63 protein-coding genes (1 of these 63 cut by a window edge) are annotated in these 56727 nt (G+C 45.2%); 49 read left to right on the top strand and 14 right to left on the bottom strand.

The annotated features are described in order from the left end of the window. The first annotated feature begins 109 nt into the window (after positions 1 to 109). Together ACXAH6_RS06945 and ACXAH6_RS06940 are read left to right on the top strand one after the other, a co-directional pair. The gene (locus ACXAH6_RS06945; RefSeq protein WP_474875920.1) at positions 110 to 805 is read left to right on the top strand and encodes an HAD family hydrolase; all 696 of its coding nucleotides are present in this window, start codon (positions 110 to 112) and stop codon (positions 803 to 805) included. A 71-nt stretch (positions 806 to 876) separates the two neighbouring features. Continuing rightward, positions 877 to 2151, top strand: a complete 1275-nt coding sequence (locus ACXAH6_RS06940; protein ID WP_474875919.1) for a hypothetical protein — start codon at positions 877 to 879, stop codon at positions 2149 to 2151. 68 nt (positions 2152 to 2219) lie between these two features. Here ACXAH6_RS06940 and priC read toward each other — a convergent pair whose 3' ends face one another. Continuing rightward, positions 2220 to 2534 (bottom strand): primosomal replication protein PriC, encoded by a 315-nt coding sequence (gene priC / locus ACXAH6_RS06935; RefSeq protein WP_474875918.1) that lies wholly within the window; start codon positions 2532 to 2534, stop codon positions 2220 to 2222. 109 nt (positions 2535 to 2643) lie between these two features. Between priC and ACXAH6_RS06930 the strand changes: the two genes are divergently transcribed. Next, positions 2644 to 2835, top strand: coding sequence for a hypothetical protein (locus ACXAH6_RS06930; RefSeq protein WP_474875917.1), 192 nt, complete (start codon positions 2644 to 2646; stop codon positions 2833 to 2835). Here ACXAH6_RS06930 and epmB read toward each other — a convergent pair. Continuing rightward, complete coding sequence (gene epmB, locus ACXAH6_RS06925; RefSeq protein WP_474875916.1) at positions 2826 to 3863, bottom strand: EF-P beta-lysylation protein EpmB; 1038 nt, start codon at positions 3861 to 3863, stop codon at positions 2826 to 2828. The genes ACXAH6_RS06930 and epmB overlap by 10 nt on opposite strands. Before the next feature lie 32 nt (positions 3864 to 3895). Between epmB and efp the strand changes: the two genes are divergently transcribed. The 27 genes from efp (at position 3896) to ACXAH6_RS06790 (ending at position 22344) form a co-directional block, all read left to right on the top strand. Further along, on the top strand, positions 3896 to 4465 hold the full coding sequence (efp, locus tag ACXAH6_RS06920) for an elongation factor P (RefSeq protein ID WP_474875915.1): 570 nt from the start codon (positions 3896 to 3898) through the stop codon (positions 4463 to 4465). A 45-nt stretch (positions 4466 to 4510) separates the two neighbouring features. After that, positions 4511 to 5485, top strand: a complete 975-nt coding sequence (gene epmA / locus ACXAH6_RS06915; protein ID WP_474875914.1) for an elongation factor P--(R)-beta-lysine ligase — start codon at positions 4511 to 4513, stop codon at positions 5483 to 5485. 194 nt (positions 5486 to 5679) lie between these two features. After that, the gene (locus ACXAH6_RS06910) at positions 5680 to 6402 is read left to right on the top strand and encodes a TRADD-N-associated membrane domain-containing protein (protein ID WP_474875913.1); all 723 of its coding nucleotides are present in this window, start codon (positions 5680 to 5682) and stop codon (positions 6400 to 6402) included. A gap of 69 nt (positions 6403 to 6471) precedes the next feature. Then, complete coding sequence (locus ACXAH6_RS06905; protein WP_474875912.1) at positions 6472 to 6933, top strand: hypothetical protein; 462 nt, start codon at positions 6472 to 6474, stop codon at positions 6931 to 6933. A gap of 153 nt (positions 6934 to 7086) precedes the next feature. Continuing rightward, a complete protein-coding gene (locus ACXAH6_RS06900) occupies positions 7087 to 7530 on the top strand; it encodes a hypothetical protein (RefSeq protein WP_474875911.1) in 444 nt (147 codons plus the stop codon). 119 nt (positions 7531 to 7649) lie between these two features. After that, complete coding sequence (locus tag ACXAH6_RS06895) at positions 7650 to 7952, top strand: hypothetical protein (RefSeq protein WP_474875910.1); 303 nt, start codon at positions 7650 to 7652, stop codon at positions 7950 to 7952. A 468-nt stretch (positions 7953 to 8420) separates the two neighbouring features. Beyond that, positions 8421 to 8855 (top strand): DUF4262 domain-containing protein, encoded by a 435-nt coding sequence (locus ACXAH6_RS06890; protein ID WP_474875909.1) that lies wholly within the window; start codon positions 8421 to 8423, stop codon positions 8853 to 8855. A gap of 50 nt (positions 8856 to 8905) precedes the next feature. Then, positions 8906 to 9412 (top strand): P-loop nucleotide/nucleoside kinase family protein, encoded by a 507-nt coding sequence (locus tag ACXAH6_RS06885; RefSeq protein ID WP_474875908.1) that lies wholly within the window; start codon positions 8906 to 8908, stop codon positions 9410 to 9412. A gap of 121 nt (positions 9413 to 9533) precedes the next feature. Beyond that, positions 9534 to 9947, top strand: a complete 414-nt coding sequence (locus ACXAH6_RS06880; RefSeq protein WP_474875907.1) for a hypothetical protein — start codon at positions 9534 to 9536, stop codon at positions 9945 to 9947. 105 nt (positions 9948 to 10052) lie between these two features. Further along, positions 10053 to 10631, top strand: coding sequence for a CPBP family intramembrane glutamic endopeptidase (locus ACXAH6_RS06875; protein ID WP_474875906.1), 579 nt, complete (start codon positions 10053 to 10055; stop codon positions 10629 to 10631). Positions 10632 to 10745: 114 nt separating this feature from the next. After that, positions 10746 to 11237: an arsinothricin resistance N-acetyltransferase ArsN1 family B gene (locus tag ACXAH6_RS06870; RefSeq protein ID WP_474875905.1), complete on the top strand. Its 492-nt coding sequence runs from the start codon at positions 10746 to 10748 to the stop codon at positions 11235 to 11237. Positions 11238 to 11349: 112 nt separating this feature from the next. Next, positions 11350 to 11595, top strand: coding sequence for a hypothetical protein (locus ACXAH6_RS06865; protein WP_474875904.1), 246 nt, complete (start codon positions 11350 to 11352; stop codon positions 11593 to 11595). Positions 11596 to 12393: 798 nt separating this feature from the next. Next, positions 12394 to 12795: a hypothetical protein gene (locus ACXAH6_RS06860; protein ID WP_474875903.1), complete on the top strand. Its 402-nt coding sequence runs from the start codon at positions 12394 to 12396 to the stop codon at positions 12793 to 12795. Between the two features lie 208 nt (positions 12796 to 13003). Further along, positions 13004 to 13255 (top strand): hypothetical protein, encoded by a 252-nt coding sequence (locus tag ACXAH6_RS06855; protein WP_474875902.1) that lies wholly within the window; start codon positions 13004 to 13006, stop codon positions 13253 to 13255. A 191-nt stretch (positions 13256 to 13446) separates the two neighbouring features. Beyond that, entirely contained in the window at positions 13447 to 13791 is a 345-nt protein-coding gene (locus ACXAH6_RS06850) for a hypothetical protein (protein ID WP_474875901.1), read from the top strand. Between the two features lie 98 nt (positions 13792 to 13889). Then, positions 13890 to 14393 (top strand): hypothetical protein, encoded by a 504-nt coding sequence (locus ACXAH6_RS06845; RefSeq protein WP_474875900.1) that lies wholly within the window; start codon positions 13890 to 13892, stop codon positions 14391 to 14393. 15 nt (positions 14394 to 14408) lie between these two features. After that, positions 14409 to 14999, top strand: coding sequence for a hypothetical protein (locus ACXAH6_RS06840; protein WP_474875899.1), 591 nt, complete (start codon positions 14409 to 14411; stop codon positions 14997 to 14999). Positions 15000 to 15197: 198 nt separating this feature from the next. After that, positions 15198 to 15956, top strand: coding sequence for a hypothetical protein (locus ACXAH6_RS06835; protein ID WP_474875898.1), 759 nt, complete (start codon positions 15198 to 15200; stop codon positions 15954 to 15956). Between the two features lie 366 nt (positions 15957 to 16322). Continuing rightward, positions 16323 to 16736, top strand: coding sequence for a GNAT family N-acetyltransferase (locus tag ACXAH6_RS06830; RefSeq protein ID WP_474875897.1), 414 nt, complete (start codon positions 16323 to 16325; stop codon positions 16734 to 16736). Between the two features lie 181 nt (positions 16737 to 16917). Further along, positions 16918 to 17361, top strand: a complete 444-nt coding sequence (locus tag ACXAH6_RS06825; RefSeq protein ID WP_474875896.1) for a hypothetical protein — start codon at positions 16918 to 16920, stop codon at positions 17359 to 17361. 139 nt (positions 17362 to 17500) lie between these two features. Next, positions 17501 to 17770 (top strand): hypothetical protein, encoded by a 270-nt coding sequence (locus tag ACXAH6_RS06820; protein ID WP_474875895.1) that lies wholly within the window; start codon positions 17501 to 17503, stop codon positions 17768 to 17770. Between the two features lie 217 nt (positions 17771 to 17987). Further along, entirely contained in the window at positions 17988 to 18776 is a 789-nt protein-coding gene (locus ACXAH6_RS06815; RefSeq protein ID WP_474875894.1) for a DUF2071 domain-containing protein, read from the top strand. A gap of 145 nt (positions 18777 to 18921) precedes the next feature. Further along, positions 18922 to 19137 carry a hypothetical protein gene (locus tag ACXAH6_RS06810; RefSeq protein WP_474875893.1) on the top strand — a complete coding sequence of 72 codons (216 nt, stop codon included), beginning with the start codon at positions 18922 to 18924 and terminating at the stop codon, positions 19135 to 19137. A 46-nt stretch (positions 19138 to 19183) separates the two neighbouring features. Further along, positions 19184 to 19669, top strand: coding sequence for a GNAT family N-acetyltransferase (locus ACXAH6_RS06805; protein WP_474875892.1), 486 nt, complete (start codon positions 19184 to 19186; stop codon positions 19667 to 19669). Between the two features lie 38 nt (positions 19670 to 19707). Next, entirely contained in the window at positions 19708 to 20322 is a 615-nt protein-coding gene (locus ACXAH6_RS06800) for a LysE family translocator (protein ID WP_474875891.1), read from the top strand. Positions 20323 to 20337: 15 nt separating this feature from the next. Beyond that, positions 20338 to 21399, top strand: a complete 1062-nt coding sequence (locus tag ACXAH6_RS06795; protein ID WP_474875890.1) for an NAD(P)H-dependent flavin oxidoreductase — start codon at positions 20338 to 20340, stop codon at positions 21397 to 21399. Positions 21400 to 21483: 84 nt separating this feature from the next. Next, positions 21484 to 22344, top strand: coding sequence for an acyl-CoA thioester hydrolase/BAAT C-terminal domain-containing protein (locus tag ACXAH6_RS06790; RefSeq protein ID WP_474875889.1), 861 nt, complete (start codon positions 21484 to 21486; stop codon positions 22342 to 22344). Between the two features lie 105 nt (positions 22345 to 22449). Here the strand turns inward: ACXAH6_RS06790 and ACXAH6_RS06785 are convergent, their stop codons facing one another. Beyond that, entirely contained in the window at positions 22450 to 23700 is a 1251-nt protein-coding gene (locus ACXAH6_RS06785) for a DEAD/DEAH box helicase (protein ID WP_474875888.1), read from the bottom strand. Between the two features lie 217 nt (positions 23701 to 23917). Here ACXAH6_RS06785 and ACXAH6_RS06780 point away from each other — a divergent pair, with 217 nt between their 5' ends. The 3 genes from ACXAH6_RS06780 to ACXAH6_RS06770 are packed head-to-tail and all read left to right on the top strand — an operon-like array spanning position 23918 to position 27571. Beyond that, positions 23918 to 26329 (top strand): TonB-dependent receptor, encoded by a 2412-nt coding sequence (locus ACXAH6_RS06780; protein ID WP_474875887.1) that lies wholly within the window; start codon positions 23918 to 23920, stop codon positions 26327 to 26329. 40 nt (positions 26330 to 26369) lie between these two features. Next, complete coding sequence (locus ACXAH6_RS06775) at positions 26370 to 27053, top strand: gamma-glutamylcyclotransferase (protein ID WP_474875886.1); 684 nt, start codon at positions 26370 to 26372, stop codon at positions 27051 to 27053. Next, positions 27050 to 27571 carry a GNAT family N-acetyltransferase gene (locus tag ACXAH6_RS06770; RefSeq protein ID WP_474875885.1) on the top strand — a complete coding sequence of 174 codons (522 nt, stop codon included), beginning with the start codon at positions 27050 to 27052 and terminating at the stop codon, positions 27569 to 27571. The genes ACXAH6_RS06775 and ACXAH6_RS06770 overlap by 4 nt, the downstream gene beginning before the upstream one ends. Before the next feature lie 9 nt (positions 27572 to 27580). Here the strand turns inward: ACXAH6_RS06770 and ACXAH6_RS06765 are convergent, their stop codons facing one another. Together ACXAH6_RS06765 and ACXAH6_RS06760 are read right to left on the bottom strand one after the other, a co-directional pair. Then, a complete protein-coding gene (locus ACXAH6_RS06765; protein ID WP_474875884.1) occupies positions 27581 to 28180 on the bottom strand; it encodes a peptidylprolyl isomerase in 600 nt (199 codons plus the stop codon). 10 nt (positions 28181 to 28190) lie between these two features. Then, positions 28191 to 29384, bottom strand: coding sequence for a methyltransferase (locus ACXAH6_RS06760; RefSeq protein ID WP_474875883.1), 1194 nt, complete (start codon positions 29382 to 29384; stop codon positions 28191 to 28193). 66 nt (positions 29385 to 29450) lie between these two features. On the opposite strand from ACXAH6_RS06760, the gene ACXAH6_RS06755 reads away from it, so the two are divergent. Beyond that, a complete protein-coding gene (locus ACXAH6_RS06755; RefSeq protein WP_474875882.1) occupies positions 29451 to 30080 on the top strand; it encodes an alpha-ketoglutarate-dependent dioxygenase AlkB family protein in 630 nt (209 codons plus the stop codon). Continuing rightward, positions 30077 to 30388 (top strand): BolA family protein, encoded by a 312-nt coding sequence (locus ACXAH6_RS06750; RefSeq protein ID WP_474875881.1) that lies wholly within the window; start codon positions 30077 to 30079, stop codon positions 30386 to 30388. The genes ACXAH6_RS06755 and ACXAH6_RS06750 overlap by 4 nt, the downstream gene beginning before the upstream one ends. A 31-nt stretch (positions 30389 to 30419) precedes the next feature. Here ACXAH6_RS06750 and ACXAH6_RS06745 read toward each other — a convergent pair whose 3' ends face one another. After that, positions 30420 to 31364, bottom strand: a complete 945-nt coding sequence (locus ACXAH6_RS06745; RefSeq protein WP_474875880.1) for an AEC family transporter — start codon at positions 31362 to 31364, stop codon at positions 30420 to 30422. A gap of 305 nt (positions 31365 to 31669) precedes the next feature. Between ACXAH6_RS06745 and ACXAH6_RS06740 the strand changes: the two genes are divergently transcribed. Both ACXAH6_RS06740 and ACXAH6_RS06735 read left to right on the top strand, forming a co-directional pair. Beyond that, the gene (locus tag ACXAH6_RS06740; protein WP_474875879.1) at positions 31670 to 32119 is read left to right on the top strand and encodes a hypothetical protein; all 450 of its coding nucleotides are present in this window, start codon (positions 31670 to 31672) and stop codon (positions 32117 to 32119) included. A gap of 10 nt (positions 32120 to 32129) precedes the next feature. Continuing rightward, positions 32130 to 32453, top strand: coding sequence for a helix-turn-helix domain-containing protein (locus ACXAH6_RS06735; RefSeq protein WP_474875878.1), 324 nt, complete (start codon positions 32130 to 32132; stop codon positions 32451 to 32453). A gap of 10 nt (positions 32454 to 32463) precedes the next feature. On the opposite strand, the gene ACXAH6_RS06730 is transcribed toward ACXAH6_RS06735, so the two are convergent. The 4 genes from ACXAH6_RS06730 to ACXAH6_RS06715 are packed head-to-tail and all read right to left on the bottom strand — an operon-like array spanning position 32464 to position 34799. Next, positions 32464 to 33162 (bottom strand): GNA1162 family protein, encoded by a 699-nt coding sequence (locus tag ACXAH6_RS06730; protein ID WP_474875877.1) that lies wholly within the window; start codon positions 33160 to 33162, stop codon positions 32464 to 32466. Beyond that, a complete protein-coding gene (locus ACXAH6_RS06725) occupies positions 33152 to 33526 on the bottom strand; it encodes a DUF4810 domain-containing protein (protein ID WP_474875876.1) in 375 nt (124 codons plus the stop codon). The genes ACXAH6_RS06730 and ACXAH6_RS06725 overlap by 11 nt, the downstream gene beginning before the upstream one ends. Continuing rightward, the gene (locus tag ACXAH6_RS06720; RefSeq protein WP_474875875.1) at positions 33523 to 33837 is read right to left on the bottom strand and encodes a hypothetical protein; all 315 of its coding nucleotides are present in this window, start codon (positions 33835 to 33837) and stop codon (positions 33523 to 33525) included. Before ACXAH6_RS06720 ends, ACXAH6_RS06725 begins: the two co-directional genes overlap by 4 nt. Continuing rightward, a complete protein-coding gene (locus ACXAH6_RS06715; protein WP_474875874.1) occupies positions 33834 to 34799 on the bottom strand; it encodes a CsgG/HfaB family protein in 966 nt (321 codons plus the stop codon). Before ACXAH6_RS06715 ends, ACXAH6_RS06720 begins: the two co-directional genes overlap by 4 nt. 248 nt (positions 34800 to 35047) lie before the next feature. On the opposite strand from ACXAH6_RS06715, the gene ACXAH6_RS06710 reads away from it, so the two are divergent. From ACXAH6_RS06710 to ACXAH6_RS06655, 12 genes are all read left to right on the top strand, one after another. Continuing rightward, a complete protein-coding gene (locus ACXAH6_RS06710) occupies positions 35048 to 36613 on the top strand; it encodes a SulP family inorganic anion transporter (RefSeq protein ID WP_474875873.1) in 1566 nt (521 codons plus the stop codon). 285 nt (positions 36614 to 36898) lie between these two features. Then, complete coding sequence (gene nirB / locus ACXAH6_RS06705) at positions 36899 to 39451, top strand: nitrite reductase large subunit NirB (protein ID WP_474875872.1); 2553 nt, start codon at positions 36899 to 36901, stop codon at positions 39449 to 39451. Between the two features lie 10 nt (positions 39452 to 39461). Continuing rightward, complete coding sequence (gene nirD / locus ACXAH6_RS06700) at positions 39462 to 39815, top strand: nitrite reductase small subunit NirD (RefSeq protein ID WP_474875871.1); 354 nt, start codon at positions 39462 to 39464, stop codon at positions 39813 to 39815. Between the two features lie 26 nt (positions 39816 to 39841). Further along, positions 39842 to 42595, top strand: coding sequence for a nitrate reductase (locus tag ACXAH6_RS06695; RefSeq protein WP_474875870.1), 2754 nt, complete (start codon positions 39842 to 39844; stop codon positions 42593 to 42595). Next, the gene (gene cobA, locus ACXAH6_RS06690; protein ID WP_474875869.1) at positions 42586 to 43497 is read left to right on the top strand and encodes a uroporphyrinogen-III C-methyltransferase; all 912 of its coding nucleotides are present in this window, start codon (positions 42586 to 42588) and stop codon (positions 43495 to 43497) included. Before ACXAH6_RS06695 ends, cobA begins: the two co-directional genes overlap by 10 nt. Further along, positions 43469 to 44461 (top strand): glycosyl transferase family protein, encoded by a 993-nt coding sequence (locus tag ACXAH6_RS06685; RefSeq protein WP_474875868.1) that lies wholly within the window; start codon positions 43469 to 43471, stop codon positions 44459 to 44461. Before cobA ends, ACXAH6_RS06685 begins: the two co-directional genes overlap by 29 nt. Positions 44462 to 44761: 300 nt before the next feature. Continuing rightward, positions 44762 to 46228 carry a NarK family nitrate/nitrite MFS transporter gene (locus ACXAH6_RS06680; protein ID WP_474875867.1) on the top strand — a complete coding sequence of 489 codons (1467 nt, stop codon included), beginning with the start codon at positions 44762 to 44764 and terminating at the stop codon, positions 46226 to 46228. A gap of 88 nt (positions 46229 to 46316) precedes the next feature. Further along, positions 46317 to 48059 carry a bifunctional protein-serine/threonine kinase/phosphatase gene (locus tag ACXAH6_RS06675; protein ID WP_474875866.1) on the top strand — a complete coding sequence of 581 codons (1743 nt, stop codon included), beginning with the start codon at positions 46317 to 46319 and terminating at the stop codon, positions 48057 to 48059. A gap of 560 nt (positions 48060 to 48619) precedes the next feature. Further along, positions 48620 to 50011: a CmpA/NrtA family ABC transporter substrate-binding protein gene (locus ACXAH6_RS06670; protein WP_474876045.1), complete on the top strand. Its 1392-nt coding sequence runs from the start codon at positions 48620 to 48622 to the stop codon at positions 50009 to 50011. 71 nt (positions 50012 to 50082) lie between these two features. Continuing rightward, positions 50083 to 51036 (top strand): ABC transporter permease, encoded by a 954-nt coding sequence (locus tag ACXAH6_RS06665; protein WP_474876044.1) that lies wholly within the window; start codon positions 50083 to 50085, stop codon positions 51034 to 51036. Between the two features lie 14 nt (positions 51037 to 51050). Next, entirely contained in the window at positions 51051 to 51899 is an 849-nt protein-coding gene (locus ACXAH6_RS06660; protein ID WP_474875865.1) for an ABC transporter ATP-binding protein, read from the top strand. Between the two features lie 108 nt (positions 51900 to 52007). Continuing rightward, entirely contained in the window at positions 52008 to 53207 is a 1200-nt protein-coding gene (locus ACXAH6_RS06655; protein WP_474875864.1) for an alginate export family protein, read from the top strand. Positions 53208 to 53285: 78 nt separating this feature from the next. Here the strand turns inward: ACXAH6_RS06655 and ACXAH6_RS06650 are convergent, their stop codons facing one another. From ACXAH6_RS06650 to ccoG, 4 genes are all read right to left on the bottom strand, one after another. Then, positions 53286 to 53912 (bottom strand): thiol:disulfide interchange protein DsbA/DsbL, encoded by a 627-nt coding sequence (locus ACXAH6_RS06650; RefSeq protein ID WP_474875863.1) that lies wholly within the window; start codon positions 53910 to 53912, stop codon positions 53286 to 53288. Between the two features lie 164 nt (positions 53913 to 54076). Continuing rightward, positions 54077 to 54613: a DUF6942 family protein gene (locus ACXAH6_RS06645; RefSeq protein ID WP_474875862.1), complete on the bottom strand. Its 537-nt coding sequence runs from the start codon at positions 54611 to 54613 to the stop codon at positions 54077 to 54079. Next, complete coding sequence (locus ACXAH6_RS06640) at positions 54613 to 55593, bottom strand: serine/threonine protein kinase (RefSeq protein ID WP_474875861.1); 981 nt, start codon at positions 55591 to 55593, stop codon at positions 54613 to 54615. The genes ACXAH6_RS06645 and ACXAH6_RS06640 overlap by 1 nt, the downstream gene beginning before the upstream one ends. After that, positions 55590 to 56727, bottom strand: partial view of a cytochrome c oxidase accessory protein CcoG gene (gene ccoG, locus ACXAH6_RS06635; protein ID WP_474875860.1) — the 3' portion only. The gene runs 302 nt beyond the window's last position; 1138 of the gene's 1440 nt are visible here — the last part of the coding sequence; its start codon lies beyond the right edge, outside the window; it ends in the stop codon at positions 55590 to 55592. Before ccoG ends, ACXAH6_RS06640 begins: the two co-directional genes overlap by 4 nt.

Genomic DNA, 56727 nt, shown 5'->3' with positions numbered 1-56727 from the left:
CAGTACTCCTTGCTCTTGATTTCTCGCTATTGGCCGATTTTTTAATAAATTACGTTTGTTTTGTGGCAAGCTAGGTAGCTATACCGCGTTATTAGTTTCAAGGATGTTTATGTCTTCTTCGTTATCAGCTTCATTGCCCAATAGCCTACCCAAAGCGATTTTATTTGATCACGACGGTACGCTCATCGACTCTGAAAGCACGCATTTTGCGTTGTGGAATCAGGCGCTAAAGCCTTACGGCGTAGCCGTAGACGAAGCCTTTTACAATGAAGTGATGGCGGGGATCCCCGTGCCGCAAAATGCAAAAGATGTGATTGCTCATTTCAATTTGGACGTGCCGCCTACTCAATTGGCGGCTGAGAAACAGGCAATTACCGCTGACTTTCTGGCAAAGCAAGCGTTCCCCCTTATGCCCGGCGCTAAAGAAGTGTTGCATGCCTGTTACGACGCAGGGATCACCCTCGCTATTGTAACGGGTGGAACCGGCTTGTCGGTGAAAAAAACAGTCAGCACTTATGGCTTTGAAGGCATGTTCAGCACTGTGGTAGCGGTAGAAGATGTTGAGCACAGCAAGCCAGCCCCCGATTGTTACTTAAAAGCCTTGGGGCAGCTGGGCCTTAGCGCCAATGAAGCTATGGCCGTGGAAGACACCGAACACGGGTTAAAAGCCGCCGTTGCCGCTGGACTTGCTTGTGTCGCCTTACCCACACCACTGTCTATACATCACGATTTTTCTACCGCGTCTCGTCAGTATTCGTGTTTATTGGAATGGTGGCAGACAGAAATGCAGCCGTTGATCAAATAATCAATATACGGAATACTGCAGTCCAGAGCGTGAACGGCTTTGCCGAACAAGATTAATAGAGACGATAACCTATGATTTTCAGAACCTTGGCCGTGTTAGTTCTTTTGTGTGTTACGGTCATTGGTGGCGCTGTATTTTTACTTATCGACAGCAAGCCACAAATTCCTTCCCAATCACCGGCTAGGCTTGATGATGCTGAAACCGTTACCGCGTTGATGGCGCAGGTAAAAGAGAGTATTTCTTCGCGGTATCAGCCTCACACGGTGGAAGTGAGTAAAGAGCAGGTAGAGAGCTTAGTGGGCTTTTTACAACGCGCCGTTCCCACTTTGAATGCTGATGCACTAGTAACTGAGCATCACACTCTGATCGCCGCGTCGATGCCGTTACCGGCTCCGTTAGATGACTTTTACTTTAATATTGAAAGCCGTTTGTTACCCGCCGAAGAGCTCGCCATTGATTACATCAAAGTGGGAGATTTACGCTTACCGGGCGATTTGGCCTTAAACAGTGTGGTGTGGCTGGTGGACAACTGGACACACAGTGAAGTGGCGACCAACGCCAAAGCCCAAATTAGTAAAGTAGACATGAGTAACGACGGCGTAATACTAACCATTGAACCACTTGATGCCTTACTCAATGAACTCAATACGTTGAGCACAGGTTTGTCGATGGACCAAGACGACGAACTGCGCCAACAAACGGCGTATTACTTACAGTTTTTAGCTAGCACCTTGCCAGCCAAACGTTTGCAGAGCCAGTCGCTTAGCGATTATGTGCAACTGGTAATGACAGAAGCGGCTGGCCGTAGCCAACGTGATAACGCTGTGGCACACAATGAAGCCGCGTTAATGGCATTGGCAATTTTTATTGGTCATCATCGTATGGCTAATTTGGTAGGTGATGTGCAGCCCGACGCCAACCATGCCCTAAAGCCTGCTGCGCCAGCGGTATTGCACCGCCGCCATGACCTCGCACAGCACTTTACTATTTCAGCCGCATTGGAAGTGGTTTCTCGTGAAAATGTGACCATGGCCATTGGCGAATTCAAAGAGCTAATGGACCGCGCGATGGGCGGATCAGGGTATAGCTTTGTGGATTTAGCGGCGGATATGTCGGGCATTGCGTTTGCGCGGTTACTACTCGACCCTGCCAAAGCTTATGACGCGCAGCGCCAATTAGCGGGTGGAGTGACTGAAAGCAATATTATCCCTTCTATCAACGGCTTACCTGAAGGTATGAGTAAAGCCGAATTTGACACGCGCTTTGGCGAAGTAGACAGCCCGGCGTATCAAGCGCAGGTGAGTGAAGTGAAGCGCCGTGTTGATGCGCTACCTCTTTATCAATAATGGCGTAAAACGCTAGCTAGACACTGTCGTTCTTACTAATGGCCTAACTTATAGATAGCGGGGCAGGTTTACTGCCCTTTCAAGCTCTCTGAAAATTGCTGAATGGTCACTAGCGCCAATTCAATTTTCTTCACCAAAGGTGCAAGGGCGGCTTTGGCTTCTGCTTCATCCATGTTTTTCAACGCTTGCCAGTCTTGGGCAATTTCTTCGATATAGGGCGAGAAGCGACGGGCTTGAGTTGTAAAGCCACTGTCGGTAGCAAAAATTGCCTGAAACTTGCCTTTTTGTTCTTGTTGTAATTTGTTGATGGCCGAGTCGGCGTCAATGGCTTTGCGATACAGGGTTTGAATGGTGTCCTGTAAGTGAGTATGAATAGCGTCCATTGGCACTCCAAAAAAAGATTAAAGATTATTCAAGTGTTGTCGATAATGTAATGAGGTGGGCAATTCTGCCCACTTTTAAACTTTGCTACAAGCAATAAAGGAAACTGGTATGGATCTACAAGGTGCAAATGCCTCTGGAACGTCCGGTGCGTCACTTGAGTTGGCCTCTCTAAAGCTGGCTAAAAATCAGCAGAAACAAGAGGGACAAGCGACGCTTCAGTTGCTAGATTCGGCAGCTGACGTACCAAAACCATCTTCGGCAAATCCGGCTGTAGGAGCCAACATCGATACCTACGCCTGATCGTTGGGATGAAGACGCAAGTCGATCGGCGTTTTGCCGGGCTGGCCACCAATCTCGCTAACGAGCTTGGGAACCAAAAAGCCTGGCAAGCGCTTTACCACGTTTTGCATTAGTTGCCGCGCCGTTTCCAGAGGCACGTCAAAGTGGCTCGCGCCGTCTACCTTGTCTAATGTATGCAAGTAATAGGGCAATACGCCCGCTTCAAACACCGCTTCATTCAGCGCCACTTGAGCTTCTACCGTATCATTCACACCTTTGAGCAATACCGCTTGATTGAGCAAGGTTACGCCTTGCTGACGTAAAGCATGTAATTTCAGCTTTAACGACTCCGACACCTCATTGGCGTGGTTAATATGCAGCACCATAATGCGCTGCATGGGTAACTCGGTAAACCACTGGGCAAACTGGCTATCAAGACGATTGGGGATCACCACAGGCAAACGGGTGTGAATGCGCAAGCGCTTCACATGGGCAATCTGACTAATTTGCTGACCCAGCCAAGCGAGGTGATCATCTTTCGCCATTAGCGGGTCGCCACCTGAGAATATCACTTCGTTAATGTTTGGGTTACTTGCAATGTAAGCCAGTTCTTTTTCCCACTGGGCCTTGTTCATGGCGTTGTCGCCATAGGGGAAGTGGCGTCTAAAACAATAACGACAGTTAATCGCACAGCCACCACGCACAATCAGCAATACCCGCGTATCGTACTTGTGCAGAATACCTCGGCCAGCCGTGTCATGCTCTTCTAGCGGATCTTGGCTATAACCGGGTAGGGTGATGAATTCGTCTGATACCGGCAACACTTGCAAGAGTAGAGGGTCTTGCCAGTTGCCTTTTTCCATCAAACTGGCGAAATGTTGCGGCACGCGCATAGGAAAAAGCTGACGCGCATCGCCATTCTTGCCATAATCAGACACATCTAATTGCAAGTAATCCAGCAAAGCCTCTGGCGTAGTAAAGCTTGTTGCTAATTCTTTTTGCCAGTTCTGCTCTACAGCAATGCGTTTTTTTTGTATTATTTGCGCCACTAACTGCTAAACCTATTGTTGACTGAGGAATTATGGCTAATTTCAGCACTAACGAATTCAAAGCTGGTCTTAAAATCATGCTGGACGGCGAGCCGTGCAACATTCTTGAAAACGAATATGTTAAACCTGGTAAAGGCCAAGCGTTTAACCGCGTAAGAATCCGTAAATTGATTTCTGGCAAGGTTTTAGAAAAAACCTTCCGCTCAGGTGAATCTGTTGAAGGTGCCGACGTAATCGACACCGAACTAGCCTATCTATATACCGATGGCGAATTCTACCACTTTATGAATAACGAAACATTCGAACAAATCGCGGCTGACGAAAAAGCCGTAGGCGAAAACGTTAAATGGTTGGTAGAAAACGACATTTGCACCATCACTTTGTGGAACGGTTCTCCAATCACGGTAACACCGCCTAACTTTGTTGAGTTAGAAATCACCGAAACCGACCCTGGCCTAAAAGGCGACACTGCGGGCACAGGCGGTAAGCCTGCGACGTTGAGCACAGGCGCGGTTGTGCGTGTACCTTTGTTCGTACAAACGGGCGAAGTGATCAAAGTTGATACCCGTAGCGGCGAATACGCATCGCGCGCGCAGAAGTAATCGACACCGTGGGCGTACACAACAAGGTGCGCCCACCACTTGTTTATGACTACATCTCACTGGCAGCCGACTGCCTCTCTTGAAGCGCTACAAGCGCGCGCCCAACTCCTTGCCGACATTCGTCAATTTTTTGCACAGCGCAAGGTGCTAGAAGTGGATACGCAGGTACTGTCACACGGTACGATTACCGATGTGCATTTGCACCCATTCGCCACGCCCTTTGATTTTAGCGAAACCGGGAAAAAAGAAACCCTGTACCTGCAAACCTCGCCCGAATACGCGATGAAGCGTTTGCTGTGCGCCTACCAAACTTCAATTTATCAACTAGGTAAAGCCTTTCGACACGAAGGTTCTGGCCGCTGGCACAACCCAGAATTTACCTTGCTTGAGTGGTATCGCATTGGGTTTGACCATGAACAGCTCATGGACGAAATGGACGCGCTATTGCAATGCGTGCTCAGCACCGGCCAAGCCGAACGCATGAGCTATCAAGAGGCATTTAAGCAGCAGGTAGGCATAGACCCACTCACCGCTTCACAGGCCGAACTGGCCGACAGGCTCACAACGTTTAATATTGATATTAGCAGCGACTTCCCCATCGACCCCGATGGCATAATGCAGTTGTTGTTTAGCTATGTGGTAGAGCCAAATATTGGTACCGAGGTACCGTGTTTTATTCATAGCTTCCCCGCCAGCCAAGCTGCTCTTGCACGTATTAACCAGCACGATAAACGCGTGGCAGACCGATTCGAAGTGTATTTTAAAGGCGCAGAACTCGCCAATGGCTTTTACGAACTGGCCAATGCCGACGAGCAGCGCAAACGCTTTGAACAAGACAACCGCCTACGCCAAACCTACCGCCTAGAACCCGCTCCCGTAGATGAACGATTTCTACAAGCATTGTCATCAGGCTTACCTGAATGTGCAGGCGTTGCCATGGGCATCGATCGCTTACTGATGATTAAACTTGGCGCTACTCACATCCAAGACGTCATTCCATTTCCTGTTGCTAGGGCTTAGATTTAAACGCTTTCAACGAAATTTTGCCGTTACAAAAATAGCCCACCATAGTGGTGTATTTAACTACACCACGCGATGGGTGACTTTGTAAATTCAAATGGTTAGTATGATTAATTAAAGATGCTCCTACTTTTGTGTAATTGGTTTGGACGTAGTGGGAGTTAGTTAATTGTTAGGGCCAATCAGGAGAGGCTATGCTAGAAAACACATTGATATCATTAATTGCAGCTCTCTTTACTTTTATAAGTGGGGTTTTGGCTAGCTATATATCTAAGAAAAAATTAGAGCAAGATAAAATACAGCAGAAGAGAGTCGAAGAACTAGCCAAATCAGTTTCATCCCATGCAGAAGAAGCTAAAGCAAGAGCAATAGAGGAGATTTCCAAACGCCTTCCAGAAGGAGAGCAAACGCCAGATCAATTAAGTGAGGCTGTATCGCAGAGTTTCGAAATTGGCGGTGATCTTGTTATCCATAATGAGCACGGGACCCAAGAAATTGAACTGGTTCAAGACTTGGTAACTGGCTATCACCAGCAAGCTTTATCCCAAGCAAAGGTTCAGTTTTGGTTTAGTGTTATTGCAGCGACAGTTGGTTTTGCATTTATCATATATTCCGCTAGTGGTGTCAATCTTGAGAACCTTACCAGCCTACTTAAAATTGTTCCTGGTGCAGTTATAGATGCGGTTGCACTCTTATTCTTCAGGCAAGCCGAGCAGACTCGCGAACGCGCAACAGCACTTTATGATCGTCTACGAACAGATAATCAAATGAGAAGCGCCAGGGAATTAGTAGAGTCTATTGAAGATGTACAAATAAAAAGCACGGTTAAAGCTCAAATCGCTTTACATATGGCGGGGCTAAAACCAAAAGAAATTGACCTTCACTCAATTATGAATGGTGGTTCTAGTGAAGGCTAGCCCTAACAAGTCAAGGCTGTCGGACGCTTCGCGCCGCAGCTTGAGGCGTTAGGCTCTGGGAAGAATCGAGTGAAGTATCTATTTTCTTTAATTTTATTTCTATCTAGCTCGCTTTTATATGCGGGGGTTCTTTCTACTGAGGAGCTTGATAAGCTTACAGATTTACTATCAGATCAATATTCAGTATTGGTTAAAAAGTCGATCTCGGAAAAGCCTGATGATTCAGGTAGGTTTATATATGTAACCTTTACTATTGAAGGTTTTAGTCAGGGAAACAATCATCAGCAATATTTAGCTGTTTATATATCAGAGCTAAAGAAACTTGCAGAACCGCCTTTCTCAGAATATGGAGAGCCTAAATATCGCTTGGTAGGCTTTAGAAATATTTGTAATAGTCCGTTGCTTGGTTACAAGGCTGGTTCCCTTGTGACCACAAAGGGCGAAGTTACTGGTGTGTGCGCTCCATTAAAAACCGGTAGGGCGCAGGAGAAAGTCTTTACATATAGAGTTGGCAGGTTTGGTGTGTATTAGCCTAACAAGGCGCTCAAATCGGACAGTTAACGCGTCGGCGCTTTTTGTGTATGCTGACGCAACTATACACAAACGGCCTTTGGCGTTAACTGCCGTTTCGCTTAGCGTTATGTGCAATCACTTATGTGGTTTAAATCAAGGACTCGATAATAAATGTTTAACCAGCACAATGTGCTCACAATTCTTCTTTTAAGTGTCGTCCTTATTAACAGTATTTTTGCTGTTTTTTACGGCCAGAATGTAGTTTCAGGACTTCTCAATTTTTCCTCTTGGAAAGAGACCCTATATTGGCTGGTTTCGGGTGGCGCGATCGTTGGCAGTATTTTGGGGGGCATATTTGTACTTAGAAAAAAAAGAGTTGGGGTCAGCATCTGTTTGTGGGTATACGCTATCCAAGTTTTCGGTCTAATTACTGAATCATATAATTATGTTATTTCTGTAGGATTTAATGTTTCCTTTTCCACTGACTTGGAAATACTGTTCAATTTAGTCGGTAAATCTATCGAATTTAACTTGGTCGCTTTAACAATTGTTGTTATATCTGGTTTCACTTTATTAAGCTTAAACAAAACTCAAGGTGAACAAACTTGCACATAACAAGGCGCTCAAGCCACTCACTTCGTTCGCTGGGACACAAACAGGCAGGCGGCTTCGCCATTATAGCCTGCCTGTTTGTGCCCCATATTTAAGTGTTATGTGCCAAAGGGTAGCTATACATGGATGTTACGAATAAATTACTTCATGGGGCCTCGCCATATTTAAGCTATATGGTTTATAGCCCTCTTTCCAAAGAACTGATTCTGGCATTAGTCGATAATCCAGAAAACATGCATATTGTTTTAAAAGTGGTCTTTTCAGGCATTTTGCAATATCGCGAAGAGATGCTTCATAATGAAAATACCATTAACTCGGTTATTGGAATTAACTGGCTTAGTGATAACGCCATTTGTATTTGCACCGAGCATAAAGAAGTTATTATAGAGTTTAACGGCGATCCTCGCAGGGAGAGCGTCACATAACAAACCAAGCAAGCGGGAGAATTACACGTGGGCTCCCGTCACTTCGTTCCGTATTATAGCCCACGTGTAATTGCCCCTTAGTGGGGTGTTATGTGCTATCGTAAAGCAAAAACTAAAAGGAATTATTTGTTAATATCAATGCAACAATTGCAGGCCAAGTTATTGCCTTTATAGCTTTGTTTATGGTGGTTGTAGGGTACCAACTTGGCAAACGCAAAACTCAAACACCCTCTCTCACTGCATTCGTTGGACTTTTAACAGCTTTTGTTCCACCGTTGGCCATCATTTTCTTGGCTATCCTTGTCTTAAAAAACGACATACCACAACAGGCTAATGAGTGAACGCACATAACAAAACACTTAAGACGCAGTCCGCTGACGCAGCCTGCTGGGACACAAACACGCGGGGCGCTTCGCTATTATGCCCCACGCGTTTGTGCCCCTTAGCTTAGCGTTATACGGCTAGATTATGAATTCCAAAATTTCTGAAAATATCAAAACGCATGGATGGCAGTTTCAGTACGTGTTTGACGAAAATGAAAAGCTGCCAAGCTTCGCATACTCTATTGGCTTTGAAGAATCTTATTCACATCCTGAAGTTATGATTTTCGGCTTATCAAAAGATGTCATGCACACGCTACTTTCAAATTTGGCCGCTGACATTAAAAGTGGACTTGTTTTTCAGGCTAACGAAAAAGTTAAAGACGTATTAAATGGGAATTTTGATGTCATATTTAAAAGGATGAAACCTGAATTTTTGTCTGAATATGCTGGGGCAGCGAAAGACTACTATCAAAAGCCATTTGAAGTTTTAGTAATGCTCTGGCCTGATAAGAACAATGTTTTACCTTGTGAGCAAGGTTGTCAGCTCACTGTTCAGGCTGAGGCGGTAAAAGTCGTATAACAAACCGCTGTAGACGCACGCGGGGCGTTATGTTTCAGGGAGGAATCTTTATGTTGTACATACTTGGCGGTCTGCCAGCGACAGGAAAAACTGAACTTTCAAAGTATTTATCTTCCTCATTGGGTGCAGTGCATATTCGCATCGACACTATCGAACAGGAATTGAAAAACTTTGGATTTAAAAAGTTGTATGACGAGGGCTATAAGATTGCTTTTGCTATTGCGTTAGAGAACCTAAAAAACGGTCTTTCTGTAGTAGCAGACTCAACCAATCCAGTTTTAGAATCCCGTGAAGCGTGGATAAGCGTTGCAAATAAGGCCTCATCACCCTTCACAGAAATCGAAGTCATTTGCTCAAATGAAAATGAACACAAAGAGCGCGTCGAAACAAGGCAAACGGATATTCCTAATCTTTTGCTTCCGTCGTGGGAAAGTGTGACTTCAAGAGATTATCATTCGTGGGAAACAGTACGTATTGTCATCGACACTGCGGGAAAAACACCTGAACAAAGTAAAAAGGAGCTGAGTGATTTACTTCGTAGAAGCAGTGAAACATAACAAACCGCTGTAGACGCACGCGGGGCGTGCTGGGACAAAAACACGTGTGCTGTCCTCGCTTCGCTCGTTATTATAGCCCACATATTTTTGCCCCTAAGTGGGGCGTTAGGTGCTCGTGAATATGAAATCAGTTTTCATTATCGTATTAGCTTTCTTATTGCTTTCTTGTGCTGAGTCATCTCATTTCAAGCGATTCGACACGTCAAAACCTGAAATCGATCTTTCTAAAGAATTGATGGGCGATTGGGAAAAAGTCTGCTTTATTGGTCCTTATAGTAATAACGAAAGCGCAGTGCAAACACTTGGATTTGAATTCGATATTGAAGAATTTAGTGGTATTGCAGTGGATGAAGGTATAACTCTTCTAGTTACGGTTGAGAACAGTCAAGTATCTGATTATTATGGAGTTAGGAGAAATAACGCCGATTTCTCAAAATTTAGTTCGAAATGTTTTTTGCAAAGTGATGCAAAATTCAAAATCAAACGTGGCGAGTCTGGGTGGCCGTATGTGCAACGCACCAAACAAGGGGCTTAGCTCGTTCACTCTGTTCACTGTGGCAGTAACGCAGCGGCGCTTCGCTATTATGCCCACATGTTTTTTCCCCTAAGCGGGGTGTTATATGCCAAAGGAGTGGCTTAGGTGCTGTATCTTTTATTAAGTATTGTTGTTTATTGCTTTTTGGTTATTTCGTTAGAGAGTTTTGTTTCTAGCGAACTATCTTCTATGTTCTTGCATGGCGTAAGTTTAGTTACTTCGGCTTCAATCGGTTGCTTGCTTCAGAAACGAAAAATCCAACTTGGGGATAGGGCTGCCAAGACGACGTTAATAGTCATAGTAAGCATGGTCGTTTATAAATCGCTAATTATTTTGGCGGTTTTAGATTTCAACCCACCCGAACAAACTATTCTTGCATCAATTTATTTATTTTTTGCTGTTAGCTTGGTGTCTATATCTGAAGAGTTGTTTTTCAGGGGATTTCTATTTGATACTGTCGTTGCTAAATACAATCAAAGTATCGCAATAATTGCATCTGTATTGCTTTTTACATTGATGCATATGAGTAACTCGATAATAGCGTTAGTGTTTAATTGCGTCTCAGGCATTATTTTCGTATATCTCAGGGTTAAATACCAAGGTGTTTTTATGCCAATAATTGCGCATTTAGTTGGTAATTGGACTGTGTTTTGTTTAAGTCTGGCATATAACAAACCGCTGTAGACGCACGTGGGCGGGCTGGGACAAAAACACGTGGGCTGCCTCGCTTCGCTCGTAATTATAGCCCACGTATTTTGCCCTTCAGCAAGGCGGGTTAATTGACATAAGGAGTATGAATTGATCAGGCAAGTTCGGGCTGAAGATTATGAGAGTATTGCAAACATTTATAATCATTATGTTTCAAATACCTCTATTACGTTTGAAGAAACGACCGTTACAATCACCGATATTCAAAATAGAGTAGAAAAATCACGTAGTACCAATCTTCCTTGGGTCGTTATAGAAATCAGTGGTTCTATTGTCGGTTATGCGTACGCTACCAAATGGAAAGAGAGAGCCGCATACAGGTTTTCTGTAGAATCTTCCGTTTACGTTTCCGAAGAGCATCATGGTAAAGGTTATGGCACACTTCTTTACAAGGAGCTGCTTAAAAGGTTGAATTTACTAGAAGTAAATTCAGTAATTGGTGGCATTACGCTACCAAATCTTGCCAGTGTCGCATTGCACGAGAAACTGGGCATGGAAAAAGTTGCTCACTTTAGCAATGTGGGCTTTAAATTTGGTAAATGGTTGGATGTCGGGTATTGGCAGTTGAAACTGCGCACCTAACAACCCAATCAATTCACTGCGTTCGCTGGGACGCGTACACGCGGGCGGCTGTGCTGTTATACCCCACGCGTTTATGTCCCGTAGCTTGGCGTTAGTAATACAAGGATATGTAATGAAATTAAGTATTATCTGCATTTTAAGTGTTTCTTTTTCAGTAATGTTACTAGGTTGTTCATCGCAGCCAAGTTCAAAGTTTGTTCAACTTGAAAAAGAAACTTCAGATTATTGCTCCAGATTTAACGATATTAATGAATCTGGCGGAGAGATCACTGTTACTAATTACACTATTAAAACAGTTGAAACTGATAGTAGCGGTAAAAAAATAGAAACAACAAAAGTAGTAGATTGTGGCGTTTAGTGCAGTCAGCAGGCCAATTAAGTCCGGCACCGTGGGTGCCGGACGCATACACGCGGGGTGTGTAGGGGAAAACACACGTGGGCTGTCCTCGCTTCGCTCGATATTTTAGCCCACGTATTTTTTGCCCCAAGCGTGGTGTTATGTACTTTAATGAATTGAATTAGAAAAGGATTTTTTAAGAACATGCTTTATGTGCTTGTAATATTACTACTACTTTTTATTCTGAATATCCTTCCTTGGGTCCTTGCATTAGTCTCAAAAAAAGCTTCTGGTAATAATAAGGTTATTTGGTTTTTGATGGCCTTTTTCTTATCTTGGCTAGGGTTTATTGTTTATTACTACCTCGTTGTAAAACCTGAATGGAAATCTTCATTAGAGAAAAATAAAACCCAAAAGGTAATTAGAAACGAAAATGGAATGCCAATTAAAATTTATAAGCAATCTTAGGTTTCTGGTAAATATGAATAAGTTCAGGGGCAATTTTCCGTTGCACTTTTTGGCATGGCTTCGCCAACTTATGCCAAAAATCGCCAGTACAAATTGCCCCGGTTGCGTGCGCTAAATACCAAAAGGAAGTTGGGAAATGAAAGGGACTTATTTACTCAACAAAATAGAAGACTTTTTAGAATATTTGGTATCACCAAAGTATGTCTGGATTCTCGGTTTGGTACTCATGTGTATTTATATGTCTTATTGTTATTTACATTCGGTAACCATTTTTCATCCAGGGGTTTATTTCCTTGGTGTAATTGCCCCTTATGTGGGTCTTAGAAATCACGTAAACATGGAAGGTTTTAATTGAAAACACTATTCGTTTTGGTTCTTGGATTGTTATTGGCTGGCTGTAATGCTCAAATCGGAATTCCCGAAGATATTGGTGAGCAACCGTGGAGGACTGTTTACCTAGTTTCGTTTGCTTTCATTTGTGTTATTCCAATCATTTCACTCGTCATCCTCATAATAGCTAGATTAGGAAAACCGGCATTTTCAAAGAAGAGCTATCAACTCTTTCTTTACTCGGCGGCTTTGTTTGTACTAATGCTCGGTAGTTGGTTGATTTTGGAAATGTCTCTACCCAAGGATGTTAACATCAGAGTCGATTTGTTTATTGTCTTGCCAGCAGTTCTAGCGCAAGTTGTTATTATCGCAATCTCAGGATTTTTTATGCTAAAAAGGCGAGTTGCGAATTTTGACAAATAAAATGTTGTGGTCACAAATACGTGGGCTGTTTCGCAGTATAGCTCACGCGTTTACGCCGCCAAACCAGAGCTTTAAAACAAGGATGATTAGTGAAAAATTTATCCGTTGTTTATAATTTCATTTTGGAATGACTTACAACGTGTGGCATTTTTAGTATTCAGTGAGCTTTGTGTTGAACGTGTTATACACTTTTTAGGAAAAGGATATTATGAAGATTAAACTAATAGTGGCTCTGCTGTTATGTACCTTTTTAATTGGCTGCGCATCAACTTCCGACAAAGCTGCAAGGGATTTTCTTGATGGGGCCAGTTCCAGCGCTGAATCAAGACGCAAGGAAGAATTAAACAATAAGTATCGGGAAAAACCTAATCATAAAGAAGACTTTGTAGAAGACACAATATCTGGTGCACTTACAGCTCTTTTCCGAAGTTTATTTAGCTCCGATGAAGATAACGATTAGAGTCAGGTTTTTCGGTACGTATATAACAAGTTGACCAGTATATTTACAGCGTTTGCTAGGACGCAAATACGCGGGCGGCTTGACATTATGCCCCTACACTTGCTGGGGCTAAAATACGCAGGCTCCATCGCTTCGTTCGTGATTATTACTAATGCATTTTTGCCCCTAAGCGGGGTGTTAGCGAGCAAAATATGATTTGGCCCTTTACCAAAAAACAACCGGCGCATTGGGAAGAAACGATAATCGTCACATTCGATGAGAATCAGATTATTACTAGTTATCCTGATGGACAAATTGAAATGGTGTTTTGGAACAAATTAGATTCAGTTGAAGTGCATACGAATGATACTGGCCCTTGGGGGGCAGATGTGTGGTTTGTATTGTCTTCTGATAATGAAGTCTGCTCTTTTCCACTTGGTTCAAAAGGATGTGTCGAATTAATTGAGAGGCTTCAGCTTCTATCTGGGTTTGAACTCAAGGGCATGAACAGCACGGGTAATGCAAAGTTCTTATGTTGGACTAAATCAGCACACTAACAAAGCGTTTAAGTCGTGATCCATATGTTCCCCTTCGCTGTTATACCCCATGTATTTTCGCCCCTAATAGCCTTGACGTTAGGCTTAATGAGGAATCGATGAAATATTTTATACATCTAGTATTAATCTCGCTCCTTGTAGGATGTGGAGCTGGTTTAAAAGACAAGCCTACCGAAGTTAACGAAAGTGAAATTGGTCCTGTAATTGAATTCATAGCGAAAACGGATATGAGAAAATGGGATAAATATGCACAGGAAGTTCGCTGGGGAATAGCGGTAAGTGAAGCTGATATTACAACTGTCGTAAAAGAAGGGTGGTCTTATAATGAGCCGGTATACGATATTTCCGAATACGAACAATACATTGTAAAGTCAGGAATAAGTAGTTTCGAACGAGTGTCGGTACCAGTTAACACTGGTGTGCATGATTGGCTGATACTCATAGACCTAGATAACAATGGAACATGGGATAGTTACTTGGGGTCAGCCGAAGAGTATATAAAACTTAATCGAATCGAATTTAAAAATGGTTTTATCTACTCCGTCATCGTGGGAGACGATTCTATCCCAAGGCTGGAAATCAAGCCTAACGAAGCGTTGTAGCTTAAAGGAAGTGAGATGACTGGCACATATGATTGGAACCCCATGCCTCACAAAGTAGACATTAAATGTCCTGCTTGCAGTGGGCATTGTGTGTTCGAGTTTGCCGAGGTTGTCAAAATTGCACGGAAAAAAGATATCCCATTTTTCGAGCAAAGTGACATCTTTGAATACTCAATATTTAAGGATAGTTGCGGCCATAAATGGCATGGCGCTATTTATTTTGCTAATTTGCACGGTGGTTCGATTAACGCTATCACTTGCTTACCTGACGGTTATTCCCCCGAAAATTGGTCTCACTCTCAGTACCTAACCAGAAGTCATGGCCTTGATATAGGTGCATTTTATTGTAGCCATTGCTTAACAAGAAAACCTTATATTCTACAATGGCCTCAAGATGCTTATTATTCATTCAGTTACAAAGGTGAAGTACTTTGGGCATTTAATCGCGAGTCGGCGGTAGACCTCCGTGATTACATTGCTTCCAATGAAAGAAAAACTGAAAATTTTAAGTGGGCTAGCTTTTTATTGCATATACCAACAGTTTTTAAAAAGCAAAATGCACGCGACAATATCGTTAAGCAAATAAACAAGGTGCTAGCCGCATAGCTATGTAACGAGAACATATTCCAGAGGTATAGTGCAGTAATCTCTCTGGTCAGGATACAAACAGAACTACATTTTGACGCGTTATCATTTCAATTGCGCTAAATATACTCAAATTAGCTAATAGCACTTTGTATGAACTTGCACTCGTTGTTGTGTTCTTAACTGGCAATACATGGATGTTTTTGTGTTTGGCGAAGGATGCGACTCAACAACATAAAACCTTTTGTTATCTCCGTTTTTATTCATATGGCGATCATTACTTTAATTATTGCCATCGCTTCACCACACCCTAAGAAAGTTGAACAACGGGCAAGTAGACAAAGTTACTTGTACACAAAGCCTCTAGTGCTTAAACCAAGCGTTAGCGAGCCTAGTTTAGTTACACCAGAGAATACTATTACGCCTTCGTCAGTAGAAGAGCCGAACGAGATAGAACAGGCTACGCCAGTTCAAAATCAGCCTTTACCAGTAACAAGACCGATTGACGATATTGACGAACACGCCATACAAAACTATCAAACGGAACAACCATCGTTGCAGAACAATGCCTCGGCTAGTTTGAACAAAACCCCCACGATATTGAGCAATTCCGCAAAATACATTGCGGAGCTCAATTCCAAAAAGCTTAATGTGTTATCACAGCAAGCTGTTCAAGAGTACTATCAGCCTAAACCGCTCATCGATAATTCAAGAAAGCTAAGTACTAATGAGCGATTAAAAGCGCAAAGTGCCGACTTCGCCCCTCCGGGATCAGGGATTATCGTGTTGTCAGAGTCTGGACCAAATGAAAAAACAATTATGGTGGATGGTTCGTGTATGACGGTTACAGAAACCGACCTCCTTGACCCTATCTCGCGTGGTGCCTCAGTTTGGTTACTTGGCGGTGCTGGCTGTCAGAAGTACGATAAGTTTAATGGTCAACTTCAAAAATCGCTGGATAAGTATTTGAAAAATTAACGCTGTTATTCTCTTACTCTTCCAATGTTAGCTTTCAATATCTTGGGCGTTGCGGCTATGATTTGTGCATAAGACACGATTAAGCGCAAAAGCATTGTCAGCTCAACTAACATCTGCATATTAGGGCAAGCCTTTTGTCTCCAACATTTAAAAGGTATGCGCTTTAAGTAGGTACTGGGTGCTCGCTAAATATACTAAACGTGTTAGTTTATAAACACTTAAATTGCGTCAGCCAGTGGTACAAACGTTATAGTCACGTGGTCAAAATAAGGATGTTTTATGATTAAAAATGAAATACAAGCGCGACTTATCTTGTCGTGTTTTTTCATACTGCCGTTGTTTTTCGCTTTTGAATGAGAAGTCTAAATGGAAATTGAATATTGTGTAAATCGTGCAATTACTTCAGAGCAGTTTATTGAATTACTAAACCAGACCACGCTCGGAGCAAGGCGCCCAATAGATGATCCCGAATGTATCAGAGGGATGTTGGCGCAGGCTGATTTGCTTGTGTCGGCTTGGGTCGGGGAGCAACTTGTAGGTGTTGCCCGTTCTGTGACCGATTTCCATTATTGTTGCTATCTATCAGATCTCGCTGTTTCTGAGCATTTTCAATCGAAGGGCATTGGTAAAGAGTTGCTCAGACAGACCTTCGCCAGCCTTAAAAAAGGGTGTAAATTAATTTTATTATCAGCCCCCCAAGCAACTGAATACTACCCAAAAGCCGGTTTCAAACAGCATAACAGTGCGTGGACAATGACTGATTTAGAAGAGCTTTTGTAACATCTGTATTTGAAGCACTTGTATTTTTGCGCTAAGCGAGTTGTTAATGCTCTTGTTTATGTGTACTTTTTTGGCCATTGGGTAACAGTATTGAGCTTCAAGTAGACGACCAATGGCTGATACAGGAATCTGATATTTATGAGCACGGTATTTGAGCACGGTATTGTAAAGGGAGAGTGGGTTGAGCGTTGAATTTCAAGATATTTATCTACAATTTAACCGGTATCCTTTGAAGTCGAAGATTGAGGGGTGCCCGCACTGTGAGTTAGCAGGCGCTGACTCAGGCCTTCATTCAAAAGCTTTGAATTTACTTTCTTGGGATGACCTTCAAATTTTCATCTTTAAATCAATGACGACGTTTGGTGATGTCGACGATTTCAAACACTTCTTACCTAGAATATTCGAGTTGTATATTACAGACTATTGGAATGCGCCGTATGACTTCGGGCTATTTCTTTCAAAGCTTGAATATGCGAATTTAGCTGGTTGGCCTATTCAAGAAAGGCGCACAGTGATGAATTTATTCGAGAGTTGGACCTGCCGATTAAAAACGTCAGGTTCTGTGAATGACCTAGAAATACTTGAAGATGTTGAATCATTTAATGGAGGGCTCAGAAAACTGTAGTGTTTAATGTGCCATAGACGTTATTGGAAAGAATTTAACCCCAAAAATCTTTTTTTCCGCTAACTAGGCCAAAAGGAAAAGTTAGGGTGTATATCTCTACAAAACTATTATTTTGATATTAAATTTAAGGAAGTAAAAAATGGAAAAAACAGGATCGAAACCAATTTTAGGCATTTTATCGGTAATAGTTGTATTAAGCTTTCCTCTATTAAGTTTGGTTTATAACAGTACTGAAGTAGGATTTCTTGAGATATTTGAATGGGGAACTATGTTTGGCTGGTTTTGCATTGGTACTGGACTAGCGTTTGGTAGTTTGCTTAAAGAAAGGGAAAAAAAGCTACATCTAATTTTTCCGATTTTGACTCTTTTAATTTCAGCATTATTAATTTCAATTCAATTAGATATGTAACAGTGCTTAGCAAACCCCCTAGGAAGTGAGCGACACCTAGCTAAGCTCATATTGGCCATACTATTGCTATCTTTTCTTGTTCTTAGAGTATCTCTCCTAGGGGGCAGGTTTTTAAAGAAGAATTACGTCGAAGGTATGCTTGGGAGAAAAGCAGGTATAGTGAATGATAATCTCATGCGATTATTTACATTAGCGGGTTAAATTTCGAGGGGGGATTGTGCAAGAATCAAGAAAACTAAAAGACTATCTCGTAGAAAGGCCTGAACCAAAAGGGATAGATGTTGTATGTAGCTTGAAACATTTCGCGATTATCACATATGCAGTTCCTTCTGAGCGATTCCAAGGCCTGTTCCCTGAACGGTTTCAATTAGACACCGTTGATATCAATGGTAAAGAGATGGGGCTTATTTCTGTGGTGCCATTTATCGACGTTGACTTTACCTCCGCGGTGTTTCCATTTCCAAAATTTACAATGGGTCAAACGAACTATCGGATATATGTCATTGATACTGAAACGGGTGAGCGGTGCGTATGGTTTCTAGGTACTACTTTAGACTCTTGGACACTCGTAGTACCAAGGTTCCTTTGGCAACTTCCTTGGTATGCTGGTAGAGTGCATTTTGACTGTATTTTTAGTGAAGTTAATGGCTTATATGAAAAATACCACATGGAAACCGAGTCTGAGTGGGCTGCAGCGTCGGTAGAGTTGGTTCAATCTGAATCTGATTCATTCGAATTTCCAGGTTTCCCTGATGTAGAGTCGGCGTTGGTTTATCTCACTCATCCATTAGCGGGTTTTTATCATAGAAGAGATAATAAACTAGGTACATATCGAGTGTGGCATAAAGAACTCGTTGTGAAACCTGCCAAGCTAAAATCAGCTGATTTCAAGCTTCTTTCTGATCTTGGTATTGTTAAAAGTACAGAGCAACAAACGCCGTATAGCGTATTAATCGAGCCAATGAATGAATTTACCATATATCTGCCTCCCAGCATTTTAAGGTAAAGGTTTCACCTGCGATGATTTAACAAAATGTGGTTCTAGCCTCGCTGTTGCTTACCTTGTTACAACGTGTAGCCCAAGGAAATCCAACATAAATTCATGACGGAATGAGAAAATTAACACTATAAGTATACGTCGGGAAAATAGAGTGTACAAAGAGCTGAGGTTGTTCCGCATGCTCTCTTGTTATTCGATGGAGGTGTTTATCGGTATCGTTTTCGCGCTTGCGTTAACGGGATGCGCTTCTCAAACGGAACATATTAAATACAACGCACCAAGCGAGAAGTTTATTGATATCGAAGGGAATATCGAGGACGGACTTGTTTACAAAGAAGAAGTCTTAACAGCCTTGCATGGTGAATAACCCCACTCCCTCTGCAAGCATTATGAGCCTAAGGAAACCTTGCCCTGTGAATATTGAGATAGTAAAAGTTGATTACAAAAATGAACAGCACGCCAAAGATCTTGTCTATTTATTAAATGAATACGCTTGTGATCCAATGGGCGGTGGGGAACCTCTTACAGCGAACACGTGCGACAACTTGGCGCGAGAACTCGCAAACATTCCCCATGCGTTTAGCGTATTAATTTATGTTGACGGAACACCTGCGGCATTAACTAATTGCTTTGAAGGGTTTTCAACTTTTTCATGCAAGCCTCTTATAAACGTACATGACATATGTGTTCTCAAGGATTATAGGGGGTTAGGGCTGAGTCAAAAATTACTCGAAAAAGTAGAGTCTGTCGCCAAGAGCCGAGGCTGTTGTAAAATTACCCTTGAGGTGTTGAGCAATAACCATGTTGCTAAAGCAGCATACCAAAAGTTTGGCTTTAGCAGCTATGAGCTAGACCCATCCGCTGGCACGGCTGTTTTTTGGCAAAAGTCACTCAGCTAGGCATTTTGATTAAACAAACGGTTTAAAAGGACTTAGCAATGATATCGTTCGAATTTTTAGTCACGTCATTGGTGGTTGTACTTATTCCCGGCACGGGTGTGTTATACACGGTTGCAACAGGGCTTTTTAAAGGCAAGCGAGCCAGTTTAGTGGCAGCCTTCGGTTGTACTCTTGGGGTTATTCCTGCTTTGTTGGCAAGCGCATTAGGGTTAGCCGCTTTGTTTCATGCCAGTGCGATTGCTTTTCAAATAGTAAAATATTTAGGCGTGATCTATTTGCTGTATCTGGCTTGGCAGATGTGGAAGTCGTCGTCTCCGCTATCGATCAACGATGAGGGCGAACGCGACAGTTACACACGTATTGCGCTCAAAGGGTTTTTACTCAATATTCTTAACCCCAAGCTTTCAATATTTTTTCTAGCATTCCTGCCACAATTTATACCTGTGGAAGCGGCAAATGCACTGGTGTATATGCTCGTTTTAGGCGGAGTATTCATGCTAATGACATTCTCTGTTTTTGTGGTGTATGGTGTGTTGTCGGGCAGCTTTAGCCAATTCATTGTAAATTCGAAGGCGGCAACCATTGCGATGCAAAGGGTATTCGCCGCGAGCTTCGCGGCTCTCGGGCTAAAGCTTGCGTTAAGCGAACGCTGATAACTCGGGCTTTAAATGAGTATTCAAACGCTACTCGGTATAGATTTACCTATTATTCAAGCGCCTATGGCTGGTGTACAAGGCCACGCGCTTACTCTTGCCGTTTCTAATGCTGGTGGCCTTGGCTCACTGCCCTGCGCTATGCTCAATGCAGAAGCGTTGCACCAAGCTTTATCTGTGATCACGCGTCAAACCACTAAACCTTACAACGTCAACTTTTTCTGTCATGTGCCACCGACGCCTAACCAAGTCATAGAGCAAAAATGGCAAGAAACGCTCTCGCCCTATTTTGCTGAGTTAGGCATGCATACTGATACCATAAAACCTCAAATGGGACGGCAACCTTTTAGTGATGAAATGGCTAGCGTATTGGAAGAATTTAAGCCCCCTGTTGTGAGTTTTCATTTCGGCTTACCCGCGCCAGCATTACTTGAGCGTGTGCGAAGCTGGGGGAGCAAAATATTGTCAACGGCCACCACTGTAGACGAGGCAATTTGGCTCGAAGCACATGGGATTGACGCTATCATTGCGCAGGGGAGTGAAGCGGGCGGACACCGTGGATTCTTTTTATCAAAAGAGGCGACCACTCAGATAGGTACCTTCGCATTGGTCTCGCAAATAGTTGATGCGGTTAATGTGCCAGTGATTGCTGCCGGAGGTATTGCTGACGCCAAGGGTGTGGCTGCGGCGTTAACCCTCGGAGCAAGTGCGGTGCAAATTGGTACCGCCTATTTATTGTGTGACGAAGCCACGACAACCCCAGTACATCGGGCGGCGCTGAAAAGTGATGCGGCACGAGAGACGGCGTTAACAAATTTATTCAGTGGCGGTTTGGCTCGTGGCATTGTTAACCGGTTGATGCGAGAGCTTGGACCAATCAGCCCTTTGGCACCTCCTTTTCCTCTCGCTTCTGCGTCTTTAGCGCCGTTGCGGGCGAAGGCGGAGAGTCTTGGCAGCGGTGACTTTTCACCATTATGGGCAGGGCAAAATGTGAGTGGATGCAAAGAGATGTCTGCCTCACAGCTAACTAAAGACTTAGCCGGTTTCCACGTATACAGTTGCAACGATGGAGCGTGATAGGTTAAGTTATCATCAATGAGAAGATAGACACATTGAGTTAATCTTCAAATCACTTTCCTTTACAACACATGGATGTTTTAGATGTTGAGCCGATTAATCCCGCTTATTTTGATGGCGTTATTGCCCGTTAGTTTTCAATTGTTTGCGTCAACAACGTCACTGGCTTTTGATAAATTTGGTTTTGTAGGTACGTATTACGGGCAAACTTCCCACGACAAAAAAATGGGAGTATTGGTACTGGGTGGTTCCGGAGGAGGGGTCCCTGAAAAATTAGCAAAACCTATTGCTGAAGCAGGCTTTCCCACCTTGGCGTTAGCCTACTTTAAAGCCGAAGGGTTGCCCGCAGAGTTAGAGCAAATACCTTTAGAGTACTTTGATCACGCCGTATCATGGTTGCAAAAACAGCAAGGTGTCGACCCCGATAAGTTCATTGTTGTGGGTTGGTCTAAGGGGGCTGAATTAGCCTTGATACTTGCGTCGAGAAGTAAAAATATCCAGCAGGTTATTGCCATTGCACCAAGCTCAGCGGTGTGGGCGGGCATTCTAAAAGATTGGACGAAAGTGCCTAAATCGAGTTGGACCGAAAACGGCCAAGATCTTCCTTTTATTCCTTTTAGACCTACAAGGGAAGTGCACGGTTTACTCGACCTTTACAGCCAATCATTAGAAAACCGAACCGATAATGGGGCGGCAGATATTGCGATTGAGAATATTCAAGCACCGCTTTTGCTAATGACTGGTGAGAATGATGAAATTTGGCCTTCACCGCAAATGGCAGATGAAATATGCACTAAAATTAATAAAAAACACACAGGGCAGTGTGAGCATATTAATTACAAAGGCGCTGATCATTTGTTGAATTATCGTTTTCTCAACAAAGGAACCGAGATGAATAAAACCTTTATCGAACAATTGTTCAAGGCGGCGAGTCACACGGATTAGTTGAATTAATTATGGTGTGAAAGGGGCGACTACTCGTTGTTAGCGCCTTGTTCTGGCGATGCATCAGTTAATGCAGATTGCACCGCCGTTTACTTTTGTGAAAACTTACCGTCTGCGTGGTTTCCCGCGTTTGGCTTTGTTATTCCCACCTTGCCCTAATGCTTTTGCTCGCTGTGCTTTTTTCGATGGCTTTCGTTTACTGCCGCCAGCCTCATCCTGATCCATAGGATTTGGTTCAAACCCTTCTACCCATTGGGGAATAAAATGTTCACCGGTGAGTTTTTCAATTTCTTCAAGTAAGTACTTTTCTTTATTTGCGACCAGCGACACCGCTAAGCCTGCCTGACCTGCGCGCCCTGTGCGTCCAATGCGGTGAATATAGTCTTCGGCATTATATGGGAGTTCATAGTTTACTACGTATTGCAGTTGTTCAATGTCTAAGCCTCGGGCGGCTACGTCTGTTGCAACTAACGCACGCACTTCATTGGATTTAAATGACGCTAAGCCTCTGTCTCGTGCGCCTTGAGATTTGTCGCCATGCACACCCGCAGCGCTAATGCCGTCTTTTTCGAGTTCTTTTACCAATTCATCTACCGCTTGTTTCGTACGGGTGAAAATCAGTACTTGCTGCCAGTTTTTTGAGCCAATAAGGTACGCCAATAAGGCGGCTTTGCGTTTGTTATCGACCTCGTAAATCCGCTGCTCAATTTTGGTTGCTGTAGCGTTGCGCGCTGCTACTTCAATCAGTTTTGGCGTATTGAGCATTTCTTTGCTCAACGCGAAAATGTCATCGTTAAAGGTGGCAGAGAAAAACAAGGTTTGGCGCGAGTCAGGTAGCTGCTTGAGTATACGCTTGATATCGATAATAAAGCCCATGTCTAGCATACGGTCAGCTTCATCCAGTACCAGTGTTTCAATGGTGCTGAGGTCGATGATTTCTTTGAACGCTAATTCTAACAACCGCCCTGGTGTTGCGATTAACACATCACACCCAGCTTCTAGCGCGTCGATTTGTGGGTTAATACTCGCACCGCCATAGGCCACAACGGCTTTCACGTTCACCCCCTTGCTGTAGGTGACAAAGCTCTGGTGCACTTGTTGCGCCAGTTCACGGGTTGGCGTTAATACCAGTGCACGCAGGGAACGGTTTTCACTAGGGGAAGTTATCATTCGCTGAATAAGCGGTAACGCAAAAGCCGCGGTTTTGCCGGTACCGGTTTGTGCGCCTGCCATCACATCATGGCCGGCCAATACTTCAGGGATCGCCGTTTGCTGAATTGGCGTTGGGGCGTCATAGCCCAAGGTATCAAGCAAAGTGAGTAGATCAGCGTGAAGACCCAAAGAAGAAAAGTGCATAAACCAGTACCGCAAAAAAGAGTGAAAACACCGTGATTGTATCACTGATTGGGCGAAAGTCGGTGGCCTTGTGCGGGTATTCGGGTACTTGGTTTGCGGTTTTCCTCCATCGACCAGTTGCAACTTGCCATCGGTCAGTTGCCGTTGACTTTAGTCAATGTTTGCTTAAAAATGTTATAACATCACAAAGTTAATCAACCTCAACACAGCAAGCTTTATGAAATTACCATTATTGACTGCTTCGATACTCTCTGTGCTTGGCAGTGCGCAGGCTTTTGCTTCAACGGTTTCCGGCAATATTACTGACGAAAAAGGTAACCCAGTCAGCGGTGCTGAAGTACGAGTTGAAGGTTCAAGACTCGTTGCTATTACTGACGAAAATGGCAACTATGTCATTAAAGATATTCAAAATCCCCACATTCACCTTCACGTTTATTCGGCCGCGCATATTCACGGTGATAACGACTTAGGTGATGTAGCAGAAGACAAGATTACCGTCGATTTTGTTTTACAATCATCAACGATAGAAAATATTCAAATTACTGCAAATGCGATGGATACTTCGGTACTCGAGTCTGTTACTCCAGTAACTGTTATCGGTGCAGAGCAACTTAAAAAATTGCAGCAAGCAACTTTGGGTGAAACGCTCAAGTCTACTCCTGGCGTGCATAGTTCTTACTTTGGTCCGGTTTCATCCAGCCCGGTTATTCGCGGTAACGATGGTCCTCGTGTGAAGATTGTGCAAAACAGCCTTGATGTCTCAGACGTATCTCGTGTTGGTCCAGACCATAACGTAGCCACCAATACGTCGAGTGCGACACAAGTTGAAGTACTGCGCGGCCCTGCAACGTTGCAGTATGGTAGCGGTGCTATCGGCGGTGTGGTTAACGTGGTAGACAAGCGTATTCCGCAAACTGTTCCTGAAGAAGTAGAAGGTGAAGCTCAACTTCAATACAGCACAGTTGATAATGGCAAGTTTGCCAATATCGACGTAACCGGCGGCAGTGGAAAAATTGCTTATCACTTCGATGGTTATAAGCGCAAAACCGATGATATTGATATTCCCGGATATGCAGAAGCAGAACCAGACGGTGATGAAGGCCCAGGCACATTAGAAAACAGCGCCATTGATACGACAGATTTAACGGCGGGATTGTCTTATGTGGGAGATGACGGGTTTTTCGGCTTCTCGGTAGAAAAGCTAGACAATTTATACGGCGTGCCTGGTCATTCTCATGAACATGAGGAAGAAGAGGAAGAGTACGAAGAAGAAGAGCATGAAGAGGAAGCGGGTACCAGCTTAGATGTTGATATGACTCGCTATCAGATTGCTGGCGAGTGGAATTCTCCGTTTGAGGGGCTTTCGTCTATTAAAGTCGCCGCAGCTCATACTAACTACGAGCACGTAGAACTTGAGGGTGACGAAGTCGGAACTATTTTTAAAAACGACTCTACAGACTTCCGTTTGGCGGCTACCCATGAAGATTTTGGTGGCTGGCACGGTGTTGTTGGTGTTCAGGCAAACCAAGGTGAGTATGAAGCCGATGGTGAGGAAGCCTTCTCGCCGAATACAGATTCAGACATGCTGGCGTTGTTCTTAGTGGAACAGAAAAAGTTTGGTGATGTTACCGTTGAGTTAGGTGGGCGTATTGAGCGCAACACGTATGATGCGGATGGCATGAGCATCGACCTTCACGTTGATCACGACGAAGAAGAAGATCACGATCATGAAGAAGAAGACCACGAAGAACACACGCTGAACTTTGACTTTGATGAGTACAGCTTCACCAATGTGTCTTATTCGGCGGGTTTCAACTGGGAATACACTCCAGGTTACTCTGTTGCGATGACATTGTCTCATTCAGAGCGTGGCCCTAGCCAACAAGAACTATTGTCTGCGGGTACGCACGTTGCTACACAAACCTTTGAATTGGGCTTGGTGTACGACCTTGATGAAGACGGTGAAATTAGTGAAACATTGAATTCGGTTGAAGAAGAAGTGTCGAATAACTTAGACATTACTTTCCGAAAATTTACTGGTGACTGGGGATATTCATTTTCCTTGTTCTATAACCAAGCAGATAATTATATCTACCAGAGTAATACTGGTTTAATCACTGCTGAAGAAGAGCACGAAGAGGAAGAAGAAGCGGAAGAAGAACACGAGCATAGTTCTGCTGGTTTACCGGTTTACTACTTCCAGCAAAGTGATGCAGATATTTATGGCTTTGAGGCTGAGACTTTTGTTGATTTAAATACAAACTGGCGTGTTACTTTTTATGGCGATTATACGCGTGCTAAGCTAGAGAACCAAGATTTACCACGTACCCCACCAATGCGTTTTGGCTCCAAAGTAAATTACACCAATGATAATTGGAGTGGTGAGTTAGGGGCTGTTTGGTATGATGATCAAACAAAAGTTGCACCAAACGAAACAGCAACAGATGGCTACACCTTGGTGAATGCTAATATCCAATACGAAGCGAATGCGGCAGGACTGGATTGGGTGATTTATCTGAAAGGTGAAAACCTGACTGACGAAGAAGCGCGTGTGCATACTTCGTTTGTAAAAGATAAAGCCCCGTTACCGGGCCGTAACTTTGCATTGGGTGTAAGAACACTGTTCTAATTACCCCACTAATCACTGCGATAGCCAAAGCCGCTTGGCTTTGGCTATACTGACAGCATGTCGAGCTATTGAAGTTGTGTTGTTAGCGCAGATGATGCACGTTTCTGATATCGAGCGCTGGCTTTCTGAAGCTGGCGCTTTTCATTTTTTACTCGGGTATGGCAGTTTGTTAAATGCCGACAGCCGCCTGACTCATTCAGCTATTCCACATCAAGGTATTCCTGTTACGGTGAAGGGGTTTGAACGCGGCTGGGTAACGCGCTCTATCCAAGAAAAACAAACTTATGTGGGAGCAAAGCCCAAGGCAAATGCCACACTCAATGCCCAATTGATCCCCGTTGAACTAAACCCTTCGCTACAACAACGCGAGCGCGATTATCAATTTGTTGAGGTGCCGTTAGACCAGTTGGTATTTGCTTTGCCCACCGCGAGCGAGCAGGCGTTACGTCAGGGTTTGCAATCACGACGCATATGGTTGTGCGAAACCCTTGCATTGGTTCCTGCCGATGAAAATCACCCCGTTAGTCAAACTTACATTGATACCTGTTTGGCGGGGTGTTTAGAGCAAGGCGGAGAAGAAGCGGCGAAAGCGTTTATCACTTCAACAACAGGGTGGTCTCACCCAAGGGTAAATGACCGCGCTGCGCCCAACTACCCCAGAGCCGGTCGAGTATCTGACGAACACCTGCATATTATCGATGCCTTAATGGACGCTTATTTATGAATTTGTACTCATCACGCTTGTGCCTGCGGCCACTTCAACAAACAGACGCAGCGTTTATTATCCGTTTGACTCACGACAAAGATTGGCTCCGCTTTATTGGTGATCGCGGTATTAATACCCAGCAGGATGCCCTTGAATATATCAATAACGCCAGAGAGAGCTTGGCAACTCACCACATTGGTCCAATGGCCGTCACTTTGGAAGAAGAGGGCGCACCTATTGGGTTGTGTGGCTTGTTTCAGCGCCCTTTTTTGCAATATCCAGACCTGGGGTTTGCTTTTTTGCCGCAGGGCCGAGGTAAAGGCTATGCGTTAGAAGCGTCTGAACGAGTGATGGCATGGGCGGTGGAAAAGGGTATTTCTCCGGTGATCGGCGCCGTCTCAGATGCTGAAAATATGGCTTCTCGACAGCTTTTAGACAAACTCAATTTTGAGTCGGTAGGGCAGTTGTACTGGAGTGGCATAGAAAAGCCACAGCGTTTGTATCTTAAACGTGTGGCTTATACGCCTGAGCAGTAACCTGGTTACTTAAAGCGGCGGCAGTACCGTCGCTTTTTTCAAGATGATGTTTTCGATTGGTGCGTCGGGCATGCCTAACAAGGCTTTGTATTCGGTTTCGACTTCTGACATTTTATCCAGCACTTCAGTACCTTCAATCACCATACCAAACACCGCATAACCCCAGTTGCGGCCGGGGTCTAAACTCTCGTTGTCGTTCATGTTGAAATAGAACTGACGGGTTGCCGTGTGAGGGTCATTTTGACGAGCCATGGCAATCGTGTACAACTCGTTCTTTAAGCCGTTACCTGATTCGTTGTAGATTTCAGGGAAGTTAGGTAAGTCTTCGTATTCTTCGTTATAACCGCCACCTTGCACAACAAAGCCGGGGATAATACGGTGAAATACCGTGTCTTCGTATTGCCGTTTGTCGACATAACGCAGGAAGTTATTAGTGGTAATGGGCGCGCGGCGACGATCAAGCTCTACCACAATGTCACCCATGGTGGTTTCGAGCTTCACTCGTGGGTAATAATTGTCGGGCTGAATTTGAGACCCGTCTTCAACTGGCTTTGCGGCTTGAGCCACACCGGTAATCAATACCAAAGCCAGTAATGCAGAACGTAACATATCAGTATCCTTATCTTTTTGCTGCGCTGAGTATTACAAACTTATTCTGACTGGCGATCAAGGTAACGCCACCAAATAAACGTTTTAGCTTGGCAAAGTAATCTAAATGGCGATTGGCAACTACCACGAGATGCCCGCCTTTTTGCAGCATTTCTCGGCTGTCGTGAAACATTTGCCAAGCAATGTGATCGGTGATGGTATTTTGCTGGTGGAACGGTGGGTTACACAAAATACGGTTAACCTTGGGCGCGTCGTTTTCAATGAGTGACTCCAAGCAGTTGCTCGGTACAAATTGGCATTGTGACAACTGTTCGGGGAATGCCAAAGATACATTGCGCTTGGCGGAATTGAGCGCCATGTAAGATTCATCTACAAAGGTCACTTCACAGTCTGGGGCTAAGGCCAGTGCACTTAACCCTAGTACACCATTGCCGCAGCCTAGGTCGATGACCTTTTCTTTGGCTTTTACCTGCATGTGTTCGAGCATAAATCGCGCGCCAATATCTAACGACTGGCGTGAAAACACATTTGCATCGTTGGTTACGGTAACATTATCACCGGTTGTTATGCGTGCTTGCCAGGTGGTGGGGTATGGCGAGGTCACGGCTTTTTTGCACTTGTTTACGTCGGGAGTGGCAAAAACCAAGCGTGACTTTTTCGCCGCCAACGAGGTTTTGGTTTCACCAATGTATTTTTCGAACAGAGCAAGTACGTTTTTAGTAATGCTTTTGACCTTGGCACTGGCAATAATTTGCGTGTCAGGTGTCATGACCTCGGCAATATCTACCAGTTGCTGTTCAAGCAATGCCAATGCTCGAGGGATTTTAATCAGCACTAACGTGGGTGATTCAGGTAGCGGCTCTGCACTGGTTAACGTTGTTAACGGAGATGATAGCGCCCCTTCAATATTACTTACCCAGTTGATCCCGTTTTCAGTCAGATTCGTTTTTAACGATAGGTTGGCAATGTGCGAGTCTGTGACCCAAGTGGGAGACAAGGGCGCAAACCAACAACCAAGCGCGCCAAACTCATCATTCATGATAAGTAGGCGTTGTTTGGCATCGTCATTAATCTCGGCCTCTACATGGGTAATCAGCAGTTCATCTGCACTGTCCCAAGCTTGTAGGCTTTTATGTTGATGCTGTGGTGGATAGCGAACCAAAGAAAAGGTTTTATCCAATAATGAAAATTGGGTATTTGTCATAGCCCAGCGATATACTCCACAATGATCACCACGCCATTTACAGAGGTTTTTACCCGTAACGTCGCAATGCAATATTCACTTTTTAATACAAACCAAGAGTATACCCGAATTCCTCTGCCACTGCCCGATGGGGATGTTTATTATTATCCACGGTGGCTTAATGAGTCTGAGGCTTGTACTTATTATGATGAGCTAGCGAAAACTCTGCCGTGGCGGCAAGATCACATCACTTTATACGGCAAACAAGTCGCCATCCCCAGATTACAGTCATGGCACGGTGACCCTGAGTGCGAATATACCTATTCAAACTTGACCATGACGCCACAGCCTTGGTCAGAGGTACTGAGCAAGTTAAAACATGGCTGCGAAACCATAACCAAGGCTAAGTTTAATTGCGTTTTGGCCAACTGGTATCGCGACGGTCAAGACGGTATGGGCTTACATGCCGACGATGAACCGGAACTTGGCGCGCGCCCTGTGATTGCCTCAGTGAGTTTGGGGCAAATACGACGTTTTACCTTTAAACACAAAGCCACCAAGGCCAGTTATCATTTCGACCTAGAGCCGGGCAGTTTATTGGTGATGGCGGGTGACACACAGCGTTATTATTTTCATGGATTGAGTAAAACCAAAAAGCCAATTGGTGGTAGAATCAACCTCACCTTTCGATTGATACGCCCGAATTTAGTTTTATGAATGTGCATGCCTTTTTAACTGAGCAAATTACCCAAGCGTTAGCCCCTGCGTTCTTGCAAATTGAAGATGAAAGCCATCGTCACAATGTGCCTGATGGTGCGCAGAGCCATTTTAAAGTGACAGTGGTGAGTGACGCCTTTGAAGGAAAGCGCCTTATTGCACGTCATCGTGAAGTCAACGCGCTTGCCGCAGAAGCACTGGCGGGGTCGGTTCATGCGCTTGCGTTGCATACTTACACACCCGAAGAGTGGGTTGCGCGAGGTGGTGAAATTGTTGCTTCGCCAAATTGTATGGGTGGCGAGAAGTAGTATTTACACCTAGTGGCAACCCCGAATACGGCTACAACAATTGCCAGGTATTCAACGTGCCAAATGCTGCAATGGTGACCGGCAGCGAGATAACCGTTGTCACCGCGATAATACTGGCTGCCAAGCGATGATCACCGCCGAGGTTGCGCACCATCACGTAACTCGCGGCGGCGGTTGGTGCGATAGACATTAACAGGATAATGCCTAACCCCATGCCTCGAATGCCCATCAAATATGCCATACCAACCAGACATGATGGGTAAAGTAAGCATTTACTTACTGTGCTAATACTAATGTCTTTCCAATCATCACTGAATGAACGAAACTGCAGTGACGCTCCTGTACAAATGAGTGCTAATGGCAACGTGAGTTGGGCAAAATATTCGCCAGTTGTGGTAAAGATCACTGGCAAGGTTACCTGATAATAAGAAAAGGGTAAGGCCAGTAAAATGGCGATAATAAGTGGGTTGGTAGCAATGCCTTTAATATGGCTCATAGCCGAGCGTTGACCATCGAGATAAAAGTTCAGCACAAAAACAGACAGCACGTTGAACAAAATCGTCACCAAGCCCAAATACACAGATGCCGCCGCTAATCCGTCGTTGCCATAGGTGTTCGCGCAATAGGCTAAGCCGATAATGCCCATGTTGGCTCGAAACCCACCTTGCACTACCACGCCCCGCGCTTGCGCTTTTTCTACTGCAAAGTGGCTAAACCCCATTAATAAACAAAAAAACAACAGTGTGCCGACGAGTCCGACACCAATTAATGTTGGGTTGGCAGCATGACTAAAGTCTGCTTGGCTAATGGATAAAAACAGCAATGCAGGAAGGGCAATGGTAAAAACCAACTTGGAACCGGCTTCAACAAATCCGTCATTTAATAGCCCACGACGATAGAGCAAATTGCCCATCGCGAGTAACAAAAGAACGGGGCCAATAACGGTAAAGGCGAAGTCGAAAGTGCTGGTTTCCATTTTATAGATCTTACGGCATTAGGGGAGCGATAAGGCTACTGAGTCAGGGCCAAGAGTACAAGGGGTCTTGGCCTGAAATATCGTAAGCACACCGCTTACCACAGCGTGAATGGTATTTTGTATGTGTGCGCTTACTATCTTTTAATCTTTCTTTTTATAGCAGCTGTCATATTGCTATCGTTACGTCGTCACATGGCTGTCGTCACGTTTTTAGCGCTGCTGTGCTGAAATTGCTTCATCTGCTCAACTCCCATGAGGGGAATGCAGCAGTATCGCGATTTGCGTTTTTTAAAAGGAGCAATACTATGGCACAATCAAACACGAATACATCGGCAACTCTTAACTCACAGGCACAACAAAACGCTATGGCTACAGTGACATTAATCGATGGGTATTGGTTTTACTTTCAGGACGAAGGCACCGACATTGCGGTTCACGGATCTGCGTGGTCAGGCAAAGAGACCGTTTATGTGAACGACAATCCAGTATCAGACAAGCGAGCGTTACTCAGCTGTGTGAGTGAGCACGAATTTACCCACGGAGCTCACGACTACAAAGTGCGTTATGAAGTGACAAGCCTGATGTGCGGCGCGTTGGAATGCAGCTTATTTAAAGATGGAACCTTGCTGGCTTCGCAGAAAAAGGCCTACATCGAGAAGAATAAGAATACTTGGATGAAAGTCTTGTTCTTGTTTTTTGCGGGGTTTGGGTTTGGTTCGGCAGTCGCAAGTTTAGTGAAGTATTTCGCCGCATAAGGAGTTTGAGGTGGAAATTAACGCGTTACGCGTGAAATCGCTAAGAAAACAACACCAATGGACCCAACAGCAGTTGGCTGAAATGTGCGGAGTGAGTCTCCGCACTATTCAGCGGGTGGAAAAAGAAGGCAATGCCGCCACAGAAACCGTAATGGGGTTGTGCGCGGTACTGGAAATCCCGCAGGATGAACTGGCTATCGTACCCAAAGTAGGTACGGATATCCTGCAATCTGTTGAGCTTCACAAAGAGAAGCTACTGATTGCAGGCTCTGTATTTATTGGCATGTTAGCGGGCGGTGCCGTGATGTATTGGCTACTAGGTCATGCTGTTTAGCCGTAGATGGCTAAAATTGAATATTAATCCCTTCATTTTGTTCACGACTTTTATTTCTTGTAGTCACGGCGTCTTGCCCATCTTGTTGGTAGCGTGGGTGATATGGCCCTTTGGGCAGAGTTGAAATTACTGCTTCGTTCACATCTCGCGCAAGCGGCAAATAATCGGTTGTTGCTGTTGATAGCGCAGTAGAGATGAGTTGTACCAGCAAGTCTTTGCTTTCACTCGACGTATCTACTTCTATGACGTGATGAAACTGCCACAATGCCTGGTTTGTAGACGTTGAAATCAATTTGAAATCAGCCCCCACAGATACGGCGCCACCGGCAATATAGTAATCAGTATTCCAATGAGTAATGGTGACAAACAACACCGCGTCGGCACCAAAAAGGGTTTTGAATTTATCGGCTTGGGCGTTTTGTAACTGAGCGCCGTCTGTTACGCCTTCAAGTTGTAATAGCATCGCCACCAATGGAATTGGCATAACATAATACCCCGCCTCGCTAAGAGGCTTAGCAATTGTTGTACTGTAAAGTTCTGGTGCGTCTGCCGCTGTGGTGCGATTAACCGCAGGCACTACCAAAATGGCTTTTGGGTTTTGTTGATACATGAGGGGGTATTTTTCTTGTTTGGTCAGCGGTTCAATGGTTGTACAACCTGAAAGAGCCACGATAACCCAAACTAAGGTGAGCGCATTTCTAATTGTCATTGGCGGCCTCTTGCTTGTCTAGTTGTGTTAATACAAGCGTCATTAGCTGAGTGGATTCAGGGTAGGTACTTTGCTCTTTTAGAAAATAACTGCGCGCAGCTCTCACATTCCCAGACTGCATCTCCATTTGCCCCAGCTCTGCATAAATACCCGGTGGCACCTGCTTACCCTTGTTTTCGGCGACATAAACAATGTCGCGCAAAGTCTGACGGTGGCGCTTGAACGTTTTATCAGAGGGTTGTTGTTGGTAATCGTAGGCAGTATTACTGTAATTGCCCCAGTAATAAAGAGGCTGAGTGCTTGAGCACCCAGCTAAAATCACAGCTACACAGCCCGCTATGAGTAACTTTTTGGTTCCGTTCATGGCACGATCACTTCAAACACGTTGCCGTTTGTAATGTATATCTTGCGCTTTACTTTCACATCACCGTTGTCGTGTACTTCGATAATGTGGGTGCCGGGGTCAATGGCAAACTTCGCGACCTTTGCGCCGTCGAGACTGAACGTTTTAGCCTTATCCAGTGGAACAGCAATGCCGTCTATGTAGAGTGTTTTACCTACAAACTCGCCACTGAGTTGCAGAAAGCCTTGGTCATCCACTTGTCGCGTTTCTGAATAATGAGTGCTACATGCTGACAGTGTGAGTGCCACACATACAATGAGGATACGGATCATAGTTGTGCTCCTTCCGCTTCTCTTACCACTAAACTAGCAAGGGCTTTGTTGTCGATGTCGCCACTTTTGAGCCGACAAAGAGAGAGTTCGTTTTGCCCTGTGCCTACCAGGCTCATCACTTCTATTTCGGCCACAGGCTTACCCGGTAACGTTATCATCATACCGGTTTGCGGGTTTTTCACGCGCTTTCCTTCGGTATACACGGTGAAGTTGTCACCCACTTTCACGTTTTGGCTTTCGCCACCCGTCATCATGTAAAAGCCTTGGTCAACGCCAACAAGATAGGCTTGCCATGGTGCGTCGAGGAGGTTTTCCATAATATTGCTTACTAATTTGGAAATAGCAGCGGATACGGCCTTGTCGTCCAAGCTGGTATCGTAGCCTGCGGTTTCGCCTACGCCGAAAACACGGTTTGCCTCGGTACGGGCTTCACCTGTGGCTTCTTCAGAATAAATGATTTCGCCATTGCGGGTGTTAATAAGTCGCACATTTACGGTAGCGGTGGCGATTTGAATTTTATTGCGGCTGAACACGCCCACTTCTGAATTCGTCGAGCGACCAAATTCAGACACAGAGCCGACGATGAGGTAATCGGCACCCACAGACTCCAATGCTTTACCAGCATATTGAGCTTCGGTTTGTACGGCGTTGAGGGCGTCGCGTTCAAGCATAATAAACTTGTTCGAATCGGTAAGGCGACTGGCGAGAATATCTGAGGCTTGTTTGCCTAAACGGTCACCGTTGTAGTCGACTAAAAAGCTGTTACTGCGCTTGGTTTCATCTGAAAATCGGGAAATGGCGACTACGCGTTTCAATGCTCGCGTATCTTCGGCCATGAGCGTTGGACTAATATCTGGTTGGGTCACAGGTACAGGGTTTACGGTGCCGCGGGTTGCACTAGTGCAGCCTGATAACGCCATAACTCCGGCTAGACTGATAACGGTCAAAAGTTGCTTTTTCATGCGGTCCTCTCTTGAAATCGCTGATTAAGGTTCAGCGGATGAGGCTAGTGTATGAAGGATTTTTTGTTCGTGAAAGAGGCCAGCTTTAAATACTACAAACTGATACATTTGAAGACAATTTTGGTACACACTTAGCCTGCGAGTTTATTGGCTTTATCCGCCACTTTTAACAATCTATTAAAGGAAATTTGTCATCAGTGGTGGTAGAATCGCCGACCGTTTTTTAATCAAACGCCAATTGAGAAACTATGTTCAATATAATTAATAATAAAGACAGCAACATTAAGAATGATGTCTTGTCTGGGATCACCGTAGCACTCGCGCTGGTTCCTGAAGCGGTGGCATTTGCCTTTGTGGCAGGTGTTGAACCCATGATTGGCTTGTACGCCGCATTTATGATGGGGTTGATTACCTCTGCGATCGGTGGACGCCCCGGTATGATCTCGGGCGCAACAGGCGCAATGGCTGTGGTCATGGTTGCCTTGGTTGCACAACATGGCGTGCAGTATTTGTTTGCTGCGGTCATACTCGCGGGTTTGCTGCAAATACTGTGCGGTGTTATGCGGCTCGGTAAGTTCATTCGCTTAGTGCCTTACCCGGTCATGTTGGGCTTTGTAAATGGCCTCGCCATCGTCATTTTCTTAGCGCAGTTGGGCCAGTTCAAGGTAACCAATGCCTTAGGTGAACACGTGTGGATGCAAGGCTCAATGCTCTACATGATGCTAGGTTTGGTAGCGATCACCATGGCCATTATTTACTTGTTGCCTAAACTAACCAAAGCCGTACCTGCGTCGCTTGCGGCCATTATTACGATTACCTTATTAGTTCACGGCCTTGACCTTGAAGCACGTACCGTCATCGACTTTGTGCGTGATATGCTGCCTGCTGACCAAAAAGACTCGGCTTCTTTAGCCGGTGAATTACCGTCTTTTGCTATCCCAATGGTGCCGCTAAATTGGGATACCTTCATGATCATTTTACCTACATCGGTCATTTTGTGTCTTGTGGGTTTGATTGAGTCATTACTCACACTAACACTGATTGACGAGATGACCGACACGCGTGGTCGTGGCAACAAAGAATGTGTTGGCCAAGGTGTAGCGAACACTGTGAATGGTTTCTTCGGTGGTATGGGCGGTTGCGCCATGATTGGTCAGAGTATGATTAATATTAACTCTGGTGGGCGCGGGCGTTTGTCGGGGATCACCGCTGCGGTTGTACTGCTTGGGTTTATCTTATTTGCAGCTCCGTTAATTGAAATGATCCCGCTTGCGGCTCTTGTGGGTGTTATGTTTGTTGTGGTTATTGGCACATTTGAATGGGCTTCTTTCCGCATTATCCGTGGGGTGAACAAAGAAGATGCCTTTGTGCTGTTCTTGGTAACTGGCGTAACTGTGATTGCCGACCTTGCTATTGCTGTTGTGGTGGGCGTGATTGTTTCGGCATTAGTTTTCGCATGGAAAGCCGCTCGTTATGTCGAGAGTAAAACCCATATCGATGATGATGGTTGGAAGGTATACGAGCTTCGCGGCCCGGTATTCTTCGGCTCGGTTCATCATTTTAAAGAAATGTTCGATGTAGCTAATGACCCTGATGATGTGGTGATCGACTTTAATAACAGCCGAATTTGGGATTCGTCAGGTATTGATGCGCTTGATAGCCTAGCTGACAAATACGAAGAAGCTGGCAAGAAGCTGCACATTCGTCACATTAGTGAAGAGTGCCGAGGCTTGCTGAAGAAAGCGGATAAGTTTGTAGAAATTAACGTGAATGAAGACCCACGTTACCGTGTAGCTACAGACAAGCTCGCATAAGCGAACGTGCCAACATGGGGCGATGTTGCATGATGTTGGTGCAATTCGCCTTTCACTGTGTTTTTGTGTTCTCGTTAAGTGCCTGAAATTATGGTTAAAGTAATATTGGCACTAATGTTGATTGATAGAAAGAGACGCATAATGAGTATCACAACCGTAGTGAACTCGCGGAACTGAACAATTTCGATGTTGTGAGACTGTCGCAGCATCAGGCATGGCAAAGAAGCCCACAACTAACTTTCGTTGGTTGTGGGTTTTTTTTTGACTCAAAAAAAGGGTTTCACAATGAATCAAACTACCTCAAAAAAACGAGTCGTCGTCGTAGGTAACGGCATGGTTGGGCACCATTTCGTTGAGCAGTTGGTAAAGAGTGACGCAGATTGTCATATTACTGTATTGTCGGGTGAACCAAGACTCGCTTATGACCGCGTACATTTGTCTTCATATTTTGAAGGCAGCAGCGCAGACGATTTGGCAATGACCGACGAAGCAACCTACAAAGCGTGGGGCGTTGAGTTTTTTGTTAATGCAAAAGTGGATAAAATTCATCGTGAAACCAAAGACGTAGTCACCGAAGCAGGAGACACGTTCGCGTATGACGTACTGGTAATGGCAACGGGTTCTTACCCTTTTGTTCCCCCCATTCCCGGTAACGAGCAACCTCATTGTTTGGTATACAGAACCATCGAAGATCTGGAAGCCATTGAATCGTCTGCTAGCCAAAGCAAGGTGGGTGTCGTTGTGGGTGGTGGCCTGCTAGGGCTTGAAGCCGCTAATGCACTAAAGCAAGCGGGTGTTGATACTCACGTTGTTGAATTTGCACCACAACTAATGGCGGTACAGCTTGATAACTTGGGCGGTGACGTACTCAAAGCAAAAATTGAAGAGTTAGGTGTAAAGGTACACACTCAAAAAGCTACGCAAGAAATTGTGGCGGGTGAAGATTGTCGTTATCGCATGAATTTCGCAGACGATACCTTCTTAGAAACCGATATGATTTTGTTCTCGGCAGGTATTCGTCCTTCTGATCAACTTGCTCGTAGTTTTGGTTTGGCGGTAGGTGAGCGCGGCGGGATTGTTGTTGATGATCACTGTGTCACGTCAGACCCGTCTATCTATGCTATTGGTGAGTGTGCGCTATGGGACAACCGTATATTTGGTTTGGTCGCACCGGGTTATAGTATGGCGCGAGTTGTCGCGTCGCATATTGCTGGTGGCGAGCTAGCATTTGAAGGGGCAGACATGAGCACTAAGCTCAAGCTGATGGGCGTAGATGTTGGCTCTATTGGCGACGCCCATGCACGCACAGCGGGCGCATTAAGTTACACCTATTTCAACCAGCCTGATGGGGTGTATAAAAAGCTGGTTGTTAACCAAGAACAAACGAAAGTGCTGGGCGCCGTGTTAGTAGGCGATACCAGCGACTACGACACGTTATTGCAATATGCACTCAACGATATCACCCTACCTGAACACGCAGAGAGCTTAATCTTACCTTCAAGCGGTGATGCCGCACCGGCACTGGGGGCTGACGCCTTGCCAGATACTGCGGTGATTTGTTCATGTCACAACGTAGCAAAAGGCGACATTATCACTGCGATTGACGGTGGATGTTGTAGCGTTGGCGATATTAAGTCTGAAACTAAAGCTTGCACCGGTTGTGGTGGTTGCGCCGCATTACTGAAAAACGTTGTCGACAGCGAACTGGAGAAACGTGGCGTAGAAGTATCGAAAGCGATATGTGAACACTTCAATCATACCCGCCAAGAGCTGTTCCACATTGTAAAAGTTGAAGGTATTCACGACTTTGACACTTTACTACACAAACACGGTAAAGGGCTGGGTTGTGACATTTGTAAGCCTGCAGTAGGTTCAATTCTTGCTTCTGTTTGGAACGACTACATCCTTAAACAGCAGCACGTAAGCTTGCAAGATACCAACGATACCTACTTGGGCAACATGCAGAAAGACGGTACTTACTCTATTGTTCCTCGCGTTGCCGGTGGTGAAATTACACCTGAAAAACTGATTTTGTTGGGCGAGATTGCCAAGCAATATAACCTTTATACCAAGATTACCGGCGGCCAGCGCATCGACTTGTTTGGCGCTCGTGTAGACCAACTCCCTGAAATCTGGGAAGCCCTGGTGGCAGGCGGCTTTGAAACGGGTCACGCGTATGCGAAATCGTTGCGTACTGTGAAGTCGTGTGTAGGCAGTACTTGGTGTCGATACGGCGTACAAGATTCAGTAGGCCAAGCGATTGATTTAGAAAACCGCTACAAAGGTTTACGTGCGCCACACAAAATTAAATTTGCAGTCTCTGGCTGTACCCGTGAATGTGCAGAAGCACAGAGCAAAGACATCGGTGTGATTGCCGTTGAAAATGGCTGGAACCTTTATGTTTGTGGTAACGGTGGCATGAAGCCTCGTCATGCCGACTTGTTCGCCACCGATTTAGACAGCGAAACGCTCGTCAAATACATCGACCGCATTTTAATGTTGTACGTTAAAACCGCAGACCGCTTACAGCGTACGTCTGTGTGGATGGACAATATGGAAGGCGGTCTCGCCTATCTTCAAGATGTCATTATTAATGATTCGTTGGGTATTAATGATGAACTTGAAGCGCAAATGGAAACAGTGGTAGAGAACTATCAGTGTGAATGGAAAACCACAGTGGAGTCGCCTGAAGCACGTAAACGTTTCCGTCAATTTGTGAATAGTCAAAATACCGATCCTAACATCCAGTTTGTGATGGAACGCGGTCAAGTAAGGCCTGCAACGGAAGTTGAAAAGCGAGCGGGCAATGAAATTATTACTGTCGAATTGGTTGAATAGGAGGCCATTTATGGAAGCGTTAAATCAACATACTTCGGTATGGCAAGATATCTGTTCTGTGGATGACTTAGTGAAAAACAGTGGTGTTTGTGCGTTAGTGAATGACGAGCAAGTAGCACTGTTTACCACTGAGTCGAAAGACGGTGTACAAGTATTTGCAATAAGCAATTGGGACCCAATTGGCAAAGCTAACGTGTTATACCGCGGTATTCTTGGCTCTATTGGCGACGATATCGTTGTGGCTTCGCCACTGTATAAACAACACTTTTCTCTAGTTTCAGGGCGTTGCTACGAAAGCGATGACTGTAGCGTTGTCGTGTATGACGTACGTATTGTAGACAACACCGTACAAATTGCCGCCTAGTGTTAGGCACAGTGGAGAAGCAAGTTATGCCATTATCAACAATGACACAGCAGCAAAAGCCGGTACTCAAACAAAGTACATGCCCTTATTGCGGAGTAGGCTGTGGTGTTGATGTTTTATGTGATCCTACCCAGCCTGCTTCAAAACAACTTAGTGATTTACAGGGAACATCTGAACACCCTGCTAATTTTGGCCGATTATGTGTTAAAGGCAGTCATCTACTTGAAACAAACGGTGAGTCCCAGCGTTTACATTCGCCATTAATAAACGGGCGTGTTGTGACGTGGGATGCCGCTACTCAACACGTTGCAGATAAATTGTCAGCCGCCATTGCGGAGCACGGCCCTGACGCTGTTGCGTTTTATGTGTCGGGTCAGCTCTTAACTGAAGACTATTACGTCGCCAATAAACTAATGAAAGGTTACATTGGTAGCGCCAATATCGATACCAACTCGCGTTTGTGTATGTCTTCGGCTGTGGCGGCTTATAAACGTGCTTTTGGTGCAGATGCGGTACCTTGTAGCTATGAAGACCTTGAGCAGTGTGACCTGCTGATCATAACGGGGAGTAATGCGGCTTGGACTCATCCTGTGTTATTCCAACGCATGGAGCGAGCAAAGCGACGTAACCCGAATATGAAAGTGGTGGTGGTCGACCCCAGAGAAACCGCCACCTGTTCTTTGGCTGATCTGCACTTACCCCTAAAACCTGGTACCGACGCAGCGGTTTTTAATGGCCTGTTACAGTATTTGGCCGACAACCAAGCGTTGGATAAAGACTTTATTCAAGCCAGTACACAAGGCTTTGACGTGGCATTAGCGCAAGCTGAGTCTTGGACGTTGGCAAAAACTGCCGCTTACTGTGAGCTCGACCCAGAGGATCTTGCAGATTTTTACCGCACATTTGCACAGCAACAGAAAGCTATTACCTTCTTTTCGATGGGCATAAACCAATCTACAACGGGTGTAGATAAAGGCAATGCCATTATTAACTGTCATCTTGCAACGGGGAAAATTGGCAAGCCGGGCGCAGGCCCATTTTCTATTACTGGGCAGCCCAATGCTATGGGTGGAAGAGAAGTAGGCGGGTTAGCAAATATGCTAGCGGCGCATATGGATATTGATAACCCTGACCATCGCGAACAATTACAAGGGTTTTGGCAGTCTCCAACAATGGCGACAAAAGGTGGGTTAAAAGCAGTTGATTTGTTCAAGCGTATGGCGGCAGGAGAGATCAAGTTTGTTTGGATTATGGCGACAAACCCTGTTGTTAGTATGCCAAACCGCGTGGAAGTGGAAGCCGCGCTAAAGCAATGTGAAACGGTTGTCGTGTCGGATATTGTTAGCAGCAACGACACACTAAACTTTGCCACTGTCGCGTTGCCCGCTACTGGTTGGTCTGAAAAAGACGGTATGGTGACGAACTCTGAACGTCGAATTTCTCGCCAGCGCGGTTTAATTCCTCCCTATGGCGAAGCCAAGCACGACTGGCAAATTATGTGTGAGGTGGCCAAGCGTATGGGCTTTAACCACGGTTTTGATTTTGCATCGAGTTACGAAGTGTTTCGCGAACATGCCAAGCTCAGTGGTGTAAATAATAATGGTTCACGGGCGTTCGATATTTCAGGTTTAGCAGACATAACCGAAGCAGAATACGACGGCTTTATTCCCATGCAATGGCCAATTAACGGCCAAGCAAAAGAAGGGACAAAGCGTTTATTCACCGATGGCAATTTTTATACGTCAACGAAAAAAGCCAATTTTATTCCCATAACGCCGGTTGCAGCTGAACAAACTACGTCAGCCGATTACCCTTTTATTTTAAATACGGGCCGTATGCGAGACCAATGGCACACCATGACACGTACCGGTAAAGCCACACAACTCTTGCAACATACGGGTACTGCTGAACTGGCAATAAACCCCACTGACGCAGAAAAACTGGGTGTAGAAGCCGGACAGCTTATGGCGCTCAACAGTGCAGAAAGTGGTGAGCGCCCTGTGATACTGCCGCTAACAATTACGCCTAAGCAAAAGCCGGGTAGTGTGTTCGCACCTATTCATTGGTCAGAAACCTGGGGTTCGCATTGTGCGATAGGCAAATTATTCAGTGGTGCGAATGATGCGATATCTGGGCAACCTGAGTTAAAACACGGCGCAGTATCGCTGTCGCCTGTAGAATATGCGTACGCAGGCCAATTAGTGGTAGTTGAACAGCATCTATTGTCGCTGTTGAGCCATTGGTTTGAATATTGGGTCAAGGTACCCGCAGAACATTGTTTCAGTGTGAATTTTGCTACTGACCTGACAGTCAGTGAGTTGCTCGCTAAAGTCTACGCCTTGTGGGGTGATTCGGCCACCGTGACCACTATTCAAGGCGAACAGGGTGCAAGTATCTTGGTTGTAAGAGAAGACAAATTGGTGGCCGCATGTTTTGTAGGTCAACAACTCACTCATCTGCCATCAGACTGGCTGGAACAAATATTTACCGCTGACTCACTGACTTCGGAACATCGCGCAGCCTTACTACGCCAAACACCTGACGATGCCTATTTGCAAGGTAAGCTGATTTGTAGCTGCTTTGGGGTGAGAGAAAAACCTATAGAGCAAGCGATTCTGGATGGCGCAACCAGTGTTGATGCCCTAGGGGAAACCCTCAAGTGCGGCACCAACTGTGGCTCATGTCGTTCTGAGCTGGCGACCATGGTGGAACGAGTGACCAGTGAAGCCAATATTCCCATTACCCTTATTTCCGACAATGGAGAAACAGTATGTCAGTAACTTTTTATCAGCGCTGGAGTCGAGCGGCTGTCGACTGTTTTAAACTTTTTGGGTTAAAAGAGACCACCAACGTAAATCACACAACCAATTGGCACAGTACAGCCACAAGGGAATCGCGCCAAGGTCGTGTTTTCATTGTAGGCGCAGGGCCCGGCGATGCGGAATTGCTCACCGTGAAAGCATGGAAACTCTTGCAAACCGCAGATGTGGTGTTGTTTGACTGGCTGGTTAACGAGTCGGTGCTTGCAGAAATTCCGCGTCATGTTGCGCGAGAGTTTGTGGGAAAACGGTGCGGCAAGCACAGTATGCCGCAATCTGAAATTTGTCAGCGTATGGTAGCCTTGGCACAACAAGGGAAAACCGTTGTGCGATTAAAAGGTGGCGACCCAGCGGTATTTGCTCGCACGTGCGAAGAAACCGATTTACTCACCGCTAATCACATACCTTTTGCTATTGTGCCGGGGATCACTGCGGCATCCGGGGCTTCTGCTTTTACGGGGATCCCGTTAACTGACCGCCGTTGCGCTCAGTCAGTTCGTTTACTGACTGCCCACTTACAAGATCCGAGTAAAGAGCCGGAATGGGAACAGGTAGCGGGTATGTTGGAGCGCGAAACACTAGTGATGTATATGGGAATGAAACGCTTGCCTTTAATTGTGTCAAGATTACAATCTCAAGGTGTTGCGAACACTCTGCCTGTTGCTGTTGTAGAAAACGCGTGTTGTGAAAATCAGCGTGTTTTTACCGCCACACTATCGACAATCGTTGATAACCTAGCCAACACCAATATTACAGGGCCGGCGCTATTAATGTTCGGTCATGTTATTGATTCCAGGCAGCAGGTTTCGCTTGAATTACTTCAGGAAGCCAAGCATGTCTCAAGCGTTCAGCCAATATATTAATTTAATCGGCAAAGGAAAAAAAAGCGGTAAGTGTCTCACGCGTGAACAAGCGTATGAATCCATGAAAATGGTGCTGGCGGGAGAAGTAACAGGTGAACAGCGCGGTGCATTTTTAATGCTGCTGCGAACCCGAGAAGAAACGCCGGATGAAATCACTGGGTTTACCGATGCGTGTCGTGAGTCTTTGGTTAAAGAAACACGTGAATTACATGCGCAGTTAGACATTGGCTGTTATGCCGGTAAGCGCAGGCAGCAACCTTGGTATTTGCTTGCGGTCGCGGCTTTGGTGCAACAAGGCGTGAAGGTATGCCTTCACGGTGCCCATGAAACGGGGTCCCAGCGTTTATATGCAAGCCATGTTCTACCTGATTTGGGGTTGCCATTAGCCGAGTCGGTAACAGGCGCGGCGAAACAGTTGGAACAAAGTGGCGCGACTTATTTAGACTTGGGGCAATTTCACCCTCAACTCAATGAGATTATTCAACTGCGCGCGCAATTTGGGCTGCGTTCTTGTGCGAACACCCTGGCTCGCTTACTCAACCCGTCGCATGCTCCCTTTAGTGTACAAGGGGTACATCACGTGCATTTGGATGAAAAACACCATCACGTGAACGAGAATTATAAGCAGATCAGCGCGCTGTGTTTTCGTGGAGATGGCGGCGACCCTGAAGTTAACCAAGAAAGTAAAACCGAATTGTTTATTTGTCGACAAGGGCAGGGCGAAGTGGTGACACTTCCTGAACAGGAAGGCTGGGCTTTCAAAGACAAAGAAATGGATGTCAATGACATGTTGGCAGTGTGGCAGCAGGATACCAATCACCATTATGGCGAACAGGCTGTACTTGGCACACTCGCCGCTTACTTAATTTTGCTAGAGCAGGTGTCGGTTGAGCAGGCCTACGTTAGAGCGAATGAGGTTTGGCAAGCGAGAGCGCGTAATCAGCTCCCTTTTCATTCTGCCTAGGTGATTCATAAAGGTGCAGTAATGCATTTTTATGGTGCTTCAATAGAATGGGGTATCGTCTTATTTTTTGTTAACTTGCTGATTTATATATGAAATAAAAGTTGGCACTGTAGGTGCTAACTATAAAGCAATATTGACCTCCTCCAGAGGGCAATACCTACAATAAGAACGAAAAAATATTGAATGGTCCTTGTTTGCGCGAACAAGGCATTCGCAAGCGCAATGAAGCCCGCGAGTATTGGTGTTATGCCACTACTTGTGGGTTTTTTTTTGAGTTTTTTTCAGTAACAGGATACAAGCATGAGTGCGGATAAGTTTAATTTGATGTCGTTCACCGGCAAAATGAAAATCCTTCATTTATCGTGGATGGTCTTCTTTGTCACCTTTGTGGTGTGGTTCAATATGGCACCTTTAAAGCAAGCCATTGTTGGTGACATGGGCTTGTCGATCAGTGAGTGGAAAACGCTGTTGATCCTCAACGTTGCACTCACCATTCCAGCCCGAGTAATTATCGGCGCGTTAACCGATAAATTTGGCCCACATCGGGTTTATTCAGCATTACTGTTAATCTGTTCTGTGCCTTGTTTTGCGTTTGCATTGGCCGACAACTTTGTGCAAATGGCCATAGCGCGTTTTGCTTTGGGCTTCATTGGTGCAGGGTTTGTTGTTGGTATTCGTATGGTGAGCGAATGGTTTCCACCCAAAGAGCTGGGCACTGCTGAAGGCGTGTACGGCGGTTGGGGTAACTTTGGCTCTGCAGCCGCTGCATTTACTTTACCCACACTTGCTATCGTATTCGGTGGTGATGACGGCTGGCGCTACGCTGTAGGGATAACCGGTGTATTGTGTTTGATTTTTAGCGTGGTGTACTACTCCAATGTAACAGACACCCCCAAGGGATCGACCTATTTTCGCCCTAAAAATTTAGGCGGAATGGAAGTAACAAGTAAAGGTGACTTCCTGTTTTTGTTAGTGATGAAAACCCCGATGTATCTAGCGTTAGCATTACTCACGTGGAAGTTGTCTCCTGCTGGTGTGTCTATGTTGAGTGATGGTGTCGCAACTACCTTATATATTGCGCTCGCGGCTTTGTATGCCTTTGATGCGTATTCAACCTTTAAAGTGAATAAAGGGTTATTTGAAAAAGAAGTACCTGAAATTCACCGCTACTCATTTAAGCAAGTGGCTGTACTGAATATTTTGTATTTCGCCACATTTGGCTCTGAATTAGCGGTTGTATCTATGCTGCCGGCATTTTTTGCTGAAACCTTTGAGTTAAGTATGGCAACAGCAGGTTTACTTGCTGGTATGTATGCTTTCATGAATCTGATGTCTCGCCCTGGTGGTGGTTTAATCTCAGATCGCTTTGGTCGTAAGAAAACCCTCCTTATTTTAACGGCTGGTTTGGCGCTGGGGTATTTTTCATTGAGTTTAATCGATGCGAGTTGGCCTATTTGGCTAGCAGTGTTAGCGGTAATGGCGTGTTCTTTCTTTGTTCAATCGGGAGAAGGGGCGGTATTTGCTGTTGTGCCGTTAATTAAACGTCGTCTGACTGGCCAAATTGCCGGTATGACTGGGGCCTATGGTAATGTGGGCGCGGTGACATACCTCACTATCTATTCTATTGTCGATACGTCTACGTTTTTCCTTGTGATCAGTGGTACCGCAGTGCTGGGTTTTGTCGCCTTATTGTTTATGCGAGAGCCAAGTGGTCAAATGGCAGAAGTGAAAGAGGACGGTTCGGTACAACTTATCGACGTTGCGTAACGGCTTAAGCTTCTATTACTATCAACGCCAGACCTATGTCTGGCGTTGTTCGATCAGGTAATCTCAAAATAGCGAGGTGGTAGCAACTGTGGCAAGTTTACATGTGTCTTTTGGCGGCTATAGCACAGCGGGACAAAAAGCTGAAAACCAAGATGCGTTTGCCGCATGGCACGGGCAAGGAGCAGGGTTACGAAATAAAGGGGTGGTGATTACCATCGCAGACGGTGTGTCTGCTTGCAGCCGAGCAAAAGAAGCGGCCAACCTCGCTGCTACTACTTTTATTACCGATTACATACAAACAGCGGCCTCATGGACAGTGAAAAAATCGGCCAGTCAGGTATTGGACAGTATTAACCGTTGGTGCCAAGGGCAAATAGATTACGCGCATAGCGATCGCAGCCAAACCGTGACTACCTTTAGTGGGTTGATTTGCAAGTCGTCGACGGGTTTCCTTTTTCATATTGGTGACAGTCGTATTTATCGATTTGCCAACAAGGATCTGGAACAACTCACCCACGACCATACGATGTTACAAGGTGACAATGCGGTGCTAATTCGCGCGTTAGGCATTGATGTTAACTTAGATGTCGATTTTAAACAGTTTCCACTAAACGTGGGAGAGGTTTACTTACTTTCAACTGACGGTGTGCATGATGTATTGTCGCGAAAACAGTTAAAGGCACTGATTGCCGATTTCGCACAAGATAACCCACTAACGAGCCAGGAAACTCTAGAAGCCTTGGCCAAAAAAATATGTCTGGCTGCGCTTGAGCAAGGCAGTGACGACAACGTAAGTTGTGTATTGGCGCATGTTGATACTTTGCCAGCAAGCAGTTTAGAGGAAGCATGCGCCCAATTTAGTAAGCTCGCGATCCCACCTGATCTATCTCCTGGTATGAAGCTAGAAGGTAAGCGTGTTATTGATACCTTGTTTAACGGTACGCGCAGTACCATGTATAAAGTTGTCGATGAAGCTTCTAACCACGTTTATGGGTTAAAAGTGCCGTCTGCTTATTTTGCCGATGATCCCGTTCAACTAGACGGCTTTTTGCGCGAGGAATGGATAGGCCAACATATTGATAACCCTCATGTGATGAAGGTTTGGCCGCGGCCTGAAGATGCCCAGTTTATGTACCATATATGTGAGTATATTGAAGGGCAAACTCTGCGCCAATGGATGATAGACAACCCGCGCCCTTCCCTTGACCAAGTACGGCGAATTATCACGCAACTCATTGCCGCGCTTAGAGCTTTACAGCGTCAACAGATGGTTCACCGCGATGTAAAACCTGAAAATGTGATGATTAATGCACATGGTGAAGTAAAGTTAATCGACTTTGGTACAGTGAGAGTGGCGTCACAGGAAGAGGTTGGGGAGCAACTGGCGTCACATCATCCATTGGGTTCAGTTAACTATATTGCGCCTGAATATTTGTTGCATAACCGCAGTGACTTTCGCAGTGATTTATTTTCCTGTGCGGTGGTGTGTTATGAATTACTTGCTGGGGCTTTGCCGTTTAAGCCCTTTCCCTATGAGCAGTATATCCCCAGTCATTATGGAGAATGGCAATATAAAGCGATAACAAAGCATCGTTTGGATATGCCTAGATGGGTCGATTTAACGTTAAAAAAAGCATTGAAAGCGAATCCTGAAAGCCGCTATTTGGCGTTTTCCGAATTTGAATCTGCGCTTATGCAACCATCAGCAGACATCATTCAAATTGAACGAAAACAGCCTCTAATTGAGCGCAATCCATTGCAACTTTGGCAATGGATAAGTGCAACATTGTTGTGCATCGTGTTAATTCAATGGTGGCTTTTAAGTCGTTAACGCTTCTTGAGAACTTTACCTCCACACGGTAGCGCCATCGATTTACTAGACTTTAGTCTATAAAGTTGTTCACGGTCACTTTGGTCTAATTTTTTAATACTTGCTGATATTTTTACGTCGTTAATGTAGCTCAAGGTTATGAATTTACGACGCTTTTCTATATTTATTTAGTTCTGTCGCGGGTGTTTTTGTCGAGGCTTATGCACCAATACTAAATGTTAATAGAATGAAAAATGTACAAAGGTAGTGCATGAAACGCACATAAATAAATCAAGTTTTCACCTTCTGATATGCCTTGTGCCACCTGTTTTTAAGTATCCACATGTAATTTAAGTGTTTTTTTCATTTGGCATCAAAAATGCTATTCCTTTTGTGCGTTATTTCTCAAAAAAATAACTCGCTAGCAGTTTCGGCGAACAACGCGTACACAAAATTTGAATGTTAAAAGTTGCTAATGGTTAGCGGCTTTTACACCGGCAACGAAGCCCGCGCAGTCTGATGTGGATCAGACTGCGTGGGCTTTTTTTTGGCTAAGAGGAACACACATGAATCCGTCGAAAATGATTCTCGACATCAAGAGCAAAGCAAAGGTTATTGCAAGCAGCTTGACCATTGCCGCCACTGTCGTATCTGCAACGTTTACCCTAAATGCTCAAGCCGAAGAACTTGGCTGGCCTGAGAAAGAAGAATTGAAGTTTGGTTTTATCAAACTGACTGACATGGCACCACTGGCTGTGGCTTATGAAAAAGGTTACTTCGAAGACGAAGGCCTTTACGTAACACTTGAAGCGCAAGCGAACTGGAAAGTACTACTCGACCGCGTAATCGATGGTCAGCTAGACGGTGCGCACATGCTAGCGGGGCAGCCGCTAGGGGCGACTATTGGTTTTGGTACTCAGTCTCATATTATTACAGCGTTTAGCATGGACCTTAACGGTAATGGCATCACAGTATCGAATGATATTTGGGAAGCCATGAAGCCTAACATTCCCCAGGAAGGCGGTAAGCCAGTTCACCCGATTAAAGCCGATTACCTCAAGCCGGTTGTCGACAGCTATCGCGAACAAGGCAAGCCATTCAACATGGGCATGGTGTTCCCTGTATCAACACACAACTATGAGCTGCGTTACTGGTTAGCTGCTGGTGGTATTCACCCTGGTTACTACGCGCCTCACAAAGGGGATACCTCAGGTCAGATTGACGCACAAGCGTTATTGTCAGTTACGCCTCCACCACAAATGCCAGCAACAATGGAAGCCGGCACTATTTACGGGTATTGCGTGGGTGAGCCTTGGAACCAACAAGCGGTGTTCAAAGGTATTGGTGTACCTGTGATCACTGACTACGAAATCTGGAAAAACAACCCAGAAAAAGTCTTTGGTGTAAGCAAAAAATGGGCAGAAGAAAACCCTAATACCCACATACGCGTGGTTAAAGCCATGATTCGTGCTGCGATGTGGTTAGATGCTAACAACAATGCTAACCGTCCTGAAGCGGTAAAAATCCTCGCGAAAAGCAGTTACGTTGGCGCAGACGAAGACGTTATCGCAAACAGTATGACAGGGACTTTTGAATACGAAAAAGGCGACAAACGTGAAGTGCCAGACTTCAACGTATTCTTCCGCCATAACGCCACTTACCCTTATTACAGTGACGCGATTTGGTACTTAACGCAAATGCGTCGTTGGGGTCAGATTGCAGAGCCTAAATCAGATGATTGGTACATGGAAACGGCGAAGAGTGTTTATCGCCCAGACATATACGCGCAAGCCGCAAAAGCACTGATTGCTGAAGGTAAAGCCGACGCAGCTGACTTCCCTGATTTTGCCACTGAGTCTGGTTACAAGCCTGCACAAAGTGAATTTATCGATGGTGTGGTGTTCGACGGTACTAAGCCGAATGCTTACCTCGAATCTTTTGATATTGGCCTGAAAGGAGACACTGTCCTTTAAGGACAGTGTTGCCATGGGCTGAGGAGACTATGATGAACAAAACCGCACAACTGGTTAATTTTATGGGTAATATGCGCGCTCAGTCGTTGCAGAATACGCTGTTTTCTAAGTTACCAGCACTGATCCTGCCCATCGTTGGCCTGTTACTGTTTCTCGCTATTTGGAATGGTGTCGCGAAAAGTATCGATACGTCGTTGGGGCAGTTTCCCGGGCCTGCACAGGTATGGGAACAAGCGGTGTCTTTAAAAAACGAGCACTTTGCACAGCGTGAAAAAGCCGACGCTTTTTATGAGCGTCAGGAAAAGCGCAATGCACAGCGTGTAGCTAAAGACCCAAACTACGTACCTAAAATTCGCCCGTTTACTGGTTCTCCAACCTTTATCGACCAGATTTGGACGAGCCTTTACACAGTGATGATCGGCTTTGTGATTGCGTCGGTCATCGCGGTGCCAGTGGGTATTTTGTGCGGTTTATCAAAGTCTGCTTACACAGCAATCAACCCATTAATTCAGTTATTCAAGCCCGTTTCTCCGTTGGCCTGGCTACCATTGGTTACCATGGTGGTCAGTGCCCTTTATGTGAGTGACGACCCTTTGTTCGCAAAATCTTTTGTTACTTCGGCATTTACCGTGTCTTTGTGTTGCTTATGGCCAACCTTGATTAATACCGCGGTTGGGGTATCAAACATTGATAAAGACTTGGTTAATGTCAGTAAGGTATTGCGTTTAAATTCACTTACCCACCTAACTAAAATTGTATTGCCTGCGTCAATCCCAATGATATTCACGGGGTTACGGCTATCGCTGGGTATTGGCTGGATGGTATTGATAGCGGCGGAAATGCTCGCACAAAACCCGGGCCTAGGTAAGTTTGTTTGGGATGAATTTCAAAACGGTAGCTCTGAGTCGTTGGCTCGTATCATGGTGGCGGTATTAACCATTGGTGCTATCGGTTTTGTGCTTGATCGAATTATGCTCAGCGTGCAGCGTTTTGTGAGCTGGGACAAAAACAGCGTATTGCGCTAAGTGGAGGAAAAACGATGACAACTAAGCATCTAGAACTCAGCCAGGTTGGTATTGAATTTCCAACACCAAAAGGCCCTTTTACTGCCCTTACTGATGTGAACCTAAAGATTGCCAAAGGCGAATTTATCTCGCTTATCGGGCATTCAGGCTGCGGAAAATCGACCGTGTTAAACATTGTTGCTGGTCTACACCAAGCAACAATGGGCGGCGTAATTTTGGATGGAACCGAAGTACGCGAGCCCGGCCCTGAGCGCGCGGTGGTGTTTCAAAACCATTCATTGTTGCCTTGGTTAAGTGTTTATAAAAATGTTGAGTTAGCCGTGAAACAAACTCAACGTGGCCGTGATAAAAAAGGCATGCGTGATTGGGTGATGCACAATTTGGAATTGGTGCACATGACTCATGCCCTCGACAAGCTACCATCAGAAATTTCGGGAGGGATGAAGCAGCGCGTAGGTATTGCTCGTGCGTTGGCGATGGAACCCAAGGTGCTGTTGATGGACGAACCCTTTGGTGCACTAGACGCCTTGACTCGAGCTCACTTGCAAGACTCGTTGATGGACATTCATGCCAATTTAGGTAACACCGTTATTATGATCACCCATGACGTTGACGAAGCGGTGTTGCTATCTGACCGCATCGTCATGATGACCAATGGCCCATCGGCCACGATCGGTGAGATTTTAGAGGTGAACTTGCCGCGTCCACGAGACCGTATTGCTTTGGCCGATAACAGTGAATACAACCATTATCGCCATCAAGTACTCAGCTTCTTATATGAGAAGCAAAAAAAGATTGAGCACGTTACCGGACGCTCGGCGACTAAAGGAAAAACGGAAGCCAAAAAAAGTGACGCTGCCTAAGTCATATTCTAGCTAATTTATTGATTTAATTATAAGTAATAAGCCTGCCTCCTTTGCCGTTGGGCAAAGGGGTAAGGGCTGCTCGCTCAAAATTTAAGGAACGCAAACATGAAAACACAATTGAAAACGTCTTTTTCTCTCGTCGCGATGGCCTTAGTGGCGTCGTTTTCTTCTCACGCTGACGTATTTGAAGCCTTGTCGCAAACCAAAGCGTCTGTCGACTTTAACTTGCGCTATGAATCTGTTGACCAAGACAATGCACTTGCAAACGCCGATGCGTTAACGCTGCGCACTCGTTTGGGCTTGAAATCTGGTGATTACAAAGGTTTCTCATTCATGGTAGAAGCGGAAGACAGCCGCATTGTACTAGGGCAAGGCGACTACACGGTTGGTCCTACGGGTTACAATGTTGGGCAATATTCTGTTATTGCTGATCCTGAAACAACAGAACTCGACCAAGGTTATGTGCAGTATAAGAAAGACGCCCTTACGGTAAAGGCTGGTCGCCAAGTGATTGCTTTAGATGGTCACCGTTTTGTTGGGCATGTAGGCTGGCGTCAAGACCGTCAAACCTTCGATGCGTTAAGTGTAAATTACAAGTTTGGTGATGCTGGTCAGGTAACGTATGCGTACGTGACACAGCGCAACCGAATTTTTGCTGAAGCCGCTGATTTAGATTCAAAAGATCATTTTATCAATGGTTCTTATACCACCGATTTTGGTAAATTTACCGCATACGCCTATTTGCTTGAAGTCGATAACAACACAGACAATGCCCTTGATACTTATGGCATTAGCTACTCAGGTAAAACGAAAACAGATTCGATGACGTGGTTGTACGACGCTGAATTTGCAACCCAAAGCAGTGAGTCGGCAGCGGCAGACTATGATGCTAGCTATTTGAACTTGGTCGTTGGAGCAACAATTTCGGGTATCACTGCTAAAGTGGGCTACGAAGTACTCGGCTCTGATGACGGTATGTATGGGTTTTCAACGCCACTGGCTACACTGCACAAGTTCAATGGTTGGTCAGATCAATTCTTGGCGACACCGGCTCAAGGTTTAACAGACGCTTCGTTTACTCTAACCGGTAAGGCTGCGGGTGGTAAATGGTTGGCGGTTTACCATCAATTTGATGCAGACGATGCAACAAATGGCGTATCAGACTTAGGCTCTGAAATTAACTTGCAATACACTACCAAGTTTATGGAAAAAGTGGGCTTTGGTATTAAGTATGCCAAGTATAGCGCAGGTGATATTAAAGTAGACGCAGACAAACTATGGGTTTGGGTATCGACTAAGTTTTAATTGTTTTAGTGAATGTAGCTATTCAACGTAAATAAAAAGTCCCGCATGAGCGGGACTTTTCTGTTTATGCTGATGTGATTACTTTTGCTGTGTTAGCCAAAGGATCAAATCGAGTTGATCGTCGACACTCATGTCGCGTGTAAATGTAACCTGATATTTACCGTTAACGATAAAGTTAGGTACGCCACGAACGTAAGCGCGGTAATCATCAATGGTTTTTTGATTCTTCTTGAACATGCTGTTTACGCCAAAGCTTTTAGCAAGCTTGTCGAATTCAGCACCGTCAACACCGTTGATAACAAAGATGTTGCGCAGGTCTTTCATGCCTGTGATAGAAGCGCGTTGTTTGTGCAAGTAGTCAAAAATCGCTGCGTTTAGCGAGTCTGATTGTTTTAATGCACGAGCAATCATCATTGCTTTAGTGGCATCTTCTTGTACATCTACTGGCGCAGAAGGCATGAAATTCACGTGAACTTTGTTGAACTCAGCTTTGCCGCCTAATTTCTTTTTCAGCATTTCTACAAAAGGTTCGGTGCGGTAACAGTGCGGGCACCAGAACGAGAAAAACTCAGTCACTTCTGGTTTTGCACTCGCAGCTTCGTTCAGCACTGTATAGTGCGTTCCTTCTTCCCATTTTGTGTCTGCTGCACAAGCTTGTAACGGAAGTAATACTAGCAAGCCTAGCCAAACTACCAGTTTTTTCATAACAACCCATTCCCTAAATAGATAAAAATAAATCGCAAAAAGAGTAACACAGCCAATTTAACTCGCCTAGTCAGCGGCGACAAGTCACGCAAAATCATTGGTAAAGTGTTGGTGTATGTCGTATGCAGAGTTTAAGGGCTTTAGCTGAATGTAAGATGAAGCGCCTAACGACTGAGCAGTGTTGATGCATCAGGCCAGTATTCGTTAATCAGACCAACGAGAGTGTCTATTTTAATATTGGATAATTGGCGATAGTCAAAGTAAGGGCACACAATCACGCGCTTTTGCTGATTAATCGCAAAGTCGTCGTTTAACCAGAACAAGCTATTTGCAATGGGGAGTCCTTTGGCGTAGGTTTTTCCCATTACGATATGCAAACCCGGTTCTTCACAGGTAGGGGGAGAAAAACTCAATAGGGTATTGCTGTTCAATTGTAACAAGCTTGCGTCTCGCATAGCTTGCCAAGTAGAAAAGCCGGTTTTGAATGTAAACGTGTCGGGTAGGGCGAACAGAAGTTTGGCATACACATTAAATACTTTTCGCCAGCCATTGCCACAGGCATTACCCACAGCCGCCACTTCATTATCGACTAGCGGGCAAACTTCGCGGCCTTCGTGTGTGAAAGCGAAGTCAGGGCGGTTAGCGATGTATACGCGCAACCTCGCATTGGCATCGCCCAGTGCTAAGGGGGTGATATGCATTAAAAACCCGCAAACCCCAGCGTTAAAGGTGGCTCTTGTAGGGCCGCAAATTGCTCTTTTAATGCGAGAATTTGGTTTTCCCAATATTTATCGTCGGCAAACCAAGGAAAGGCGCGAGGAAATGCCGGGTCTTGCCAGCGTTGGGACAGCCAAGCCATGTAGTGCACCATTCGCATTGCACGTAGTGGCTCAATCAGCTTTAGCTCAGCTTCGTTAAAAGGCTGAAACTCTTCATAGGCTTCAATTAGCGTATCGAGTTGTAACTTCTGCTGTGCTCTATCGCCTGAGAGCATCATCCATAGATCTTGTATTGCCGGCCCCATACGGCTGTCGTCCAAGTCAACAAAGGTAGGGCCATCTCGCCAGAGAATGTTCCCTGCATGGCAGTCGCCGTGTAAGCGAATTGCGTCGGTGGTATGGTATTGGGCTTCGGCTTCTTTGATCACTAAATCTAAAATAGTAAAGAATGCTGTATGCAAATGAGCAGGGATCAGTTGTGTTTCGCTCAACACTTGTCGCGGTATGGTTAAATAACTTTCAGCAGACATAACCGGTCGATATGCAAAAGGTTTTGACTGCGCAACACGATGCATACGGCCAATGAAACGGCCCATCCATTCTAAGTGGTCGAGGTTATCGTTTTCAAACTGACGGCCACCCGCGGAAGGGAATAGGGCAAAGCGAAAACCTTCGTAGTCATGCAGGGTATTCCCGTGGATGGCGAGGGGTGCAACAACCGGAATTTCAGCATCTAGGAGTTCTTGAGAAAACTGATGCTCTTCGAGAATTTGTTCGTTAGACCAGCGTTGAGGTCGGTAGAACTTTACGACGTACCTTTGCCGCTCGTCATCCATAAATTGGTACACACGGTTTTCGTAACTGTTGAGGGCGAGTAAACCCGACTGCGGGTATATACCGATAGTTTCTAGCGCCTGAAGGATAGTGTCAGGCGCTAAACCAGCAAAAGAGAAATCTGTCATAGACGAGGATATAGGAACTTAGTTGACGCTTCTTGTTCAACTACTTTACCACTATCGTCGGTGGTTGACACTTGGAAGTAAATTTCAGTGACAGAATCTTTTAAATTATACGGGTCGGTGGCAACCGAAACGGGCAGGGTGAATACTTCGCCACCGTTCACCGTTACTGTTGTATTGCCGATAAAGCGATAGTCAGGTAACCCTTCCACCGTAATGGTATAAGTGTGAGTTTTCTGCGATTTATTCAGCACTTTCAAGGTATATACGTTTTCAATTAGCCCTTCGTTTGTCTCGCGGTAGAGCGAGTTTCTGTCACGAATAATATCGACCTCTAACGGAACCCGATACCAGATATTGGCAACGAGTAACCCGGTCATCACGAGCAAAACAATAAAGTAACCCACCAGTTTCGAGCGGAATATACGCGTGGTTTTACCGTTGAGTTCGTGTTCAGAGGTAAAGCGAATGAGGCCTTTGGGGTAGCGCATTTTCTCCATCACCCCATTACAGGCGTCGACACATGCACCACAGTTAATGCACTCGTACTGTAAGCCATTGCGAATATCGATGCCGGTGGGGCATACCTGCACGCATAGGTTGCAGTCGATACAATCGCCTAGCCCTTTTTCGGCTAGATCGTCGTGGGCTAATTTACGTGGGCGCGGGCCGCGTTGTTCCCCGCGATGGGGATCATACGTCACCGTGAAGGTGTCTTTGTCGAACATGACCGACTGAAAACGGGCATAAGGACACATGTGAGTACACATGATTTCGCGCATCCAACCAGCGTTGCCATAGGTGCAAAACGTAAAAAACAAAATAGTAAAGGCAGACCAAAAGCCGGCGTTAAAGGTGAAAAAGTCGAGGTAAAGTTGGTCGATTGGGGTGAAGTAGCCAGCAAAGGTTATCGAGGTTAACAACGCGACAGTGAGCCAAGCTATGTGTTTTAACGTTTTGCGCCAGAATTTGTCGAAGTCCATGGCGCGTTCATCGAGCTTCATGCGTTTGCTGCGGTTACCTTCTATTTTTTCTTCAAACCATACGTAGATATAGGTCCATGTGGTTTGGGGGCACATAAAACCACACCAAACCCGGCCAGCAAAAGTCGTAATAAAAAACAGCGCGAACGCACCA

This window comes from Alteromonas sp. ABE4_545 (assembly GCF_056161325.1).
This window is presented reverse-complemented; position numbering and strand designations above follow the sequence as displayed.

Excerpts from the sequence above, each read along its gene's own strand:
- ACXAH6_RS06765 (WP_474875884.1), bottom strand. The coding sequence starts at position 28,180 with ATGTTACGTTCTGCATTACTGGCTTTGGTATTGATTACCGGTGTGGCT.
- ACXAH6_RS06685 (WP_474875868.1), top strand. The coding sequence starts at position 43,469 with ATGTCTCAAGCGTTCAGCCAATATATTAATTTAATCGGCAAAGGAAAA.
- ACXAH6_RS06850 (WP_474875901.1), top strand. The coding sequence starts at position 13,447 with ATGATTTGGCCCTTTACCAAAAAACAACCGGCGCATTGGGAAGAAACG.
- ACXAH6_RS06885 (WP_474875908.1), top strand. The coding sequence starts at position 8,906 with ATGTTGTACATACTTGGCGGTCTGCCAGCGACAGGAAAAACTGAACTT.
- ACXAH6_RS06660 (WP_474875865.1), top strand. The coding sequence starts at position 51,051 with ATGACAACTAAGCATCTAGAACTCAGCCAGGTTGGTATTGAATTTCCA.
- ACXAH6_RS06720 (WP_474875875.1), bottom strand. The coding sequence starts at position 33,837 with ATGATCCGTATCCTCATTGTATGTGTGGCACTCACACTGTCAGCATGT.
- ACXAH6_RS06770 (WP_474875885.1), top strand. The coding sequence starts at position 27,050 with ATGAATTTGTACTCATCACGCTTGTGCCTGCGGCCACTTCAACAAACA.
- ACXAH6_RS06780 (WP_474875887.1), top strand. The coding sequence starts at position 23,918 with ATGAAATTACCATTATTGACTGCTTCGATACTCTCTGTGCTTGGCAGT.
- ACXAH6_RS06680 (WP_474875867.1), top strand. The coding sequence starts at position 44,762 with ATGAGTGCGGATAAGTTTAATTTGATGTCGTTCACCGGCAAAATGAAA.
- ACXAH6_RS06840 (WP_474875899.1), top strand. The coding sequence starts at position 14,409 with ATGACTGGCACATATGATTGGAACCCCATGCCTCACAAAGTAGACATT.
- ACXAH6_RS06645 (WP_474875862.1), bottom strand. The coding sequence starts at position 54,613 with ATGCATATCACCCCCTTAGCACTGGGCGATGCCAATGCGAGGTTGCGC.
- ACXAH6_RS06800 (WP_474875891.1), top strand. The coding sequence starts at position 19,708 with ATGATATCGTTCGAATTTTTAGTCACGTCATTGGTGGTTGTACTTATT.
- epmA (WP_474875914.1), top strand. The coding sequence starts at position 4,511 with ATGACTACATCTCACTGGCAGCCGACTGCCTCTCTTGAAGCGCTACAA.
- ACXAH6_RS06695 (WP_474875870.1), top strand. The coding sequence starts at position 39,842 with ATGCCATTATCAACAATGACACAGCAGCAAAAGCCGGTACTCAAACAA.
- nirB (WP_474875872.1), top strand. The coding sequence starts at position 36,899 with ATGAATCAAACTACCTCAAAAAAACGAGTCGTCGTCGTAGGTAACGGC.
- nirD (WP_474875871.1), top strand. The coding sequence starts at position 39,462 with ATGGAAGCGTTAAATCAACATACTTCGGTATGGCAAGATATCTGTTCT.
- ACXAH6_RS06725 (WP_474875876.1), bottom strand. The coding sequence starts at position 33,526 with ATGAACGGAACCAAAAAGTTACTCATAGCGGGCTGTGTAGCTGTGATT.
- ACXAH6_RS06945 (WP_474875920.1), top strand. The coding sequence starts at position 110 with ATGTCTTCTTCGTTATCAGCTTCATTGCCCAATAGCCTACCCAAAGCG.
- ACXAH6_RS06795 (WP_474875890.1), top strand. The coding sequence starts at position 20,338 with ATGAGTATTCAAACGCTACTCGGTATAGATTTACCTATTATTCAAGCG.
- ACXAH6_RS06760 (WP_474875883.1), bottom strand. The coding sequence starts at position 29,384 with ATGACAAATACCCAATTTTCATTATTGGATAAAACCTTTTCTTTGGTT.
- efp (WP_474875915.1), top strand. The coding sequence starts at position 3,896 with ATGGCTAATTTCAGCACTAACGAATTCAAAGCTGGTCTTAAAATCATG.
- ACXAH6_RS06845 (WP_474875900.1), top strand. The coding sequence starts at position 13,890 with ATGAAATATTTTATACATCTAGTATTAATCTCGCTCCTTGTAGGATGT.
- ACXAH6_RS06830 (WP_474875897.1), top strand. The coding sequence starts at position 16,323 with ATGGAAATTGAATATTGTGTAAATCGTGCAATTACTTCAGAGCAGTTT.
- ACXAH6_RS06755 (WP_474875882.1), top strand. The coding sequence starts at position 29,451 with ATGCAATATTCACTTTTTAATACAAACCAAGAGTATACCCGAATTCCT.
- ACXAH6_RS06785 (WP_474875888.1), bottom strand. The coding sequence starts at position 23,700 with ATGCACTTTTCTTCTTTGGGTCTTCACGCTGATCTACTCACTTTGCTT.
- ACXAH6_RS06910 (WP_474875913.1), top strand. The coding sequence starts at position 5,680 with ATGCTAGAAAACACATTGATATCATTAATTGCAGCTCTCTTTACTTTT.
- ACXAH6_RS06655 (WP_474875864.1), top strand. The coding sequence starts at position 52,008 with ATGAAAACACAATTGAAAACGTCTTTTTCTCTCGTCGCGATGGCCTTA.
- ACXAH6_RS06880 (WP_474875907.1), top strand. The coding sequence starts at position 9,534 with ATGAAATCAGTTTTCATTATCGTATTAGCTTTCTTATTGCTTTCTTGT.
- priC (WP_474875918.1), bottom strand. The coding sequence starts at position 2,534 with ATGGACGCTATTCATACTCACTTACAGGACACCATTCAAACCCTGTAT.
- ACXAH6_RS06895 (WP_474875910.1), top strand. The coding sequence starts at position 7,650 with ATGGATGTTACGAATAAATTACTTCATGGGGCCTCGCCATATTTAAGC.
- ACXAH6_RS06855 (WP_474875902.1), top strand. The coding sequence starts at position 13,004 with ATGAAGATTAAACTAATAGTGGCTCTGCTGTTATGTACCTTTTTAATT.
- ACXAH6_RS06715 (WP_474875874.1), bottom strand. The coding sequence starts at position 34,799 with ATGAAAAAGCAACTTTTGACCGTTATCAGTCTAGCCGGAGTTATGGCG.
- ACXAH6_RS06900 (WP_474875911.1), top strand. The coding sequence starts at position 7,087 with ATGTTTAACCAGCACAATGTGCTCACAATTCTTCTTTTAAGTGTCGTC.
- cobA (WP_474875869.1), top strand. The coding sequence starts at position 42,586 with ATGTCAGTAACTTTTTATCAGCGCTGGAGTCGAGCGGCTGTCGACTGT.
- ACXAH6_RS06640 (WP_474875861.1), bottom strand. The coding sequence starts at position 55,593 with ATGACAGATTTCTCTTTTGCTGGTTTAGCGCCTGACACTATCCTTCAG.
- ACXAH6_RS06750 (WP_474875881.1), top strand. The coding sequence starts at position 30,077 with ATGAATGTGCATGCCTTTTTAACTGAGCAAATTACCCAAGCGTTAGCC.
- ACXAH6_RS06740 (WP_474875879.1), top strand. The coding sequence starts at position 31,670 with ATGGCACAATCAAACACGAATACATCGGCAACTCTTAACTCACAGGCA.
- ACXAH6_RS06940 (WP_474875919.1), top strand. The coding sequence starts at position 877 with ATGATTTTCAGAACCTTGGCCGTGTTAGTTCTTTTGTGTGTTACGGTC.
- ACXAH6_RS06670 (WP_474876045.1), top strand. The coding sequence starts at position 48,620 with ATGATTCTCGACATCAAGAGCAAAGCAAAGGTTATTGCAAGCAGCTTG.
- ACXAH6_RS06650 (WP_474875863.1), bottom strand. The coding sequence starts at position 53,912 with ATGAAAAAACTGGTAGTTTGGCTAGGCTTGCTAGTATTACTTCCGTTA.
- ACXAH6_RS06790 (WP_474875889.1), top strand. The coding sequence starts at position 21,484 with ATGTTGAGCCGATTAATCCCGCTTATTTTGATGGCGTTATTGCCCGTT.
- ACXAH6_RS06710 (WP_474875873.1), top strand. The coding sequence starts at position 35,048 with ATGTTCAATATAATTAATAATAAAGACAGCAACATTAAGAATGATGTC.
- ACXAH6_RS06890 (WP_474875909.1), top strand. The coding sequence starts at position 8,421 with ATGAATTCCAAAATTTCTGAAAATATCAAAACGCATGGATGGCAGTTT.
- ACXAH6_RS06930 (WP_474875917.1), top strand. The coding sequence starts at position 2,644 with ATGGATCTACAAGGTGCAAATGCCTCTGGAACGTCCGGTGCGTCACTT.
- ACXAH6_RS06745 (WP_474875880.1), bottom strand. The coding sequence starts at position 31,364 with ATGGAAACCAGCACTTTCGACTTCGCCTTTACCGTTATTGGCCCCGTT.
- ACXAH6_RS06835 (WP_474875898.1), top strand. The coding sequence starts at position 15,198 with ATGCGACTCAACAACATAAAACCTTTTGTTATCTCCGTTTTTATTCAT.
- ACXAH6_RS06665 (WP_474876044.1), top strand. The coding sequence starts at position 50,083 with ATGCGCGCTCAGTCGTTGCAGAATACGCTGTTTTCTAAGTTACCAGCA.
- ACXAH6_RS06730 (WP_474875877.1), bottom strand. The coding sequence starts at position 33,162 with ATGACAATTAGAAATGCGCTCACCTTAGTTTGGGTTATCGTGGCTCTT.
- ACXAH6_RS06820 (WP_474875895.1), top strand. The coding sequence starts at position 17,501 with ATGGAAAAAACAGGATCGAAACCAATTTTAGGCATTTTATCGGTAATA.
- ACXAH6_RS06865 (WP_474875904.1), top strand. The coding sequence starts at position 11,350 with ATGAAATTAAGTATTATCTGCATTTTAAGTGTTTCTTTTTCAGTAATG.